General features: G+C 62.7%; 57 protein-coding genes and 1 tRNA gene. 8 read left to right on the top strand and 50 right to left on the bottom strand.

What is annotated here, in order from left to right; genetic code table 11:
* Window positions 1–156: 156 nt before the first annotated feature.
* The 7 genes from C8N35_RS22850 to C8N35_RS22820 all read right to left on the bottom strand — a co-directional run bounded on the left by C8N35_RS22850 (window position 157) and on the right by C8N35_RS22820 (window position 6,154).
* Entirely contained in the window at window positions 157–522 is a 366-nt protein-coding gene (locus tag C8N35_RS22850; RefSeq protein WP_107992067.1) for a DUF1515 family protein, read from the bottom strand.
* Entirely contained in the window at window positions 519–1,016 is a 498-nt protein-coding gene (locus C8N35_RS22845; RefSeq protein ID WP_107992066.1) for a hypothetical protein, read from the bottom strand. Before C8N35_RS22845 ends, C8N35_RS22850 begins: the two co-directional genes overlap by 4 nt.
* A complete protein-coding gene (locus C8N35_RS22840) occupies window positions 1,013–1,951 on the bottom strand; it encodes an N-acetylmuramidase family protein (protein ID WP_107992065.1) in 939 nt (312 codons plus the stop codon). Before C8N35_RS22840 ends, C8N35_RS22845 begins: the two co-directional genes overlap by 4 nt.
* A gap of 78 nt (window positions 1,952–2,029) precedes the next feature.
* On the bottom strand, window positions 2,030–3,025 hold the full coding sequence (locus C8N35_RS22835) for a phage late control D family protein (protein ID WP_107992064.1): 996 nt from the start codon (window positions 3,023–3,025) through the stop codon (window positions 2,030–2,032).
* A 95-nt stretch (window positions 3,026–3,120) separates the two neighbouring features.
* A complete protein-coding gene (locus C8N35_RS22830; RefSeq protein WP_107992063.1) occupies window positions 3,121–3,333 on the bottom strand; it encodes a tail protein X in 213 nt (70 codons plus the stop codon).
* 10 nt (window positions 3,334–3,343) lie between these two features.
* Window positions 3,344–3,778, bottom strand: a complete 435-nt coding sequence (locus tag C8N35_RS22825) for a phage tail protein (protein ID WP_107992062.1) — start codon at window positions 3,776–3,778, stop codon at window positions 3,344–3,346.
* Between the two features lie 39 nt (window positions 3,779–3,817).
* Window positions 3,818–6,154 carry a phage tail tape measure protein gene (locus C8N35_RS22820; RefSeq protein WP_107992061.1) on the bottom strand — a complete coding sequence of 779 codons (2,337 nt, stop codon included), beginning with the start codon at window positions 6,152–6,154 and terminating at the stop codon, window positions 3,818–3,820.
* 3 nt (window positions 6,155–6,157) lie between these two features.
* On the opposite strand from C8N35_RS22820, the gene C8N35_RS23765 reads away from it, so the two are divergent.
* Window positions 6,158–6,343, top strand: coding sequence for a hypothetical protein (locus C8N35_RS23765; protein ID WP_146177467.1), 186 nt, complete (start codon window positions 6,158–6,160; stop codon window positions 6,341–6,343).
* Here C8N35_RS23765 and C8N35_RS22815 read toward each other — a convergent pair.
* The 27 genes from C8N35_RS22815 to C8N35_RS22685 form a co-directional block, all read right to left on the bottom strand.
* Window positions 6,340–6,612, bottom strand: coding sequence for a phage tail assembly protein (locus tag C8N35_RS22815; RefSeq protein WP_107992060.1), 273 nt, complete (start codon window positions 6,610–6,612; stop codon window positions 6,340–6,342). The two genes, C8N35_RS23765 and C8N35_RS22815, sit on opposite strands and share 4 nt — an antisense overlap.
* Before the next feature lie 51 nt (window positions 6,613–6,663).
* On the bottom strand, window positions 6,664–7,176 hold the full coding sequence (locus tag C8N35_RS22810) for a phage major tail tube protein (RefSeq protein ID WP_107992059.1): 513 nt from the start codon (window positions 7,174–7,176) through the stop codon (window positions 6,664–6,666).
* Window positions 7,177–7,228: 52 nt separating this feature from the next.
* Complete coding sequence (locus C8N35_RS22805) at window positions 7,229–8,668, bottom strand: phage tail sheath subtilisin-like domain-containing protein (RefSeq protein WP_107992058.1); 1,440 nt, start codon at window positions 8,666–8,668, stop codon at window positions 7,229–7,231.
* A gap of 135 nt (window positions 8,669–8,803) precedes the next feature.
* Window positions 8,804–11,020, bottom strand: coding sequence for an autotransporter outer membrane beta-barrel domain-containing protein (locus C8N35_RS22800; RefSeq protein WP_107992057.1), 2,217 nt, complete (start codon window positions 11,018–11,020; stop codon window positions 8,804–8,806).
* A 19-nt stretch (window positions 11,021–11,039) separates the two neighbouring features.
* Window positions 11,040–11,222 carry a hypothetical protein gene (locus C8N35_RS22795; RefSeq protein WP_107992056.1) on the bottom strand — a complete coding sequence of 61 codons (183 nt, stop codon included), beginning with the start codon at window positions 11,220–11,222 and terminating at the stop codon, window positions 11,040–11,042.
* A 10-nt stretch (window positions 11,223–11,232) separates the two neighbouring features.
* The gene (locus C8N35_RS22790; protein WP_107992055.1) at window positions 11,233–13,476 is read right to left on the bottom strand and encodes a hypothetical protein; all 2,244 of its coding nucleotides are present in this window, start codon (window positions 13,474–13,476) and stop codon (window positions 11,233–11,235) included.
* Window positions 13,477–13,486: 10 nt separating this feature from the next.
* The gene (locus C8N35_RS22785; protein ID WP_170122224.1) at window positions 13,487–14,716 is read right to left on the bottom strand and encodes a phage tail protein I; all 1,230 of its coding nucleotides are present in this window, start codon (window positions 14,714–14,716) and stop codon (window positions 13,487–13,489) included.
* Window positions 14,713–15,564, bottom strand: a complete 852-nt coding sequence (locus tag C8N35_RS22780; RefSeq protein ID WP_107992053.1) for a baseplate assembly protein — start codon at window positions 15,562–15,564, stop codon at window positions 14,713–14,715. The genes C8N35_RS22785 and C8N35_RS22780 overlap by 4 nt, the downstream gene beginning before the upstream one ends.
* Complete coding sequence (locus C8N35_RS22775) at window positions 15,561–15,938, bottom strand: GPW/gp25 family protein (protein WP_107992052.1); 378 nt, start codon at window positions 15,936–15,938, stop codon at window positions 15,561–15,563. The genes C8N35_RS22780 and C8N35_RS22775 overlap by 4 nt, the downstream gene beginning before the upstream one ends.
* Window positions 15,939–16,142, bottom strand: coding sequence for a hypothetical protein (locus tag C8N35_RS22770; protein ID WP_107992051.1), 204 nt, complete (start codon window positions 16,140–16,142; stop codon window positions 15,939–15,941). It abuts the gene before it with no gap.
* A gap of 12 nt (window positions 16,143–16,154) precedes the next feature.
* Window positions 16,155–16,712, bottom strand: a complete 558-nt coding sequence (locus C8N35_RS22765; RefSeq protein WP_245926945.1) for a phage baseplate assembly protein V — start codon at window positions 16,710–16,712, stop codon at window positions 16,155–16,157.
* Window positions 16,709–17,470 carry a hypothetical protein gene (locus tag C8N35_RS22760; protein ID WP_107992050.1) on the bottom strand — a complete coding sequence of 254 codons (762 nt, stop codon included), beginning with the start codon at window positions 17,468–17,470 and terminating at the stop codon, window positions 16,709–16,711. The genes C8N35_RS22765 and C8N35_RS22760 overlap by 4 nt, the downstream gene beginning before the upstream one ends.
* Window positions 17,467–17,862 (bottom strand): hypothetical protein, encoded by a 396-nt coding sequence (locus C8N35_RS22755; RefSeq protein WP_146177466.1) that lies wholly within the window; start codon window positions 17,860–17,862, stop codon window positions 17,467–17,469. Before C8N35_RS22755 ends, C8N35_RS22760 begins: the two co-directional genes overlap by 4 nt.
* Entirely contained in the window at window positions 17,859–18,077 is a 219-nt protein-coding gene (locus C8N35_RS22750) for a hypothetical protein (protein WP_107992048.1), read from the bottom strand. Before C8N35_RS22750 ends, C8N35_RS22755 begins: the two co-directional genes overlap by 4 nt.
* 10 nt (window positions 18,078–18,087) lie before the next feature.
* Complete coding sequence (locus tag C8N35_RS22745) at window positions 18,088–19,110, bottom strand: major capsid protein (protein WP_107992047.1); 1,023 nt, start codon at window positions 19,108–19,110, stop codon at window positions 18,088–18,090.
* A gap of 10 nt (window positions 19,111–19,120) precedes the next feature.
* Entirely contained in the window at window positions 19,121–19,501 is a 381-nt protein-coding gene (locus tag C8N35_RS22740) for a head decoration protein (RefSeq protein ID WP_107992046.1), read from the bottom strand.
* A gap of 5 nt (window positions 19,502–19,506) precedes the next feature.
* Complete coding sequence (locus C8N35_RS22735; protein WP_170122223.1) at window positions 19,507–20,598, bottom strand: head maturation protease, ClpP-related; 1,092 nt, start codon at window positions 20,596–20,598, stop codon at window positions 19,507–19,509.
* A gap of 10 nt (window positions 20,599–20,608) precedes the next feature.
* Complete coding sequence (locus C8N35_RS22730) at window positions 20,609–20,872, bottom strand: hypothetical protein (RefSeq protein ID WP_107992044.1); 264 nt, start codon at window positions 20,870–20,872, stop codon at window positions 20,609–20,611.
* Window positions 20,869–22,494, bottom strand: a complete 1,626-nt coding sequence (locus tag C8N35_RS22725) for a phage portal protein (RefSeq protein ID WP_107992043.1) — start codon at window positions 22,492–22,494, stop codon at window positions 20,869–20,871. Before C8N35_RS22725 ends, C8N35_RS22730 begins: the two co-directional genes overlap by 4 nt.
* Window positions 22,491–24,503, bottom strand: a complete 2,013-nt coding sequence (locus tag C8N35_RS22720) for a phage terminase large subunit family protein (protein WP_107992042.1) — start codon at window positions 24,501–24,503, stop codon at window positions 22,491–22,493. The genes C8N35_RS22725 and C8N35_RS22720 overlap by 4 nt, the downstream gene beginning before the upstream one ends.
* Window positions 24,500–25,099: a MarR family transcriptional regulator gene (locus C8N35_RS22715; protein WP_107992041.1), complete on the bottom strand. Its 600-nt coding sequence runs from the start codon at window positions 25,097–25,099 to the stop codon at window positions 24,500–24,502. The genes C8N35_RS22720 and C8N35_RS22715 overlap by 4 nt, the downstream gene beginning before the upstream one ends.
* Before the next feature lie 149 nt (window positions 25,100–25,248).
* Window positions 25,249–25,812 carry a phage tail protein gene (locus tag C8N35_RS22710; protein ID WP_107992040.1) on the bottom strand — a complete coding sequence of 188 codons (564 nt, stop codon included), beginning with the start codon at window positions 25,810–25,812 and terminating at the stop codon, window positions 25,249–25,251.
* A 102-nt stretch (window positions 25,813–25,914) separates the two neighbouring features.
* Window positions 25,915–26,568 (bottom strand): hypothetical protein, encoded by a 654-nt coding sequence (locus C8N35_RS22705; protein WP_107992039.1) that lies wholly within the window; start codon window positions 26,566–26,568, stop codon window positions 25,915–25,917.
* Between the two features lie 316 nt (window positions 26,569–26,884).
* Window positions 26,885–28,342: a primase-helicase family protein gene (locus C8N35_RS22700; RefSeq protein ID WP_107992038.1), complete on the bottom strand. Its 1,458-nt coding sequence runs from the start codon at window positions 28,340–28,342 to the stop codon at window positions 26,885–26,887.
* Window positions 28,339–29,640 (bottom strand): CHC2 zinc finger domain-containing protein, encoded by a 1,302-nt coding sequence (locus C8N35_RS22695; RefSeq protein ID WP_107992037.1) that lies wholly within the window; start codon window positions 29,638–29,640, stop codon window positions 28,339–28,341. Before C8N35_RS22695 ends, C8N35_RS22700 begins: the two co-directional genes overlap by 4 nt.
* Window positions 29,637–30,317 (bottom strand): hypothetical protein, encoded by a 681-nt coding sequence (locus C8N35_RS22690; RefSeq protein ID WP_107992036.1) that lies wholly within the window; start codon window positions 30,315–30,317, stop codon window positions 29,637–29,639. Before C8N35_RS22690 ends, C8N35_RS22695 begins: the two co-directional genes overlap by 4 nt.
* Window positions 30,305–30,508: a hypothetical protein gene (locus C8N35_RS22685; protein WP_107992035.1), complete on the bottom strand. Its 204-nt coding sequence runs from the start codon at window positions 30,506–30,508 to the stop codon at window positions 30,305–30,307. The genes C8N35_RS22690 and C8N35_RS22685 overlap by 13 nt, the downstream gene beginning before the upstream one ends.
* Before the next feature lie 95 nt (window positions 30,509–30,603).
* Between C8N35_RS22685 and C8N35_RS22680 the strand changes: the two genes are divergently transcribed.
* Window positions 30,604–30,837, top strand: coding sequence for a hypothetical protein (locus C8N35_RS22680; RefSeq protein WP_107992034.1), 234 nt, complete (start codon window positions 30,604–30,606; stop codon window positions 30,835–30,837).
* Window positions 30,838–30,842: 5 nt separating this feature from the next.
* Here C8N35_RS22680 and C8N35_RS22675 read toward each other — a convergent pair whose 3' ends face one another.
* The gene (locus tag C8N35_RS22675) at window positions 30,843–31,169 is read right to left on the bottom strand and encodes a TSCPD domain-containing protein (protein WP_107992033.1); all 327 of its coding nucleotides are present in this window, start codon (window positions 31,167–31,169) and stop codon (window positions 30,843–30,845) included.
* Window positions 31,170–31,264: 95 nt separating this feature from the next.
* On the opposite strand from C8N35_RS22675, the gene C8N35_RS22670 reads away from it, so the two are divergent.
* Window positions 31,265–32,359 carry a pentapeptide repeat-containing protein gene (locus C8N35_RS22670; protein WP_107992032.1) on the top strand — a complete coding sequence of 365 codons (1,095 nt, stop codon included), beginning with the start codon at window positions 31,265–31,267 and terminating at the stop codon, window positions 32,357–32,359.
* Here the strand turns inward: C8N35_RS22670 and C8N35_RS22665 are convergent.
* Genes C8N35_RS22665 through C8N35_RS22655 form a run of 3 tightly spaced genes read right to left on the bottom strand, consistent with a single transcriptional unit; the run spans window position 32,344 to window position 33,693 of the window.
* Window positions 32,344–32,874, bottom strand: coding sequence for a hypothetical protein (locus tag C8N35_RS22665; RefSeq protein WP_107992031.1), 531 nt, complete (start codon window positions 32,872–32,874; stop codon window positions 32,344–32,346). The genes C8N35_RS22670 and C8N35_RS22665 overlap by 16 nt on opposite strands.
* The gene (locus tag C8N35_RS22660) at window positions 32,867–33,442 is read right to left on the bottom strand and encodes a hypothetical protein (RefSeq protein ID WP_107992030.1); all 576 of its coding nucleotides are present in this window, start codon (window positions 33,440–33,442) and stop codon (window positions 32,867–32,869) included. The genes C8N35_RS22665 and C8N35_RS22660 overlap by 8 nt, the downstream gene beginning before the upstream one ends.
* Complete coding sequence (locus C8N35_RS22655) at window positions 33,439–33,693, bottom strand: helix-turn-helix domain-containing protein (protein ID WP_107992029.1); 255 nt, start codon at window positions 33,691–33,693, stop codon at window positions 33,439–33,441. The genes C8N35_RS22660 and C8N35_RS22655 overlap by 4 nt, the downstream gene beginning before the upstream one ends.
* Window positions 33,694–33,800: 107 nt before the next feature.
* On the opposite strand from C8N35_RS22655, the gene C8N35_RS22650 reads away from it, so the two are divergent.
* On the top strand, window positions 33,801–34,772 hold the full coding sequence (locus C8N35_RS22650; protein WP_146177465.1) for a hypothetical protein: 972 nt from the start codon (window positions 33,801–33,803) through the stop codon (window positions 34,770–34,772).
* Window positions 34,773–34,986: 214 nt separating this feature from the next.
* On the opposite strand, the gene C8N35_RS22645 is transcribed toward C8N35_RS22650, so the two are convergent.
* The 5 genes from C8N35_RS22645 to C8N35_RS22625 are packed head-to-tail and all read right to left on the bottom strand — an operon-like array spanning window position 34,987 to window position 36,800.
* Entirely contained in the window at window positions 34,987–35,223 is a 237-nt protein-coding gene (locus tag C8N35_RS22645; protein WP_107992027.1) for a hypothetical protein, read from the bottom strand.
* The gene (locus tag C8N35_RS22640) at window positions 35,220–35,663 is read right to left on the bottom strand and encodes a hypothetical protein (protein WP_107992026.1); all 444 of its coding nucleotides are present in this window, start codon (window positions 35,661–35,663) and stop codon (window positions 35,220–35,222) included. Before C8N35_RS22640 ends, C8N35_RS22645 begins: the two co-directional genes overlap by 4 nt.
* The gene (locus C8N35_RS22635; protein WP_107992025.1) at window positions 35,660–35,977 is read right to left on the bottom strand and encodes a hypothetical protein; all 318 of its coding nucleotides are present in this window, start codon (window positions 35,975–35,977) and stop codon (window positions 35,660–35,662) included. The genes C8N35_RS22640 and C8N35_RS22635 overlap by 4 nt, the downstream gene beginning before the upstream one ends.
* Window positions 35,974–36,471 (bottom strand): hypothetical protein, encoded by a 498-nt coding sequence (locus C8N35_RS22630; RefSeq protein WP_107992024.1) that lies wholly within the window; start codon window positions 36,469–36,471, stop codon window positions 35,974–35,976. The genes C8N35_RS22635 and C8N35_RS22630 overlap by 4 nt, the downstream gene beginning before the upstream one ends.
* On the bottom strand, window positions 36,468–36,800 hold the full coding sequence (locus C8N35_RS22625) for a hypothetical protein (protein ID WP_107992023.1): 333 nt from the start codon (window positions 36,798–36,800) through the stop codon (window positions 36,468–36,470). The genes C8N35_RS22630 and C8N35_RS22625 overlap by 4 nt, the downstream gene beginning before the upstream one ends.
* A gap of 113 nt (window positions 36,801–36,913) precedes the next feature.
* Between C8N35_RS22625 and C8N35_RS22620 the strand changes: the two genes are divergently transcribed.
* Window positions 36,914–37,612, top strand: coding sequence for a S24 family peptidase (locus C8N35_RS22620; protein ID WP_170122222.1), 699 nt, complete (start codon window positions 36,914–36,916; stop codon window positions 37,610–37,612).
* A gap of 567 nt (window positions 37,613–38,179) precedes the next feature.
* Window positions 38,180–38,725: a hypothetical protein gene (locus tag C8N35_RS23760; protein WP_146177464.1), complete on the top strand. Its 546-nt coding sequence runs from the start codon at window positions 38,180–38,182 to the stop codon at window positions 38,723–38,725.
* Here the strand turns inward: C8N35_RS23760 and C8N35_RS22615 are convergent.
* Window positions 38,716–39,360 (bottom strand): AAA family ATPase, encoded by a 645-nt coding sequence (locus C8N35_RS22615; protein ID WP_107992021.1) that lies wholly within the window; start codon window positions 39,358–39,360, stop codon window positions 38,716–38,718. The two genes, C8N35_RS23760 and C8N35_RS22615, sit on opposite strands and share 10 nt — an antisense overlap.
* Before the next feature lie 3 nt (window positions 39,361–39,363).
* Entirely contained in the window at window positions 39,364–40,200 is an 837-nt protein-coding gene (locus C8N35_RS23755) for a GNAT family N-acetyltransferase (RefSeq protein ID WP_146177463.1), read from the bottom strand.
* Window positions 40,201–40,987: 787 nt separating this feature from the next.
* Between C8N35_RS23755 and C8N35_RS22610 the strand changes: the two genes are divergently transcribed.
* Together C8N35_RS22610 and C8N35_RS22605 are read left to right on the top strand one after the other, a co-directional pair.
* Entirely contained in the window at window positions 40,988–41,233 is a 246-nt protein-coding gene (locus C8N35_RS22610; protein WP_107992020.1) for a helix-turn-helix transcriptional regulator, read from the top strand.
* Complete coding sequence (locus C8N35_RS22605; protein WP_245926947.1) at window positions 41,223–42,293, top strand: tyrosine-type recombinase/integrase; 1,071 nt, start codon at window positions 41,223–41,225, stop codon at window positions 42,291–42,293. The genes C8N35_RS22610 and C8N35_RS22605 overlap by 11 nt, the downstream gene beginning before the upstream one ends.
* Window positions 42,294–42,373: 80 nt before the next feature.
* Here C8N35_RS22605 and C8N35_RS22600 read toward each other — a convergent pair.
* From C8N35_RS22600 to C8N35_RS22580, 5 genes are all read right to left on the bottom strand, one after another.
* Window positions 42,374–42,450 (bottom strand) — tRNA-Lys (locus tag C8N35_RS22600).
* A 628-nt stretch (window positions 42,451–43,078) separates the two neighbouring features.
* The gene (locus C8N35_RS22595; protein WP_107992018.1) at window positions 43,079–47,896 is read right to left on the bottom strand and encodes a DEAD/DEAH box helicase; all 4,818 of its coding nucleotides are present in this window, start codon (window positions 47,894–47,896) and stop codon (window positions 43,079–43,081) included.
* A 494-nt stretch (window positions 47,897–48,390) separates the two neighbouring features.
* Window positions 48,391–49,965 carry a trypsin-like peptidase domain-containing protein gene (locus tag C8N35_RS22590; RefSeq protein ID WP_245926944.1) on the bottom strand — a complete coding sequence of 525 codons (1,575 nt, stop codon included), beginning with the start codon at window positions 49,963–49,965 and terminating at the stop codon, window positions 48,391–48,393.
* Between the two features lie 214 nt (window positions 49,966–50,179).
* Complete coding sequence (locus C8N35_RS24070; RefSeq protein WP_210203659.1) at window positions 50,180–51,085, bottom strand: abortive infection family protein; 906 nt, start codon at window positions 51,083–51,085, stop codon at window positions 50,180–50,182.
* 318 nt (window positions 51,086–51,403) lie between these two features.
* Window positions 51,404–52,234, bottom strand: a complete 831-nt coding sequence (locus C8N35_RS22580; protein ID WP_342753519.1) for a DNA adenine methylase — start codon at window positions 52,232–52,234, stop codon at window positions 51,404–51,406.
* Window positions 52,235–52,470: the final 236 nt, after the last annotated feature.

Genomic DNA, 52,470 nt, shown 5'->3' with positions numbered 1-52,470 from the left:
TGACCACGCCAATGGTTCAAGCATGGAGGTCTCTCACCTATATTGTAGAACTCGTCCAGTCCTCCACCGTAGGTGGAGGTTTATCTAGGATGTAAAAAAGCCCCGGTGCAATGCGCCGGGGCGGTCAGAACGTGTGTGTCGTCAACGTCGAGCTTGTTACCCCCCGAACTTCGCCCGGATCACATCCCAAGCCCAGATCACGAAGGCCAGCACGGACGCCCCGGCCACGCCGGCGATCGCAAGCCACGTCATGCCCGCGAATTTCCAGCGTCGCACCTCGTCGATCACCGGCATGATGTCCTTTTCGATCTTCGCATTCGCGGTATCGGCCGCCGTCTTTGCGGCATCGGCGGCGTGGGCGGCGTCTTCCGCCCTCTCCTTGACAGCATCAACCTTGGCGTGGAGGTCGCGCCGGCTTGTGGAGGCCCGGCGCGTCTCCTTTTCCTGGTCGTCCTTTATCCCTTCGACGAGCCCGATCAGCCGCCCCAACTCTCGCTGGATATCGTGCAACGGATCGGTCATCGCCTTTTTCGTCCTGCCGCCAGCGCCGCGCCGGCGGCCGTCGCGATCGTGACCGGCATGGCAACCGGGTCGAACAGCCAGCGGATCGACATGTCCACCCACACGGCCGCCTGCGGCGGATAGGCGGCAATCGACCACCTTTGCGGGAATATTCCGCCCGACCACCAGAGAAAGTTGTAGAGCCAGAGCATCCACAGGTTCAGCACACCGGGGCCGAGCGCGGCCGTGACCAGAACCCAGAAGATCGGGTGGCTGAATCTCGCGGTCTGCCGCGCAGTGCCCTCGCTCGCCAGATGCCGTGCGGTTTCCTGTTCGGCCCGGATACGGTCAACCTCGGCGCGGACGGCCTCCACGGTCGTTTGCGCGCGGATGCGTTCGCGCTCCGTCTCGTTGTCGGCCCGCGCCTCCAGGTGCGCGAGCGCCTTGTCCACGATCCCGCCAAAGCCGAGCTTCAGCAGGAAGGAAACAGCGCCGGCGGCGATAGATGCGATCATGCAGCCCTCCTCCGCCAGGGCAGCCACCTGTCCAGGTATCCGCCGTCATCTAGCCGGGCGTAGAGCGCGAGGGCCGCACCCGCGATGACCATGCCGCCGATGACCATCGCAATCAGGTCGCCGCTACTCAGGGCTTCCTTCTGGCCCTCGATAACGTCGACCATCTCCCTGACCGGCGGGACGAGAACGGCAGCGCCGCCGCCGGCAGCAAGCCCCGCGCCGCCGGCCGTGCGCGATTTCGCAATCGGCTTCGGGTTCGGCAAAGGCGCCGGAGCAAGCAGAACGGGTTCGCTCGCACCGCCTTCTCTCTCCTCCCAGCCCTGCCATTTGCCGGCACGCAACTGATCGGACTTTCGCGCCATGCGTCGCGCATAGGCGCCGCCGAGGCCTCCGCCATTGTAGACGTCCTCGATGCGTGCGAAGTCGCGGTTCCGAAGCGCCTCGCCCAAACGCTTGTTGTGCAGGAAACTCGCGAAGGCGCGCAGCTGGTGCTTCTCGCTGTCGCAGAAGGCTGCCCACATCTGCCGCGCGGATGTGAAGCCGCAAAGGCTGTAGTTGAAGCCCATGATCTGGAAGCGGCCCATGCTGATCGATCTGAGTGCGGCCTCCTCGTCGATCTCGATCGCACGGGCCAGCAGGACGTAGCGCTGATCGGCCGTGGCCTGGTCGCTGTAGCCGCCAGCCTTGGGCGCAATCCATTTCTTGCGCGCCAGACCCGCCTGCACCGCGCGCTTGCGGGCGGTACCGGACAGGTTCCTGTAAATCCAGTGCTTCTCGAACAGGATCTTGATACGGCCGTCCGGGAACCAGCCGAAGCCGTTGCTCTCCACCTCGGCGATCGCCTCAAGATCGGCCGGGTGACAGCCGATCTCCCTTGCCAGCGCTGCCATGGCGTCATCCGACACCGCTTCCGCCCTGCCCTTTCCAAGTTCCATGTGTCTATCCTTCCGCCCAATAAAAAACCCGGCTCAGAGGCCGGGTCTCGTTCGTGGTTCCAGTCGGATCCGGGAAGCCTATTTCTTCGACTTTCCGGAAATCTCGGTTACGTAGCCTTTGGATTTGTCCAGCCGGTGCGTCGCCGTGTCGATGATCAGATCCTCGTCATCGAGGCCGGCGCGAACGCGGGCGAATTTCAGCGGGGCACCCGCGCGGATCGACGTGTCTCCCGGCACGCTGACAGATGCGGTCAATCCGCCCCGCATCAGTTCCCTTGCCTTCGCCTGGGCTGCCTTGTCCGCTTCTGCAGGGCTCGCAAAGGGTTCCGGGATGCGATAGGTCGCCTCCCCGTCCGGATCCGCATCCACACCGATTTCCTTGCGCTTCGCCTCGTCGCGGTCCTGATAGTAGGCGACCACCTTCCTGTACTTGGCGCGGTCCGCGAACTGGTACCGGCATGTACCGGTAATCACCCGCTCCGGCGTGATGATCACGGTCGCAAGCGCCTGGCCGGACGCCGCCGCGCCAGCCCCCTTCTCGACAAACACCAGCCGCCCTTCCTTCACCGTGAAGAGCGCGTTGTGCCGCTCGGCAAGACGCTGGAGAAAGTGCATGTCGGATTCGTCCTGCTGGCCGAGCCAGTCATAGACATGCGAGCCGATCTTTCCGCTCACGACAGGCGTCAGCCCATTCTCGCCGGCGATCTCCTCGATGATGTCACCAAGGGTCTTGTGGTCCCAATGGCGCTCTTTCCGTTCCTTCATCTTGCCCGCGCGCAAATCGGCGGATCGGCCCGTGATCGTCATCGAATACGGCAGGCACCCGCCGGAAACCTGGTCGACGGTAAAGCCGCCCATGTCGCGCAGGCCTGCGCCCACATAGCCCAGCTGCACCCGGACAAGCGCGCCGCGGCGCGGCAGTGCGAGGAACGCCGGCGGACCATCCGCCAGCTCCATCGACACGGTGTCGGCGCGCGCGCCATCGCGATCCGCCACGGCCAGCGAGATCAGCCGTTCATAGAACGCCCCGGCGACCGGCTGGCCGTCGACCGTCACGATTGCTCTTGGTTGCATGGTATGAGCCTATTCGCACCAGCTCTGCCGGTGGCCGCCGGCAGAGGGACGGGCAAGGTGTTCCCCGATAAGGGTGGACGCGATCGCCATCCCGTTCAGTCCCACAAGGTCACGAGAGAAGCCGTCGGCTCGGAGAAGGTGATATCGGGGACAGTGAGGACCGTTCCCACCGGCAAGAACACGCCACGCGCCGCGATGCCCGGGTTGGCGTCGAGAAGCGTTTCCGTAGCTCCCGCCGTCCGCCCATAGGCGCGCAGTGCCACGAGGTCGACCGTGTCTCCTTCGATCGAGCGGATCGTCGTCACCATGCCCGTCTCCTCAGGCAAAAAGGGTCACGAAGGAATTCAGCGGCGATGCCGCCGGCGTTTCGGTATAGCGCAGCAGCTTTATCCGATAGGCATTCTTGCGCGGCTGCCCGAAGGCATCGTGATAGCTGCGGTCCTCGGAAATCGACTGGATCGTATGGTAGCCGAATATGGTGCCACCGAGAGAGACCATCATCAGGGCCACGCCCGTCTGTGCGGCCTGCCGCAGGCCTTCCAGGCTCGCGGTCCCACCGAACTCCTGCGGAAAGATCGCGCCCTTGATCTCGATCTCGTCTTCGCCGGGCCCGGTCCACTGCAGGGCGTCGAAGCGCTGTGCGACAGCCTGCTTCGCCCAGGGCGTGGAAAGGGTCCGTCCCACGTCCTCGTAGGAAAACCCCAGCGCCTCGAACGCGAAACCTCCAAGCGCCATTCCCGTCGGTCCTGCCATTTCTTGCGATCTCCGCTTGCTGCCCGGTTTCTGCCAATTCTAGTCGGTGTAAGCTTCCCGCAACGCGTTCCCAACCGCTTCGCCGACGGCCTTGCCCGCCTCCTCACCTATCGCGGCAGGATCGGCGTTTGTCGTCGCATGCACCGTTACCGAGACGGGCACGGAGAGCGCTGGCGGCGGGTTCATCACGCGCACATCCTGTGTCCCCTTCGGGCGCAGAAGAGCTTCGATCGACTGCCCCGAAAGACTGATATCGGCAGGCCCTGGCCGCCCGCCGGAAAGACTGGACTGGTGGGAGGACGGGAGCCCGGAGACAGCCGCCTCGCTGCGCCTGAAGGCAAGCGGTGCCTTGACGAAGCCTCCCTTGGTGTCTGCCCCCTTGCCGGACGCACGAAAGCCTCCGAAACTTCCGAGCGTGTAGTCCCCGCCGGGCGCCAGATGCATGCGGGATGAAGCCCGACGATTGCGTCGATGAACCTCGCCGATCAGATCCTTGTTCTTCGATTTGTCCGTCTGGTTCGACAGCGCCCAAGCCGCGGCAACTGCGCCCAGAGCGAGCGGGTGTTTTGCGATACGCCCCAGACGCGCCAGCATTCCGCCCTTCGCAACTTTTCCGGCAACTCCTCCGGCAACTCCCGCAGCGCCCGCAGCCGCTTCGCCGCGCAGGATCCACTTCACCGCCCTGTAGGCTTTGCCGCCAGCCTTCGCCAGGGAGATCAACTCGCCGGTCATCATGGCGATCCCGCCGGCGGCCACGGCCCAATCCACCGCGCTCATCTCGGCGCCGGCCTTGCCGAGCTGCGACAGCCCGGCCGCAATCACGGTCCAGCGCACCAGGCGGCTGCCAAGCCCGAAGGTGACCAGGGCGCCGGCCAGCTTCAGCAATTTCACGGCGGTCAGCCCCAGCACGATCGCCCCGCCGATCGACATGACGCTCCCCATCCCGGATATCCCCTCGCCGACCCCCGACAAGACCTCGACCGCGCCCTTGCCACCGGCGAGCGCATCGAAGGCGGCGCGGAAGTTCTCGCCGATCTCCTTGAACTTCAGGGAAATCTGCCCAAGCCGATCCGTATCGGCCTCGAACGTGGCGACGTTCCCGAAAATGCCGCCTTCCAGCCAGTCGCCCAGGCTGGACAGCATTCCCGCTCCATCCTTGAAACCAAGCCCCGCGCCGAGCCCGTCCAGCCCGGCCTTGATCTTGTCGAAGACCGTCACGCGCTGATCCAGCGTGTCGAAGATACCGGAGAGCCGTTCGGCGCCGGCGCCCAGCGGACCGGCCATGATCGAGCCCAGCTGGATACCGATCGCCCTCAGGTGGTTCCCCAATCGCCGGATGCGCCCTATGTCGGTCGCAACCTTGTTGGCATATTCCGCCTGAACCGATCCCGCGATCTTCGCCTCGTCGCCCGCCAGCCTGAAGGCCTGAGCAAGCAGCTTCGGGTTCTTCATCAGCTTGCCGAAATCGTCGGAGAAATCCTGCCCGACGAGATCCTGAATTGCCTTCGCGCCGTCCGGATCCTTGTTGAGTGCTTCAAACAGCGCCATCAACGCAGCCGGACCGTTCTCCTTCTTCAGTTTCGACCACTGCTTGAACGAGAGGCCGACCATCTTGAAGGCGCGCTCCACCTTCGGCCCGCCCTTCACCATCTTGTTGGCGAAGGCGTTCATGCCACGCGCCGCCGTTTCCGTCACGATGCCGGCGGCCGTCATGGCAGCGCCCACCGCCGCCATCTGGTCGGGCAGCAGGTTCAGCGTATCTGCCGCACCCGCCGCCCGGTTCGTGAAATTCAGGATCTCGCTCGCCTTCGCCGCCATCGAGTTCGACAGAAAGTTCGTCGTGTTGGCGAGGTGTTCGAACTTCTCCTGGTTGAGCGAATAGACGTTGCCGAGCTTGGCGAAAATGTTGCCGGCATCGCTCGCGGCCATGTCGAAGGCGACGGTCGCCTTGGCGGTGAATTCCGTGAACCGGGCGAGCCGTTCGACCGCAATGCCCGCCTGTCCGGCTTCCGCCATGATTTCCGTCAGGCCGCCGGCGGAGATGCCGGAGAGCGTCGTCGACATCTTGAGGATCTGCTTGCGCAGTTGATCGAGCCCCGCCGGCGTCGTGTCGATGACCTTGCGCACTTCGGCGAACTTGTCCTCGAAGTCGAATGCGGCACCGAGCGTATTGCGGAACCCGATATAGGCGCCGCCAAGGGCAACGAGGCGACGGGCATATCCGCCGATCGCACTCGCCGCCGCAGGTCCGGCCATGCGGTTGTTGAACCGGCTGCCCGCGGCCGACAGCCGGTTCAACGTGCCGAGAAGTCCCTTGCCCTTGCCACTGAGCCGGTCGTCGAGACCGATACGCAGCGTCGATTTCAGGAGGCCCATATCATGGTTTCCATGTCAGGTTTCCTTGATGACTTGCCCGATGCGCACAGCTATCGCGTGATAGGCGAGCGCGTCGTCGGCCCGCATGGCGAGGACCATCGGCAAGGGGGTGCTGAGGACGTGCGCGATCAGCGCCGCCGTTTCCCGCCAGGGGCGGCGGACGATCCTGCCGCCGAAAGCGGCGGCTAGGCGTTCTGCGTAAAAAAACTTCCCACCAGCGGCTCGATCTTTTTCAGGATCACGTCGAGGTCGCTCGCCTTGATCTTGCGCGTGACCGCCTCGGTTGTGCCCGAAAGAGCAGCGATCAGAAGGATGGTCTTGCCGATACCGCCCTGGGCGGCATCGGTCGCGGCCAGGTCGCCGAGTTCCGCCTCGCGGAAGGTCAGCTTGTCGATGGTCTTGCCGTCGTGGGTCACCGGCTTCTTGAGGGTAACCTCAACGGTTTCCGTTTCACTCATGGTCGTTCCTCGATTTCAGAAAATGAAGGGATGTGCTGCGGTGGCCGGCGCTCAGCCGTTCAGCAGCAGGGCGGCGCGGATGTCACCGGTCTGGGAGACGCCGCCGACCGAAACGTTGAAGGGGTCCACCTCGAGCAGCTCCTCGCCGTCGACCTCGAGCTTGTAGTAGCGGATGGAGATGTTGTGGTCGTTCTCGCCCACTTCGCCGGTCTTCCATGTGCCGGGATCGTGGCTCTTCAGAAAGCCGCGCATGTAGGCAACGGCGGGGTGGACCGTGCCGTCCTCGTCGACCAGCGCGCCGGTCGCCATGAACGACTTCTCCACACCGGGCTTCAGGCCGACGAGCTTGATCACCTGCGGGTCGAACGCCGTCATCTTGAAGCCGGGCTCCATCTTCTCGAACCCGAGCTTCACCTCGATCGGCATGACCATGCCGGCATTGCGCACCTCCTCCACCTTCTCGGAAGGAACGGGCAGCGTGATTTCCGACGCCTGCCCGATCTTCGAATACGTGTCGACGAAGATCGTGCAGTCGCGCAGGATGTAACGGGGGAGTTCCGACATGGGAAAACCTCAAGACATGGGCCGGTCGGTGCCGGCATCGTTGAAGGAATGATCAGGCGACGGTAAGCGCGCCGCCCTCGATCTCGCTGATCACCTCGGAAATCAGCCGGTCGTAATAGAGGATGTTGCGGTAGGCGATGATGCGGATGTCCTCCATCGGCGCCGGCGGCTCGAACTCGACGGAGAAGGTGACGCGGCCCTGGGCAAGTTCGGTCGCTTCGTTGAGATCGGCCTCGATCCACATCCGCCCGCCCAGGATCGCGCCTTCCGCCTTGAGCGTGCGCAGGAAGGCGTTGCCGCTCTCGATCGCCATCTTGAGATTGGCCTTCGAAAAGGGACGGTCGACGAACTCGAGGAACGCACTCTCGATCGCCTCGTTGATGAAATCCGCCGTGCGCACGACCGAGAAGAACTTCCACAGCGATTCCGATCCGCACCCCCGGTTGCCCCAGGTCCGGAAGCCCGTGCCGTCGATATTGACGATCGTGGCGACGTCGTTCTCGTTGAGATAGTCGGTCTGGTCGCCGTAGGAGATCGGCCGGTTGATGCCCGCAATACCGTTGATCAGCTTGTTGGACTCCGACCACCAGAACCCCTGTTCGCGGTCGAGCCGTGCCTGGACGCCCACGAAGTAGGGGGCGGCCGGCATCGGCAGATAGGCGTCCAGCGTTTCGTCCCAGACGAGCACGCGCGGATCCACCACCTTGATCCGGCGGGAATTGAGAAGCCCGCGATAGGCGACGGCCGCTTCGTCGGTCGTGTCGGGACCGTCGACCCATGCCACGGCCTTCAGCTTGTCGAGGACGCCCGCGAGTTCCACCACGACGGGATTGGCCACCGCGCCGACGGTCGCCGTCGCAGCCGCTGTCGTGCCGGTCTCGTCGGTGATGGTCACCGTGGGCACGCCGTAGCCGGAGCCGTGCCGGGTGACGGCAATCGCGGTGATCACGCCGCCGGTCACGACTGCCACGGCCTGCGCGCCGGCACCATCGCCGTCATCGGTTATGGTGATGGTCGGATTGTCGGAATAGCCCGTGCCGCCGGCGCTCACCTGGATTGACTGGATGCCGTCAGTCGGAGACCCGCCGGTATAGCCCGCCACGCAGTTCAGCCGCGGCTTCAGGCCGAGCATCGGACGCGCTTTCAGGAAGGCGTGAACGCCGGTCATGGTCGTCGGATCGCCGACAAGGTTCGTCCACGTCTCAGGCGTATCCGCCCCTTCCTCCACGCGCACGATCACCATGTAGGTGCCGACCTGCGCGTTGACGGCATCGACCGCGTCCTTCAGCGTTCCGGCTTCGCCCAGCTTTGCCGCCTTGGCAAACTGCGGTCCCTTGAGGAGGACCGGCGTGTTGAGCGGAAATACAGCCGCATCGGCATCGGGCGCGGTCCCGATGAAGCCGACGACGGCGGACTGCGCGGTCCTGATCAGAACCGGCGTTTCCGCCGATTGAGATACCCGCGTACCGTGATGGAAGGCGATATCCGCCATGGCTGTCTCCTTCGATGGTGCCCTTCACGCGGGCATGAAAAAACCCGGCGCAAGGGCCGGGCGGAAAACGATCTTTGTCTCGGCAGGACAGCGGCCTGCGAGCTGTGAAGCTTCAACCCGGTACGTCGCCCCTCCCTACACCCAGATCCGGAACACCAGCTTGAATTCGCCGTCCGTCAGATATGCGACGTTCGACGTGCCGCTGGTGTATGGCACGCCGATGGAAGAGGATTGCGAATAGGCCATTCCGCAGACCGTATCGTCGGCCCAGATGCCGCCCGCGCGCCACGAGCTGTTGTAGAACGTGGTCAGCGCGATCGGCACCTCGGCGCCTCTGACGTGTCCTGTGGCAGCACCGTCGACAACGCACCGCAGAACCGCGGCCCATTGCTTCGGCACCTCGCCCAAGCCGTGCGCCCATGTGTAGGCTCCGGTTGCGGAGACGTCGATTTCATCGCTTTCGATGATCTGCGGCCGGGCGGCCGCAAGAGCCGCCTTGAGCGTGGCTGCGTCCGGGAACTTGCCATTCGTGCCGGCAGTGACATCGGCCAGCGTCGCCTCGTTGATCGACAGCGTGCGGTTGGCCGAGAGATTGCCGCCGCCGGTGAGCCCGGTTCCGGCCGAAATCGTCCTGGACGACTGGACGAAGTTCGCCGCGGCCGATCCGCCGAGCGTTGCTGCGTTGATCCCGCCGGCGGCATTGAGAGCGGCAACCGCTTGCGCCGGCGACGACGGGCGAGCGTAGTTGTTCGTGCCGGGCTCTCCGCCCACCGCGACCTGTGTCATGAAGTAGTTGATCGTGCCGTTCAGCCCGGTGAACTCGGAGCGGAGAAGTCTGGCCGTAATGTCTCCGGCAGCATCCCGCCGGACGAGCGTGTTCGCCGCATTGGCGGTGGACGGGCCCGCGCCCTGCACGAGATCCGCGTCGAGCCCGGACCCGGCGCCATCGACGGTCTTGAGCTTGGCGAGTACATCGGCGGCCGTATAGCTCGCCGCCGGCAGCTTGGTCGCCAGGCTCGACAGGATCGCCGCGATGTCGCTGTCATTGTCCTGCAATGCGGCGGCAAGTTCGGCGATGGTGTCGAGCGCCGCGGCCGGCGCACCGCCCAGCAGTGTGGCGATCTGGGCGTCCACATAGGCGGTATCCGCCAGCCCGGTAATGGCGGCCGCGATATCGCCGGCGATCTGGACGCCCGTGCGCGCATCGGCAATGCCGTAGCCGGCAAGCGTCGTCGGCGTCTCCGTCAGGTCCGCGAAGGCGTGCGTGTGGCCGATGTCGGACTTCGTGGCAAGCCCCGCATTGAGATCCGCCGAGGTCGCCCGATCGGCGATGTCGGCCGCATGCGTGTCGAGCACGCCCTTGATCGAGCCCAGCACGGCTTGCACCGTGCTCCCCGTGAGGCCGGCGATCGCGGCCGCCGTGATCTTGTCGGCCGAGTAGTCGCCAAGCTGCGCGGTGATGTTGCCGGTCCGCCCAAAGATCGATGTGACCTCGGAGCCGACCGGCACATAGGAGACCGTCCAGCCGGAGCCGTCGTAGATCTTCTTCACCCCATCGACGGTGTTCCAGTACTCGGCGCCGGCCGCAAGCGGATCGCCGTTGAGGTCCGTTGCCGGATCGGTAGGGAACGCTCCCAGAAAGACCCGCGATTGCGCCGCATAAAGCGCCTGAAGAGTGACGATCGCGGCCTCGGAGCGGTCCGCATCGTCGGACGTCGCGGCCGCGAAGGCATTCGCGATGTCGGCCTTCTGGACGGCCAGGTCCGCCTTTTCTCCCGCGAGATCGGCGGCAGCCTGAGCGGCCTGCCGATCGGCCTCGACCGCATCGACGGCCGACATCACTTCGGCGATCGCCTCCGCCGTATCCGACGGCGAGGCCGCCGTGATCGTCCAGCCGCCATGTGCGCCAGCCCCCGACACCCGATCGATATCGACGGTGAGTTCGCCGGTGCCCGCATCCCAGGAGACGACCTCGCCGAGCATGGCGGTCTGCGGGCTCTCCATCCGGTAGATCGCCACATAGGCCGGCGGCGCATAGCGCAGGCGCTCGCCCTCATCGACGATGAAGGTCTTGCCGCCAGTCGCGACCTGGTGCTCGGTCTGGCTCGTCACCCGCAACATCAGGCCGACATTGGCCGCCTCGTAGACCTCATTGATCAGCGGCAGCAGAACGTCGTTCGCCTTCTCGCGAAAGACCACGCGGCCTTCCTCGATCACGGCGTCGAGCGTGTCGCGCTGGTCCTCGTTGGCGGCGATCCGCGCGTCCACGTCCTTGAACCGGCGGTTCCAGAATGAAGGATCGCCCAGATTGTCGCCGCGCTTGATCAGATAGTCGCCGTACCTGTTCGGCATGGTCGCTCTCCAGGATGGATCAGGCCGAGACCGGCGTCGCGCTGGCGATCGCGTCGGCGGGCAGCTCGTTCAGCACCTTGCCCTTGACGGTGGGATAGGTGCCGCGCGGACGGAAAGTCGTGCGGCGAAACGTGGTGACTTTGGCGAATTTCACCTCGTAGGTCGTGTCCGGCTCATAGGCGGGCGTTTTCTTGGCGGTCATGGGAGATCTCCTAGAATTCGATGTCGACGCGCTCTTCGACGAGAAAGACGTCGAGCGCGGTGGTGGTGGTGCCCGACGCGACGATCTGGAACGAGGCGACCGGGGCATCCAGGTTGAAGGTCATGACGCGGCGCAGCCGGTTGTCGGGCAGCGCGGTGTCCTCGACCACGTCCGGGCTCTCGTCGACGCCGCCGGCCCGCAGCACGGCGGTGAATGTGTGATGGGGGGCGTTCCAGTTGCCGAGCGACCACTCGACCCGCACCGTGTCCGACGCGCCCGCCAGAATGCGCGGCGTGGAGATGTGCTTGAAGGTCGTGCGCGGCCGCTCCACGCTCACCTCAGACCCGGCGAGAAACAGCCCGGCATGCAGATCCGGCGTGCCCTGGAAGACCGCCTGCAGCGGCAGCAGCGGCGGCAGGCCGGCGAGCGCGTTGGTGGAGATCTCGGAGACCGGCACCCAGCCCGTGTTGAGCTGCACCTGGAAGGTCAGGTCGCAGGCGTCAGGCGTTACCATCGACGAGAGCAGATCGATGCCGGCGATGCCGCCGTCGAGATTGAGCGGCTGCAGATCGACCGCCACGCGGGAGCCTGAGAACTTCGCAAAGCGCAGGCCGAACATCATGTCCTTGGTGATGTCGCCGGCGAAATAGGCGCCGTCCGTGCTGTAAAAGAACGTGCCCGAGAGATAGGCGCCGCCGTCCGCCATGCCGATATAGTGGTCGCCCTGCGTGGTCAGCACCATCGCGTAACGCTTGCCGGCGGTCAGGTAGGTCGGCGTGAAGCTGACCGTGGTCGCCGCCGGGTACTGCCTGAGATTGAGGAAATCGATCGTCGTCTGCTGGATCGCGTTCGCCAGATCGGGCGTGCCGGACGGGGTCAGTTCGCAGATGGTCAGATGCACGTTGCCCGACGTGCCGCGCCGCGTGAAAGTGAGATCGACGCCGGTCAGCCACCCGGCCTGCGAGTTGAGGAAGGTCTGCGCGACCTGGGCACCGTTCAGCGTGTAGGTCGAGGTGACGACGTCCCAATAGGGCTCCTCGTAGCTGTCCGTCCAGAACTGCGCGATGCGATAGGACAGGTGGTTGTGGGTGTGTTCGCGGAAGCTCTCGACCACTTCGAAGGTCTCGCCGTCGCGCGTGAAGATGTTGGTGACCGGGTCGTAGCTGCCCGACCGCCACCAGGCGGAATTCGTGCAGACCTCGAAGATCTGCCCGAACCGGATGCGCTGCCGCGACATGGCCTTCTGCACGACGTCAAACGAAGTCTGCGTGTACTGCGTGATCGACTGCTCGCCGACATAGCCGGTGACCGACGTGCGCAGGGCGCTCGTGAACTTCGGCAGCAACAGGCCGTTGGTCAGCGTCACCTGGGCGTTGATCGAGGAGAACAGCGCCAGCTCGCTCGTCGCCTTGTTGGCGGGAGCAAACCGGATGCCTTCCTCGACCTTGGCGAGATATTCCAGATCTTCCGTGTCGGTCTCGTCCTCGTCGAGGAAATGATCGGCGCCGTAATCGGCATAGTCATCCGGCAGGCCGGCGGCTTCCTTCAACCGCGCGACATCGCCGGCGACCTGAAACAGATCCTCGCTCGTCACCCGGCCGCTCTGAGCGTTGGAGAGGTTCGCGACATCGGTGGCGATGGTGGAGATCCGCGGCTCGGCGAGCGCCTGCCAGTCCTCGATCACGTCGAGACGCTGGTCGTTGCGCCGGCTGGAGGCCAGATCGTTCACCGTGTTGGTGATGATCTCCTCGATGCCGGTCGGCGTCAGGATCACGTAGGCGATCGCGATGCGGTCGAGCGGGATCGTGGGATATTGCGGATCGCCGCTTTCCACCCCGCCGATGGTGCCCAGATTGGCGATGCGCGCGCGCTCCAGGTTGACCTGGCGGGCTTCGGTTTCCTCGGTTTCCAGGTTCACCACGAAGTCGCGATATTCGGGCGACTGGTCGACGGACGCGCCCCAGACGACGATCGCCACCGCGACCTTGTTCGCCACCGGCTGATACTCAACCAGATCCCGCGTCGCGGCGGCCCGCGTCACGTACATCTTGCCGGCGCTCACATAGATGCCGGGCGCGATCGTCACCTCGAAGGTGCCGGAGCCGGTGACGGTGAAGCCGGCATAGGCCTGGCCGTCATGGATGGCGTACTTGACCAGGGCGTCCACACCGGCTTGGGCATAGTCCTGCATCGCCATGAAGTCGGAGGCCGGAACCTCCTGGTAGTCGTTGATGATCACCTGACGGTCGGTCATGCGGGGCTCCTCAAGCGCGTGTCATCCGGCCGGCGCGGATGTCCTGGCCGGCAAAAAGGGTTTGCCCGGCCGTAAACGGCCGGTAGGTGCGCGTGTCGATCAGGATGCGATCGGACAGCCGTTTGGCGGACTTGAGCGCGGCGAAGGTTCGCTCAAGCCGTGCCTTGTCCACGCGGGCGGCAAAGGCGCCGGCGGGACTGGCGCCCGCAAAGAAACTGTTCTTCAGCCCGCGGCCGGGGATCGAGGTCTTCAGCTCCGCCGTGTGCGCCGGAACGGCAAGGCGCGTGACGCCGGCGAACGCGGTTGCCTTGCGCGGTTCCGCCGGTGCCAGATCGTCCTGGATCGGGATGCGTTCGAAGATCCGTTCAGCCGCCGTCGGATACCCCGCATAGCGCATCAGCGCCGGAGCGCTCGCAAACCAGGCGCGGCCGATGGCACGCGGATCGGAGCCGATCGCCGGCAGGATGCCGTTGCCGGTGCCCGCCGGGCGGAGCGGGCGGGCAAGCGCCGGATCGTCGATGCCCGGTTCGGCCGAGATCGGCGCGACGGTGGACGCGGCCGTGGAGGACAACGCAAACCGGCGCCCGGCGGCAAAGGACGCCGCAAGACGGCGGCCGAGCGCACGCCGCAGGATCACGCAGCGGACACCGTCCGCATCGGTGGCGATGCCGATGACCGTCTCCGCGCCATCGCGGATCAGCACCGCGCGCGGGCGGCGACGTTCGGCCGCCGTCGAGGGCCAGGCGGTCCGGCGCGGCAGAAAGAAAGGATGCGCTGCGCCGCCGGCATAGATCGCCTTGCGGCGCCCAAACCCCGGAGAAGCGCGGTAGATGCGCACCTGCGGCAGGCTTTCCAGCCAGGCAAGCCGCTGTTCGACCGTATCGGAACCACCGGCAAAGAACTTCTCCGGCGGGCGATGAACGCCCAGGATCTTCGCCCCGGCCATTGCGGCGTAGGCTTGCATTCCGGCAAGCGTGCCCTTGATCCGGTGATGACGGACGGCCGCGCGGATCACGTTGCGCTTCTTCGCCTCGTCCCAGTCCCCGTCCCAAAAGTCGACGGAAAAGGCCGCGGCCAAGTGAGGCAAGAACTCCGCCGGACAGCGGTCCGGGCTCCACAGATCCGCGAGCGGAACGGGTATGTCCAGGACACGCGACGCAACGCGGGCAAGCGATAGCTCGAGCGCGGTCGCGTTGGCCGGCAGGATGGTGGCGCCATCGAAACTATTGGCAAATCTCACGGCAGCACCTCCATCGCAACCGTGATGGCCGAGCACCACAGCGCCTCATCCGCTGCGGCAACGAGATCGGCCGCGGGAGACGCCACGCGCACGGCCTGCACGTTGGAGACATGCGCGGCAGCAATGATCGAGGACAGATAGACGGCCTGTCCGACCTGGTGACGCGAGGCGGCCAGCGTGCCGAGCGCCGTCTTCGCCGCCGCCTGCAGCACGGCCGGATCCGGACCGGCCGGCACGACGAGCGTGACGGAGATCTCGAAAGCCGTGATGGTCGCCGGCTTGACGGTGACCGCATCGGTCAGCGGCCGAATATCGTCCTGCATCAGCCGAGACCGCACGGCTGCGACGAGGTCGGCCGAGGCGGTCCCGTCCCCTTCGCGCGAGAGCACCGCGACCGTCACAGCACCCGGCTGCGGCACGGAAAGCCCGACGCCCTTGACACGCGCGTCGGCAGCCCTTGCATGATACTCGTAGGCGCCGGCCGGCCCGGCTGCCGCGAAGGCTTCCAGCGACAGCAGGACGCGGGCGCGGAAGTCGGCATCGCTTTCCCCGGAAAAGCGCACCGTGCCGAAGAGCGCAGCGAGATGATCGAGATCAGAGCCCGCCGCATGGGTGATCAGCACCGCGCGCGCCGCATCGTTGACGCGCCCGCGCAGCAGCAGCTCGAAATATCCTTCGGCTTCCTGCGCGATCCGCAACGGATCGGTCTCCAGCGCGCCGACATCGTAGCCCGGCCAGAGTTCAACGAGCCGCGCCAGGCGCGCCACGATGATCGCCTCGTAGTCGAGCGTCTCGATGACGTCGGGCGCGGCAAGAGCGGTCAGGTCCGGGGCGGCAAAGCGGGTCATTGTCTCACCATCACGCGCGTCCGCGCGTCCTCCTCGATCGAGAAGTCGCCAAGGTGGCCGCGCGGGTAGTAGGTGCCGGAGAGCGCGAGGACGATCGAACCGGACGGCCCGGCGTCCGCAATTGCCACGGACCGCAATGCGAACCTTGGTTCCCACCGGTCGATCGCAATCGCGGCCGCCACGAAGACAGCCAGCACCACGCGATCATTCATGGGTGCATCGATCAGCAAGGGGATGTCGGACCCGAAATCACGACGCATGACGCGCGAGCCGATGCGGGTGGTCAGGATCTTCCCGATCGACTGCTCCACATGCGGCCAGCCTTCGAGCCCCTGTCCCGTGATCGCATCGACGCCGGAGGACGACACAGTCATCTATTCCTTGGCATCCGTCATCGTCGAGGCATTGCCCTCACGCGAGATTTTGCCCTTCGCCTTGCCTTTCGACACCGGTGCGATCTTGCCGTCGATCCGGAGGTACTTCGCCTCGCGCGCGGTGAGAGCCAGCGGCTCGCCGACATTCTTCCACGTCCCCGCGAAGAACCCCGCGATCGCGACCTCGTAGGTTTCGATTTCCATTGGCTTGCTCCTTCAATCAGCGGCGAAAACCCGCGATGAACCTTCGGCGATGGGATGCAATCCGGCAGACGATCCGTAGGTCACCCGGACCATGTCCCCGATGCGGGCGACCTTCTTCCCGCCGTCCTCGCCGAGTTGGACGGACGGCGATTTCACGATGACCTTCGGCGCCGTGACGGTTGTCCGCTCGTCGGCCACCTCGATGCGAACGCTGCCCTTCGTCACGACAGCTTCCGGCCCATCGTGCGGGCGCGGGTTCGCCGTCGAGGGGATCGACATGTCGATCTCCCCGTCGGTCAGGTCGCCGCTTTCGGAAACGACCGTGACCTGCTGCCCGACCGATGGCGGAATGTGCGTCTTGATGTCCCCGGCCGCGATCTCCTTCCACGGCATCCAGGGGCCCACATACGGCGTGCCGCCGGGTTCGGAGATCCGGACCCGGGCAAGCCCCTTCTTGTGGTCGATCTCGCTCACGGTGCCCGTCCGCTTGCGGTTGCGGGCGCGGCGTTCCAGTTCCGCCAGACGCCGATAGATGTCAGAGAACTGATTGGCCAGATCCTGCATGCTCATGCGGACGGCCCCGGCCCTGCGAGTGTCACGCTATCGAAATCCGGCGATGTCGCTTCCGCCTGAAGGGGAGGCGTGAGGTTCAACGCCCGCGCTTCGTCTGTCGAAAGGCCGCGTTGTGCCTGGGTGATCTTCCAGGCACGCGGATCACCGGCGACAAGTCCCCTGATCACCGGCTCCAGAAACGCAAGCTCTGCGTCGCCGGCAATAAGCGCCAGGGCTTTCGGCCAGATGCCGGTGAGAGCGGCGCCGACTGCCGGGTCGCGCAAGGTCTTGCAATGCACTTTCACCTGCCGTCCGGCAAACCGTGGTCCGCCGTCCGCCTTTGCTCCGCGCAAGATATCCACGGCGACAACCTTGGAAACGATCGAGCGCCAGAGATCCGCCCATTCGTTTTCCGGATCCATCAGCGCCGCGAATGCCTGCCGGTGCAGCACATCCAACGTCAGTTCAAGGCCGGCGTCGGTCACCGGCATGCCTTGCTCGGTGATCTCCCGCCCGCCCTCGTCCCGGACCGACATCTGCGCCGTGATGCCGAACTCCAGCACGAGCGCCATCTCCGCAGCGCCTTCGAAGAGATCGCGCCCCACCGGTTGCGAGCGCCCCTCATCCACATAGACCGAAATGAAGGGCTGCTTTTCTTCAGCCGCTGCCGCATCGATTGGCGCGATCTCGCTGTCGCGCACGGCCTCGCCCGCCCATGTCGCGCCCGACAGCGCCTTGACCGTCGACAATCGGAGAAGGAGACAGACCAGGCTCATGACTTGAGGCTCATTTGCAGGACGAGACGGCTGCGCTGATCAGGATCGACACGGGCGACTTCGAAGCGCGGCGCCCCCGAACGGTCCGTCGCGACAACCTGGTCGCCCTTGCGAAGCGTCAGCGCCGCCGGGTACGCATCCGGATCGACATGCAGTTCGGCCTCACCGCCGGCAATAAGCGTCGACCATGATCGGGATCCCACACCGCCAAGATCGTCCTGACCGCCGGATACCCTGAGGTGCGCGGCGTCGATATCGAAGGCTGGACGGTCGGGATCAGACACCGTGTCGTACTGCCCGCGCCGCATCGGCTCGACCCGAACGGTTTCGCCAAGTTCGGCATCGACCACCCGGCGAAGCGCCGCCAGGTGGTCTTTCCAGGGACCACTCACCCGGTTGTCTCACCGGTGGCAGCCTGGGGCTCGGCGGACTTCCCCGCGGCGCCATATGCGACCGCGAAGCGGTTCTCGATCAGGCTACGCCCATAGCTTTCCGGCACCGATACGGGCTTGTGCGGTTCAACGCACAGATCCTTTTCGGTGCCGGCGATCTGCTTGGGGATGATCAGGCCCCGGGGAGACATGATCCTGATTTTCTTCTCAGCCATGATTCCCCCCTCAGGTCAGCGTCAGCTCGCGCAGCGCCTGCGGACGCGTGCAGAGCGAAACCGCGTTCATCTGCACTTCGAGGTGCCGCCCCTTGCCGTTCGCCATCTTGTACTGGTGCATGTAGAACGGCAGGCCGAGTGGAGGCAGCTCGTTGACCGTGTCCTCGTAGTCGGGCGGCGCGAACCGGGTGATGAAGAGTTCGGGAACGCCGACAGGCACGACACGCGCCTTGTTGGCGGCGATGTAGGACGCCCCGAGATCGGTCGTCGCCTTCGCCCCCGTCTTGTAGCGCTCCCATGTCGCTCCGCCGAATTCGAACACGTCCGGCACATCCTGGCGCAGAACGACCGCGCCGGCGTTGTACATGAACGTCTCGCGCACCGACTTGTGCTGCCACATCGTCTTGTGAAAGTCGCGGCCGGTGAAGACGTGCAGGCCGGAATAGGGTTCGTCGAGATCGTCCTCGATCGAGTAGACGACATCCTGCCAGAGGCTCGAGACGTTGGTGGCATCGACATCGAGTTCCAGAGAGACCGGCGCGGGGACCGCGATGCCGAAGCGGCTGTAGAGGTCCTCCAAAACTGCGCCGGACTTCGACGTGATGATGCCCTTGACGGCGCCGACACGCTGATGCTCCAGCGTCATGGTTAGGTCTTGCCCGTGCCGAGCCCCCTTCCGCTCGACCCGGTCCTGCAGGGTCTCAAGTTCGTCCGTACTGCCGAAGCGAATGATGCCCTGCACTTCATCGGCCCTGACAGCGTCATCACGTTGGTAGTGGGGGATATCGAAAGGCAGCTTGCGACGCTTTTCGTCGTCGACGGTCTCACCGGGACCGCCGCGTTCCGACGGCTCCACAAGCCCCAGCTTGCCGTCGCGCAGTTCGATGGAGACGCGGGTCGAGGTTACCCCGTCTTCATCAAAAATCCCGGTCGCAGAGATCTGGCCGGGACGGTAGGGTTCGGAATTGACTGCGGCGGTAAGGCTCCGCATGGAGAAGCCATCGCCCTCCCAGATATCGACTTCATCAGGCATGATCTTCTCCTTAGCGCGTCTTGATCCCGGCCGAGCCGAGCTGTGTCTGTTTCGCCCTCACCTTGGCGGCGCTGTCGACCGAGGCGTGGTAGATCAGCATCGGCGCCTTGACCTCGGCATCGGCCGACGTCACCACGGCCTCGACGTCCGCGGCGGTAGCGTCGACGCCGTAGCCGAGGATTGCCGAGGCGGTCTCCGCCCCCTCCTTGCCGGCGGTCTCGGCATCGGGCGAGACGACATACGTCTCCGTCGCCGTCACCTGGCCGAGGACGGTCCCCGCCTCGAGCACGCCTTCTCCGGACGCGATCGTGACCACGTCGCGCGACCGGCTTCCGTTGGCCTCGCTCAGCAGGTACGCGAGGTTGCGCGCCTTCTCCGTTTTCATGTCCATGGTCGTCAGCCCTTCTTCTGTGCGTCACGGCGCGCGGCGTAGATCGCACCCGGCTTCAGCGCGGTGCGACGACCGCTCTGGCCGTCTTCGCCGGATCCCTTGACCTGCCCGGGTGCGGCCTGCCCCGCCGCAGCGAGGCGACGGCGTTCGAACTCCGCCGGCTTCGGGTCGTCGTTGGCCGGGCTTGCAGCCTCGCCCGTCGCGCTTGCCGTCGCCTTCGGCGCTGCGGCCAGCATTTTGACCGCATCCGCGCTCGACGTTTCGGTGTCGTAGGCGAGATGTTCCGCAAGCCCTTCACGGCCCTCGGCCTCTTCGCAGGTCATGATTGCCTTGATGCGAGCCTTGGCTTCGGAAGCACCCTCCGATTTCGCCGTAGCCCGTTCGGCGGCCGTGGTGTCGTCCGCCGCAGTGTTGCCAGCCATGGATGTCTCCTTGCTCTGACGGGTGGGAGCGGCGGTCGCCGCCTTCGACCGGTCGTCATCATCGAACGACCAGCCTTTCCTCGACGCGAGCGCGACGAGTTTCCTGGGAGTGTCTGAAAAGATCCGGTAGTCGAAGGCGGTCGCGGCAAGCGAGCGGACCTTGTCCGTGCGATCCGCGTATCCCTGCTCGACGGCCTCATCGCCCGTCATCCAGGTCGTGTCCTTCATCGCCTGGCGCACCTCCTCGACCGCCTGTCCGCTACGATCGGCATAGATCGACGCCATCTGGTCGGCCTGCTTGTCGAGCAGGGCGCGCGACTTCTCGTGGTCTTCGGCCGTTCCGAAGGCGTATCCGGCCGGATCGTGGATCATCATCATCGCGCCGGACCGCATGACGATCTCGTCGCCGGCCATCGCGATGACGGAGGCCGCCGAGGCGGCGACCGCATCGACGATCATCGTGACCTGGCCCTTGTGCGCCGTCAGTGCGTTGTAGATGGCGATGCCGTCGTCGATGTATCCGCCACCGGAATTCACCCGCACAGTCACGTCGTTCGACCACCCGTGCTCGGTCAAGGCTTCCTGGACTTCGAGAGCCGTGAACCCTTCGCCCCAATAGCTCTCGCCGACGAACCCGTAGAGCAGAAGTTCGCCGTTCGAAATCGTCACTGACATGATTGTCTCCTCAGCCGAACCGGATCCGGCGGGCATAACGCCGCCTCTTCACGCGGCCGCCATTCTTCAGGATGCAGGCGTCTTCGAACTTCGCGATCTCACGCTCCAGAAGCGTGAGGTTGGCGCGGGAATATTCGACCTCCTCCTCGCCGAACCGGACGCGCTCCGCCTGCCCGCCAGCAACAATCGTGAGGCGGATCGAGCGAAGCCTCTCGGCGACCGCGCACGGATCGCTCGTATCCAGAACGTCATTGCGGATCCTGATTTCGCTCATGAGGTAACGTCCTTCGCGGCCGGCCCGTCGGACGGATCGGTGTTGCCCGCGGCAGTTGCCCGCTCATACGGACTGCGCATGCCGACCGCGAGGTAGCGTTCGTGCGTGCGGTGGCGCTCTTCGAAAAGCTCGTCCGGATCGACGCCGAGTTCGGCGGCCTCGATCTCTACCGACGACGTACCATTTGCCAGTCGCTCGCTTGACGCTTTCGCGCTCCTCAGATCATCGGCGGTCGGCTTTGCCGGGCCCTGCCATTGCGCCCATGTGACGTCATCCCGGTTGGCCTCGAACGCTGCGAGTCCGCCCTTGAGCGGGAGACGCCCTGTCGCGATCTCCTCCTCAAGCCAAAGCTCGTAGACGGTTTGTGTAACCGGTGCCGCGATCCGTTCCCGCCGCCGGGCCACGACCGGCCAGATCGAGGAATTCTCCATCCGCGTCGACGAATACGTCGCGTTCGTGTGATCCATCGTCAGCGCGCCGTAGGTGATCCCGACGGAGCGCGCCATGTCCCGGCTGAGACTTGCAGAAAGCGGCTGGTACTGCGGACCCGGCGTATTCGCCGTCTTGAACTCGAAGTCCTCACCTGGCGCCAGATGCGAAACCTGAGGATCGCTTCCGACCGTCAGACGACTTTCGGCCGCCCGCTCCAGGCTGCCGTTCAGATAGCCCACAAACTCCGAGACGTATTCCGACCCGGAAGAAGACGAATCCTCGCCGCGAATATCCTTGATCGCATCCAGAGCCTCGAAGGCGTCGGCCGACGGTTGATCGCTCGTCAGGACCGCGGCAAAGAACGTCTGAAGGATCGACGTCTGCAGGGTGACGTCTTCCAGCGTCTCATGCTGCAGGTGCTTGCGGATCCCCGCCGCCATGACCGAAATACCGCGCACGTCCGTCGCATCCACCGGATCAAACACGTGGAGGAATGCTGTGCGGCCTTCTCCGTCACGCGCCGGATAGCGCACTTTCGTCCAGAACCCGTTCCGCTTCTCCTCCAGCAGGAAGGCGGACACCCGACCGTTGTCGTCGTGATAAACGCCTTGGAAAAGCCCTGCGAATTCGTTCGTGTCCTGCACGAGCCGGGTCGGGGGCACGAGGCAGAGTTTCGTCCCGGTCCGGATCCCATAGCGCCGGCGCACCGATGCCGGCATGTAGTCGAGAATCCCGGTTACCTCGCCGTAGACGATGTGCCAACGAAGCGCGATATCCACCTGTTGCGGCAACGTAAACTTTCCGCGAAAGTCGCATTCAGCCGCATTCCACGCGTACTTCTTCCAGCGCTTCTTCACCAGCCGGATGAAGTCCGTCGTCTCTTTCTGGTCATATCCCAGATGCGCGAGATCGGGCTGCGGGTTCAGCACCAGCTCGACCCCGACCGTATCGGCGAGCACCTGGTCGACCATGCCCTTGAGCCGGCCGGAATTCTGCACGATGTCGAGAGCGAGGGACGCCGCCTGCCGCCAGGACCGCCGGATATCATCGCGGCTGTCGGAGAGCGACGCATGTCGCGAACGGATGATGCCCGTCGGCGTGTCGCGCAAGTAACGCGCGGTCGACCGAGGTCCGGCGCCACCAGCCGATTTCGCAGGCTTCTTGCCTGTCAGCCGCTGAAGGAACCTCATCGACGCTTCCACTTGTTGCGACGCGCCTCGCGCTTGCGCGACCTATCTGGCGCCGGCGGCTGATCGTTTTGCGTACCAGACGGTGCCGAGGCCGGAGCCGGCCCCTGCTTTGCAGATGCGGCAGCCATCGCTTCCAGCCGTACACTCAACGGTGACAGCAGATCGGGATTGCGCAGTTCTTCGGGAACGCCACGCTCCTTGGCGAGCATCAGCCAGTCGGCTTCCGTCTTGCGGTGCAGGCCGAGGTGATCGGCCATCGCCATCCCGTAGATCCGGCAATCGAGGAGGTGGTTTTCCCCGCTCTCCTTCCAGACCTTGCGCCGGCGCCCCCGATGGAGTTCGTCCGTCAGGTATTCCGCCGTGATCTGCTTGAAGAAATTGACGCCGAGAAACGCGCCGTAATGGCAATAACCGGGCGGGTCGAACTCCTGTCCGCCGGACATCCCGACCTTGCGCAGGTTCGTGTAGAACTCAGCCTTGAGCGACCAGGTCCCCACAGGCCAGAGCGTGGCGCCACGACGCTTCTTCTTGCCACCGATCCGGATATCGACCTTTGACGGTGTGCCGATCGCCGGCGTTGTCCATCCCGGCAGTCCCTTGATCGCATAGGCGCGGGGCCGTGAGCGGACGAACGTATAGACCTGGTTCGCCCGCCCGCCGTCGCCGGCATCGATCGCCATCGCATCAAGCTGACGCTGGCCTCCAAAGGAATCGGAGAACCACTCGTCGTAGAGCGCGGCGAGCAGGAGAAACGCCCCGCCATTGGCGTCGGTCGTATCGCCTTCGAGCCAACGGGCCGTTACCGTCCAGCTCTGCTTGTCGGGCGCGAATGCGATGACCTCCGCCCAGATCCCGGTGTGCTGGACGTCGCATCCAGCGGTCAGCAGGAGCCCGCGCGGCGGGATCACCCCTTCCGCATACTCCTCGCGCCGCTCCATCAGGCGCTCGAAGTCCGGAGCATCGCCCCGCATCTCGTAGGCAAGCCCGAGCCAGATGTTCCAGAATGTCTTTTCCTTGCGCGGATCGCCCTTCGCCTGGACGAACTTCTCCGCGATCTTGTCCCAGGTCGTCAGCTGCGACGTCAGCGCGTCTACATGGAAGGACGGATAGAGGCCGTCCTCCGAGTTCGTCGCAACAAATTTCGCGGTGCGCAGCATCGCGGGTTTTTCGTGCGGCTCGATGATGCAGCCTGTTTCCTGACAAACGTAATAAGGCTCGTAAGGCGGCTTCGTCTTGTGTTTGAAATTCTCGAACAGCAGCCGGATGCGCGCGCCACATTGCGGGCATTTGCAGAAGAGGAACCGCTGATCGCCGGCCTCAAAATCAGCATCGATCCGGCTCGAGCCCTTGATCGTGGGCGTGGAGATCTCGAAGATCTTCCAGTCGGCCGACGCGTGGAACGAAATGAACCGGCCTTCAAACAGCTCCCACGGATCGCCCTGCCCTTCCAGGTCGTCCGGCCATTCGTCGACCTCGTCGGCAACCGCATATTTCAGGGTCTTCGAGCGGAGGTCCGGCGCGGAATTCGCGTTCAGCAGATTGAGCGTGCCGCCCGGAAACTTCTTCTTCTTCGCTGTCGAGCCATCGCCGGAACGCGAAAGCTGCTTGCGGATCTTCTTGTTGAGCGCCGACGTGTGCTCGATCGTCGGCGTCAGCTTCTCCGAATTGAAATCGTTGCGCGCCTCGTCGGTCGGCAGGACATAGGCCATGTTGGCCGGTGCCCCTTCGATCAGGGAGCCGAGCCAGGCAAGCCCCGCAATGGACAAGCCGGTCTGTGCCGACTTGCGCACCACCACCCGATTGTGTGGGCTGTCCGGCCCGAGCAGGTCGATGATTTCGGCAACGTAGGGGGTGAGCGTCGGGTCCCAGCGCTCGGAGGCGCGCGGCCCGTCAGGCACATACAGATGATCCTTTGCCCACGCGGACGGAACGATCGGCTTCGGCGGAGTGAGAACGGCGGCAAGAGCGCCGGCAACGATCGGAAGCGCCTTGGCGAAGGTCGTGTTCATTCCTCGTCCCCGTCGCTCTCGTCTTCGCCCAGAAGTCTCATTTTCTCTGCAAGCTTCAGCCGCAGCTCGCGCGCCTTGATCTTCAGCGCATCGCGCAGTGCCGGGACGCCGCCGCGGGACACGGCCGCTGCCAGGTCGTCAGCACCGGCCGGCAACTGGTCGATTGCCCGCACCAGACTTTCCGCGCACCGGATCATCGCGTCCTCAACCTCCGCAATCGGCAGAAGTTGGCCGCGCTGCTTGGCAAGCTCGATTTCCTTGAGATCGGCGTCGTATTCGGCCTTGCGCGCCTGCTGGTAGCTGTAGGCCTTTGTGTTCGATCCGGTCGGCGCGTCGGCATTCGTCGCGTCCATCTCGGCCGACATCTGCCGCGTCGTCTCGGCACCGGCAAGCCGCGCCGGATCGGTCACTTCGTCCGCAGCGGCATCCCACTGCGCGACATTCACCAGCGTCCGTCTACCTTCCCGGCGCACGGTGACCAGCCCGGCCTCCTCGAACCGCCTCAGGCGCTTCGAGATCGCCGGGTGAGAAACCCCTTTCATCTCCGCCAACTGACGCACGCCGACCCAGATGCCATCGGTAACCGGTTCGCTCATTTCGGTAACCTTGGTAACCTTTGGTAACCCGGCCCAAACCCTGAAAAACTAGCCCACTTTCGCGCGGCAGCGCGCCCGCGGGGTTGGTTGCGGGGGTACGGTCCCTAAGGGGTTGGGGGTGCCTGGCCCGAGGCCGAGGCGGGTGTTTTTCAGGAGGCCGTGCCCTGCATCAGGCGGCGGATTTCGTGTTCGATCTTCGGCGGCAGTTCGCGTGCGGCGGTTTCGTCGAAGGCCTTGCGGCTTTCGTCCTTCACGATCTCCTTCGGGACCGCCGGCCCCCACATCTTCTCGATCGGGAAGCGATCCGCACTGGTGCGGTGGAAAACGTGGCCGCCGAGCGCGCCGATGCGTGGGCCGAACGCGCTCTTGAACACCTGGCGCTTGCCCCAAGGCGCGGCCGACACACCACGACGGACCTGTCGGGCCTTGAACTCTTTCAGGCTGATGAAACCGCCGCGCGAAATGATCAGGTATTCGAGCGCCTGATAGTTCGCCCGGATCCTTTGCAGTCCGCCCTTTTTGGTGACCTTGCTCTGGCTGAGCCCGACCTGCTTGGCGACGACGCGGCGAACAATCGTGAACGTCTTGTCACCGGTGCGATTGATCCCGCGCCGAAACGCGGCCCGTGCCTTGTTCGAGCCGAGCGTATTCCTGGCTGCGGCCGCGAGGCGGACGACGCCGCCGCCCTCCCACTGATAGGTGACAGCCGACATCCATCCGCCCACGAAAAAACCGGCTCGGGCGCCCTGCCCGGCCGGTTCTGATCTCCAGATCTAATCTAGCGTGAGAAAGCTATGTCAAATCCAAGCCGCGAGTCAAGCGGTCTTGCGGGGTGGCGCATCAGCCATCGTGTCACCACGTACGCCGTGTTCGCGGAACACCACGCCCACCAGCGCTTCCGCATCCGTTCCGATCCACGGCTCGAACGGTGCGCGCGGGCCGGTCGCCTCGTGGTCGGCGAGCCTGCCGCGAAGCAATGCCTGAAGGAACGCAAGACCCATCCACCACGCCTGATATCGTGCCCAAGCCTCGCGCGTCACCTCGATCGACGGGCGCAATTCCAGTTCGCACCCGACGACATCATCCCGCCAGCCGCGCAGGCCCTTCACCCGCTCGCGGATCAGCGCCGGCTTTCCGTTCGCCCCGATCACCGCCCGCAACTCCGGCCGATAGTCCCACGACGGCCGCCCGCCGGTGATGCCGTAGCAAATCACCATCCCGCGCGCGTCCGGCTCCATCGACCTGATCGCATCCCCGATCGTCAAAGCATCGCGATGGATATCCCCCGAACCGAACCGGCTCCCGCCCCGGCCATCGACCAGCGTGCCCAGTTGCGCCAGCCGTTCGATCGGCTCCCACGCCGAGGCGGCATAGCCGGCCCCGTATGCCTCCTCCCCGAATTCATGTGCGACGCCCTGATCTCCCAGCGTCCAATGCACCAGCGCTTCAATGTCGATGATTTTCCGCATTCTGCCGCCCTTCCAACCTATCTAACCTTGCCAACCTATAAAAAGAATAGGTTGGAGCCGAATACACACTTCATATCAATGCCTTACGCCCCGTTTCCAACCTATCCAACCTTTCAAGCCGCTGGAGAGAACAGGCCGGAAGGGGGAAACGCCATTTCCCCTTGGCGCGCGTGCGCACGCGAGGCCTCAAACAGGTTGGATAGGTTGGCAAGGTTGGCAACGGCCTTGATTTCGAAGGCATTTTCCCCTTCCAACCTTGATGGATAGACGTTGGAAAGGTCGGATACCCCACCAATCCTGTCTCTCGCACCCGGCGTTATGCGGCTTCACTGTCAGACGGCCAATCGACCGCCTGTCCCAACCCGGCTTCGAATGCCACGCGCGCCTCTTCCAGCGCGGGAAACCGGTAGAACCACGCCTGCCCGCCCACCTCCTCGTCATATCGCCGCACCGTGCCGACACACGGCAGCACACGCTGCATCTTCATGCCGAACACCGTCTGCTCCGATCGTCGCTTGATGCCGACCTTGTCCGAGACCTCCAGGTAGTAGTCGAACAGCCTCGATTTCCGCACCAACCCATCGACCGGCCAGCCGATCGCCCCCTTGATCAGGTTGCCCTCGTAGAGCCGCTCGAACAGGAACGCTTCGACATGGTCGAGCGACCGGATCTTCTGCTCCAGCAGGCTCGCCGTGCGCGGGATCGATCGCAGATTGACCGCCGACAGATCGAACGCGAGAAGATCGGCCAGCAAGGCCTCCCGCCCGCCATTGTCCAGCTCCTCGAACATCTCCTCGAAGTAGCCGTGGTTTTCCTTCACGCCCGCGGACACATCGAGCACGCAAAACCGTCGCTCGTCCTTGCCGGCAGGCACCACCCAATCCTCGTTCGATGTCATGATCAGGCGGACGTAATTCTTGATGCGAAACGGATCGACGCCCTTGGACTCGATCATCTGCGTCGCGGAGGTGACGAGGCCCTTCAGCCGCCCCTCGGCCGCCTTGTCCCCCGCCCACACGGCTTCTTCCGCCTGCAACAACAGGCATGAGGCCATGTGCGCATTGAATTGCCCCGTGATGTAGCGAGGATCATCGACAGCGAAGTAGTGCTGCTCGATCAGCGAGCCGATCACCTGTCCGACAATGGTCTTGCCCGTCCCCATCAGTCCCCGGAACACGATCGAGGTCCCGATCCGTTCCCACGGCCGCTGGACAAGATGAGCGAACCACCCCCACACCCATGTGAACAGGTCCTCGTCGCCCCCGCAGACGTTGTTCAGCATGTGGTCGCGAAAGACGGTGTACCGGCCGGCGTCCGCGTCCGGCTTCACGGAAAAGCCGCGCCACAGATTGAGATATCCCGGCGTGCCGCCATCATCATCGGGCGAGGGATGAAATTCGATCCCGTCATACTGCCGGCGGTCCTTGTCACACATCCACCGCTTGGCCCAGGTCACGGTCTGGACCTTTCCATCTGAGAGAATCTGCGTGAACTTGTTCGCATAAAGTGCGCGAAACGCTTCGAGTTGAACGATCCGCACCCGCTCTTCCACTGGCGCATCCGGTCGCTCACGCACCATCACGGCCTTGGATCCGACCAGAACCAACGCCCATTCCTCGTTCAGCTTCTTGACCGAGTAGCCCCACCGCTGCGGCTTGGGCGCCTCCTGAGCCCCATCCCCCGAAGGCGGCGCGCCATCCCCGCCGCCCTCGTCCTGAGCGGGATACTCTTCCACCGGGCGGTCCATGATCTCCCCGTAAACCTCGGTGCTCATGCGTTCCCCCGCGCCGGCGCGGTGCCGGTTTCCTGGCCGAGCGCGGCTTGCGCGCGCTCCTTCAGCCTGTCGTTGAAATCCTCGCCCTCAGGCGCCCAGACGGATCCGATCCGCCGGCCCGGTCGCGCCCATCGGGCGGCCGCGCGGGCATGCACCTGGCGCGCGGTAAATGCGTCGCTGTCGCTGTCGCCCAGCATCAGCACCTCGCGCACGCTGTCGGGCAGCATCAGCGCGCGCAGTGCGCGCGGCGTCTCCGTGTCCGGCACCGGCCCGGGCACGCGATCCGGCACCACCTTGCCCGTCTTCGTCGTGTGCGTGGCGCTCGGGTGCGCCACTGTCGCCATGGCCGGCCCGCCCATCGACTGAAGGTCGATCGAGGTCGCGTACGCCGTCGCGGCGATCCCGTCGGCCCCGCGCACCGCTTCCTCCGCCTGCCAGTAGGAGCGCACCGTCTCCACGCCCTCGCCGATGCGAAGCCGGCCGATGCCGATGCCGACGCGGCGCGGATCGCGCAGCAGGATCCACCCGCGCGCCTTGGAGCCGCGTATCTTCTTGGCCGGCAGCCCCTCGCCCGTCGCCGGGTCTATCAGGCGCACCTTTTCGCCCGCATGATCCGGGTCGAACCAGGTGATGTGCACGCCCTGAAAGCGCAGGTCGTCCCCGTCGGCCGGGCCGACGATCGCCGCCAGAACCGCCGGGCCGGAATAGATCAGCCGCGGCTTTTGCCCCTTGCCCAGCGCCGGCGCGTAATAGGGCAGATCCTCGGCGAACCTTAAGGACGGATAGACCGCGCTGCGCTCCCCCGGCCGGCCCGGCGCCCAAAGCCCCCGGCCGCGCCAGTAGATCGTTTCTCCCGGCGATCCGGCAAAGGTCCGCCCGGCGGTCCAGATCTCCCGCGCCCGGCGCAGCTCGCGTGCGCGGTAAATGTTGTCATCCCGCGCATCCGCCGCGGCCTTCGCCGCCCGCTCCGCCTCCAGCGCGGCTTTCTGCTCCGGGCTCAGCTCCGGCGCATCCCGCTTGCCGCCCAGGCTCTCCACGGCTTCCACGAAGGTCAGCCCGTGCCGCTCCATCAGATAGCCGATCCCGTCGCCGGCCGCCCCGCAGCCGAAGCACTTGTAAGTGCCGCGCCGGTCGTCGCAGTGAAAGCTCGGCGTCTTCTCGGCATGAAACGGACAGCACGCCCAGAAGTCCCCGGCATGCGCGTTCGTCTTTGCCCGATCCCAGGTCACATCGCGCCCGATGATTTCGGAAATCGGGATGGCTTTGATACGGTCGAGTTCGTGGTCGGGGAAGGTCATTCCGCCGCCTCCGCTTCATCCGCATAGCCCGCCCATTGCTCAGCCGCGGCCGCCATCATTCCGGGAAATGACCTGCTTCTCAGCCGCGCCCGCTCCGGTCCCGGCGGCATCCGGTGGACCCGGCTCCATGCGCGCCACTCCGCGCTGCCGCGTACCGGTTCTTCCAGCCGATCCGACGGCCTGAGAGTGGGCACTCCGCGCAGATACCATCCCGTGGATTTGTAGAAGGGCTCGCCAAACCAGAACGGCTGCACCATTTGTGGCGCCGGCAGATCCGCCGGCATCCGGTCACGTGCCAGATCGTTCATTTCCGGGTTCTCGATCGCCACCCGCTCGATCGGTGCTTTCCAGCAAGCAGTGAAAACGCTCACACCGAGATCGAATTCCGCCCGCATGTCGTCCCACGTTCTGCCAGCCGGCAGGCGCTTCGGCGGTGTCCATTTCCCGGGTCCGCTCATCCACCGCCGGCCAGAGCGGCACAGACGTGTGCAGGGTGGATGCATCACCGCGAGCAGATCCCAACCCCAGGCGAGAATTCCGTCGCGGATATCGCAGATGATGTGCCGGTTGCTGCCATCCTCCGCCGGCTCCAGATCACACGACCATACGTCGTGCCCGAGCGCGGCAAACGCGCGACGGGCGATTCCGGACGTCTCGCAGCCGATCAGGATGCGCATGCCACCCGCCTCCGCTGTTCCACCCTGCTTCTGTCCCTGACAGCCGCCAACAGTTCCGCAATCCGGCACCGTTGCCAGCGCCCTTCGGCCTCCAGGAAGGCGATGTAGTCGGCATCGCTTGCCGTGCGTTCCCAGCGCATTCGCGCGCGTTCCATCGCGCATGCCGCCGCAGCCAGATCCCGCGAACTCATGCCTGCCCTCCGTATTCCTTCCGGGATTGCCGTTCGCCCCGGCCTGGCGCTAATCCATGTGAGAACATAACAGGTACATGTGAGGCATTACCCCCATGCGAAACAAACGCAACGCGACGCTGTCCGCCGAAGAAGCGAGAGAGGCCATAGACGCGCTGAACGCCTGCCGCACCGTGCTCAACCGGCTTTCCACCAACCTCACCCCGACAGGCGAGGACTACGTGACCCTCTCGGCTCCCATTGAAGCGTGCTACGCCACGTCCGAGCAGCTTTGCCGCCGTCATGGCATCGACCGATATCGCCATGTCAGCTTTCTGGGCCGGAAGTGAATCCGTCATCCCGCGTCCTCCGTCAGGATCTGGAAAAGCCGGCCGATCGCCGTTTCGGGCTGGTCCTGCCCGTCACGCGAGAAGGCGCGCGCCAGCAGCTCGGCCGGGCAGCCGAATTGCAGGGCAAGCGAGGCGGCAATCGCGCTGTCGCGCATCAGCGCCTGCAGCTCGGTGCCGGTCTTGCCGGTGGAGATAAAAATCTCGCCGGGCCGGTCACCCGGCCGGCCATCGGAGCCGTCGTAAAAACCCACGGTCGCGTAGTAGCTGCGCGGCCCATGACCGAATTTGATGGTGTCGGAAGCCCGGCGCCCGGGCAGGATTTCCCGGGTCATGCGGCCGCCCTCGTCAATTCGCGCGAGGGCCACTGGCAAAAGCGCGCCGCTTCTGCTCTTCTGGCGTTGTTGCCGCAACGTTGCCCCGCCGGATCATGACCCAGCCAACAGAGACGCCCCCGCCGCCGCAAAAAGATGAGTTTCACACCGGCGCCGCGATGATCTTCGGCGGTTTTCTGACTGTCGTAGCCCTCGGCCTGCTCTTGCTGTTGATGAATGTCGAATGGACTTGGGAGTACTGGGGAGGCACTAACGCGGATAAATCCGGCGTCCTCCGTAATGTCATACTGATTATCGGGGGACCATTGACACTCGGCTTTCTTGGTTGGCGCTCGTTCTCCGCCCACCGTCAGGCAAATTACGCCAACGACCAACGCCGTATCTCCATCAGTGGTTTGCAGGTCGACCGCTATCAAAAAGGCGCACAGTTGTTGGAGAGCGGCGAAATGGCCCTTCGCGTTGCTGGTGTTTTGACCCTGCGCGAATTGGTTCGGACTGATCGGGACGACACTCTGGCTATGGTCCGCCCTCTGCTGGCAAGCTTCCTGCGAGCGCCGACACCGCCATTTCAGGACCGGATACGTCCACTCGTCGAGGTAGAGCCGGAATACATCTATCGGCGCAAGCTTGAGCAAGAAGCCGATATTCTGGAGGCTCTTGAAGCCCTCGCCGCGTCGACTGAAGATGACGAAGTGTTCGCGCGCAAAACGCCCCTCCCCGCGATCAACCTGAGAGAAGCTTTCTTGCCGCAAATAAATTTGCGGAACGCCAATATCTGCAGATGGGACTTTACGGGCAGTACACTGCCTCTGAGTTCGTTTTTCCAAGCGCTCGCTGCGCACGCCCGGTTCGTCAAAGCTGATTTGGAGCGGGCGAATTTCATGAAAGCGATGCTCTTCGGCGCGGATTTTTCGAGAGCGGATCTCAGGAGCGCGCTCTTCTATGGTGCAGACGTTTCGTCTGCACATTTGCAGGCGCGATATTGGGATGGTTGGTACATAGGAGACAGTTGGGCATGGATCGACCAGATCCCAATGATGCCTGATGGGGTGGAATATCCGGGAATTCTCTACGCACCAGGTCCGAGCAACAGGCACCGCGAGGAACATTACCTTGCTCGCACCAGAGGCTACCCGAAACATGCGACACGCGTTCGCGACGGAATATCGTCCCATCACGCCCTCCCGTAAAACCGAGGCGCGCCGAGCGGCGCGAAGCCGAACAGGTACCAGGCGCAATTGTCCTTGCCGGTGTGCTGCGAACCGGGAATCCATTTCAGCCGCCCGACGCTCACCACCTTCCGGCAGCGCTTCATCAGCTCACCCGCCTGGCGCGTGTGCGCCCAGTCCGCATCGAACAGCAGCCAGGTCGGCAGCAGCGCGGAAAGGTGCGCGATCAGCGCGTGCAGCAGGTCGCGCGTCCATGGCGGGTTGGTGATGAAATGCGTCGCCCCGCGTGCATCCGCCCGGCCAAGCGTCAACGCGCAGCGCCGCTCCACACCGTCAAAGCGCGGATCGACATCATAGCGCGCGGTGCAGACGTGACCGGCCGCGCCCAGATGCGCGATCAGATCCCCCGCCCCCGCGTAGGGCTCGCAATAGCGCGTTTCCGGCGCCAGATGCGGCAACAGCGCCGCCACAGCGCGCGGGTCGATCGTGCTGTAGAAATCCTTCTCCACCCGGGCAAAGGCTGAGCGCTTACCCATGCGCCACCGCCCGCCCCGCAAGGGCGTGTTCACCGTAGAATTCACGTGAAGCTGTCGGCGCTGTACGCCCGCCTTCCTGTCGCGCCAGAATGTCGCCAAGCTCCAGCCCGGCCGCACTCATCACGGCGACAAGGCTTTCATCGTCCAGCGCCTGCGCGTTGGCGACCTTGCGCACCACCGTGCGCGAAACCCTCAACCGATCCGCCGCCTGCACCTGGTTCAGCCCTTCGCGCTCAACCCAGGCCGCAAACAGAAAGGCGAGCTTCGCCCGGTCGATCCGCCTGGGGCGGCGCTTGCCCATCAGGTCTTCAAGGCGTGCCACCGGCTGGCCGATCTCGCGCGCATGGGTGAGCACCGCGTGCCTGAGCCCGGACCTGTCGGCAAAGCCCAGCGCCCGGGCGATATCGCTCGCGCTGCCCGCGCCGGCCCGCACCAGCGCATAGGCCGCGCGGTTGCGCGCCTGCCGCTCGCGCCGGCTGGCCGGCGAACGGATCGCCGCCGGCGCCACGTCGCAGGCAAGCGCCACCGCCTCGACCGTCCGTCGAACCTGGGCAACAAGCCCGCTCATGCCGCCGCCCTCCCCGGCTCGCACGCGGACGCCCGGCCGGCGGCGGAGATCTCTGCCGGTTCCAGCCCGGCGAAGGCGATCAGCCGCGCCGTCGCGTCCTCCGACACCGCCAGATAACTCTCCGCCCGGCTCACCTGCCGTTTGCTCACCCCGGCAAGCCTTGCAGCCGCAGCCTGTGTCTGCCCTGCGTGAAAGCGCCGGGCGAGGACGAACAATGCCAGCACCTGGCGGGAGGCAAGCGGGAGTGTCATCGCACCACCCCCAAGTCATTCTGTGCTTTTTCACGGCCTATTGATGTGTCACTATAATAACTCTTTCCAATTCTACATTTTGCACGCCCTGTATCGGAGGCATATAGATGTTTAAAATCTTGTCTTTGAAGAATTTTTGCTTTGTCGCAGGTTTCATGGTCACTCTTGCGATAGTTGACCAACTGTTTCTGTTTAAAGATGAAATTCGGCCAACCTCCGAAGTGGGCGCACCCGCGCCCAAAAGCAAAGACTCCGCGAGCCTGGAGGTGAGCAACTGGCTGAGCATTAAGGGGAGCGCTGACCTGGAGAAGGCCATGCGGCCTGGAGGCACAGTAACTGTGACCTCTCTCTCCACGGAGGGCACGAGCGTAATGGCGACCGAAGCCGGCCCGCCCCCATCCTTCGAGACAATGAGCAACATGGAGCTGGCGAGACACTTCAAGGAAGCGACGGGGGAAGACCAGGCGACCATCATCAAGGTCATAAAGGCAAGGGATCAGCGCGCCACCGCCGTCGCCGGCGAGTTCTTTCCCGAAATGGTGCTCGCCAACGAGCACAACGCCTATATTCGCGTGACGCGCGCGATCGCGGGCCAGGCCGAAGCGGTCCCCTCCGAGCTCATGCGCTCCGAGATGGCCGTCACCGCCGAGCCGACCACCTTCGCGGTGGAGAACACGGAAACCACCAACAGGGTTGGCGCCCGCCTCTTCGGCGCGAACTTCGCTTTCGAGCCGCAGGAAACCCAGTGGGCCTATATCCCCGATGGGGAAGAACACACCTTCACGTGGAAAGTCACGCCCAAGAGCGAGGGGAACCAGCAGATCACCGTCATCCTCGAAAACAAGCTGATTTTCGGCGATCAGGAAGTCACCCTCCCCGTCCGCCAGTTTCCGAAGACGATCACGGTCACCGTCGATATCTGGACCTGGATCGGCCGCGTTGCGGCGGGTGCCGATACAGCCGCCTCCACCGCCAAGAATATCGGGATCGTCATTGCGTTGATGGGCAGCCTGCTCGCCGCACTGGGCATCGGCGGCAGCGGTGTCGCTCTCGCTCGATGGCGCAAGACGCGCGCCTAGAACAACATTGGCGCCTGTACCGGAGGAATTGCGCTCTCGCGCGGTGGCACAGTCCGTCTTCCGCGCCTCCAGACGATCCGCTTTCACCCCCACGCTCTCCCCGCCGCACCGCTCCACCGGAACGGACAGCGCCGCAATGTTGATCACGCAGAACGCGGCAACGGCGACAACGATCGCCAGGCGCGTCCGGTCTTCCGGTTCCATCCCGTCCTCCTCAGATCTCTACCGGCACCACGTGCCGGCCGCTGTCGTCGGGCAGTGTGTCGAGCTGTGCTTCCGCCGCATCGAGCAGGGCGCGCAGCCGGGCGATCTCCTCGCGCGGCAGCAAGGGCCCGTGCGCATCGCGCGGCAGGCACAGGCGCACGAACTGCGCGCCCGTTTCCATGCGCACCACATGCGCGCCCACGTAACCGGCCGGGATCTGTGGTTCGGCGGGCCGCGCGCGGCTCATTGGGCGATCTCCCAGCCGGCGGCCCCGCGCACCAGCACCCCTTTCAGCGCAAGCCGCGTCACCAGCGATTTCGCCGCCCGGCCGACGCCGGCGGCTTCCGCCGCTGCGGTCACCAGGTCCTCGCCGCAAAGCTTGTCGCGCGCGGCAATCGCCGCCATCGCCAGCAACATCCGACGTTCGGCGAGTGTCATCGGCGGCAGCCCGCCGGCAGGCCAGATGTGCAGCAGGTAGCCGTCACGCGCCGAAAACGCGCAGCGCCGCGAAAACACCAGCTCATGCATGGCGGCCGAGGCGCGCGCGGGTGAAACATCGAGCCCGCCCATCACCTCCACCGTGCCCACGCCCTCCGGGTGCGCCTCCACCAGGTCCGGCAGTGCGGCGGCCAGCGCTGCCGCATCGCGCATCAATTGGGTGGTCCGGTCGTGCAGGATGCGCGTCATGCTGCGGCTCCTTCGCGCTCAGTGCGCAACTTGCGCCGCCGCCGGCGCGGGCGGGCGGGCAACACCGGCTGCGCGCCCAGCGCCTCCAGCGCGCGGTTGATCTCGCGCAAGCTTCGCGCCCGGTGGGCGATGATCATCCGCGTCAGCGCGGCATCACAGCCGTCGCGATCGCGCATCCGGCGGCGTGCCGCGGCCCCGTCTCCGCCCTCGTCTGGCGACGATCCACTCTCGCGACGCCGCGCTGCCAGCCACGCATCCACGCTCGCCAGCGCCGCATCCACATCCGCTTCTCGCACCCGGGAGGTTTTGCTCATGACTGCTTCGAAGCCTCCTCGATGCGCGCAAGGTGATGATCGACGGTCACCAGCGCCTCGATCGCCTCGGCCACCTCGCGGCGCAGCTCGAGCGCCCGCACCTCCTCGGCCGTGATGGTGCCGCCGGAAGAAAGCGCCTCGCACAGGCGCGCAACGGCCTCGCCGCCCTCGCGCGCCACATCGGCGATCTCGCGCGCCCAATCAGACGCCGCGCCCGTCGTCGGCAGAGGCACGTAAACCCCGCCGGCGATGCGGCACAGTTCCACCAGCGCCACGGGGCCGCCGTCGAGCGTCAGATCAAGCAGCACGTCGAGCGGGCAATGAGTGTCGCGGTGCCGGTCGCTGAGGTGGTTGCCATAGTCGGAGAGCGTCTGCGGCCCGACGCGCGTGATCGAGGCTGCCGATTCCTGTCCGCCGCAGGCTTTCACCTGCCGCCGAACGGCCAGCTTCAGCCGGGCGCGGTCCTTGTCGGAGGAAGCGCGGGAAAGGCTCATGCGGCGCCTCCCGGGTTTTCCTGCATATCGCGGGATGACGGCGAGGACGCGAGGCCCGATGCTGCAGCCGTACATTCTTTTGCAGTTGTGGTTTTCCACCCATCGACCGCAGCCAACAGAATGGCCGGCTTTGCGCTCTTCTCGGGCCAGTTCGTATCGAACCAGTCAAGCGCGCGCTCATATCGACGCGTGGTGAGATCGCCTCCCCGATCAATCCGATCGAGGATCTTGCTGTCGCCAAACACGATCCATGAGACGCGGGAGCGCCGGGAACCGGTCTCGGCCGCGTAGGAATCGCCAATTGCCAGAAGTGATGCTCGCAAGGTCATGAGACGGACGATGCGGTTCTATTACCTCTTTGTCAATGGTATTTATATCGCTCGTTTGTGCGGTATACCTCCGGTAAAATAACCGCATGGAGAAAGAACCACTTAATCCGATCGTGGCGCGGATCGATCGTCGGCTGGCGGATTTGGGCATATCCCGTACGGAGGCCAGCCTCAAAGCCGGCCTGAGCCGCGACGGGATACGCAACCTCGCGAGATCCACGGAACGAACGCCGCGCGGCGAGACACTGCTCCGCCTGGCGGAAGTTCTGCGCGCGTCTCCGAACTGGCTGCTTACCGGAGAGGGCGATCCTCCCTCGACCAAGACAGCGGCAACAGCCGACAAGGTGCAGAGCACCGTCCTCCAGGCGGACGTGAGAGCGCCGGCGCCGAGCGAAATGAACCGCGATCTGCCCGTTATGGGCACCGCGGCCGGCTCTATCATCAAGCAGAATTTCGAGGGGTTCGAACTCGGCGGCGCCGTTGACTATGTCCGCCGCCCGCCGGCGCTTGAAGGCGCGAAGGATGTATACGCGATCTATGTAACCGGCGACTCGATGGAGCCGGCCCATCCCGCCGGCGAGCTCCGCTTCGTCCACCCTCATCGCCCGGTGCAGCCAGGCTGCACGGTCATCGTCCAGACGCGCACCTGGAACGACGATCCCGGCCAGGCTTACATCAAGCGCCTGATCCGGCGCTCTGGCACGAAGGTCATCCTCGAGCAGTTCAACCCGCACGCCACGATCGAGATCCCTGCGGAATACGTCACCGCGCTGCACAGGGTTCTGACGATGGCGGAACTGTTTGGGGTCTAGTCTGGAGGCTCGGTTTGGTCGGGCGCTTGGTTAGCCAGCGTCTCCGCTGGAAGATACCCTTAACACCCGACACAACCGATTATTCAGTCTATATTTCGACTGCTTTGCGCCCTCATACTGGTCGTTCGCGATTGTGGCGCAAGCTCCCGTAAGCAGCCATTCGCTGCGCTCTGTTCCAAGGTCCGGACAGGGCGGGAAAGAGACATTCGCCGCACTCTTGGCAAACGGCAGTTCTGCAGACAAAGCTGCCGATTGTCTCAATCAGTCGTCTTCTCTTAAAGTTGCAGCGACTGAGAGAGGCACTCACCCATTCCATTCTGCAGATAGTAGATGTCGTGTAGCATTAATTAGAACAACGATGGGACTGTTATGATTAGAAGCATCTTTGAATCCATAAGATCAAACTTGTTCCTAATTTTCGCGATAGCGACTACAATACTCTATATCTATTTTGTGTTCTCAGTAGCCATATATGGGCAATCAACCCAATGCACAAACGTCTCGAAGCAACTTGAGAGCTGCGGTGCGATTTGCCAATTACATAGCTCTCTAAATGTGCCATGCAAAGTGCTATCCCTAAATGAAATTGGCGATTTCTTTGCAGGGCTGTTTGCACCTTTTGCAATCATTTGGTTTGCCATCGCATTCATTTGGCAGGCCCGAGAGTTAAAGCTTCAGAGAATTGAATACCTGAAGGGTCAGGAGACGGCTGAGAGGCAACTTCAGATCACGAAGAACAGAAATGAGGAAGATGCTAAACGCTTTGAACAGCAGATGGCAACTGAACGTGCGCGACTAATACGGGCGACCTTAGAGGCCATCATCGTTCGCGTGAATGCAGAACTTGGGCGAGAAACGCAACCTCTGTTGCAAGGTGATCATGCAAGGTGCGCCTTAGATGCCATAAATGAGGTCTTGGGGCTAATTCACAATTTATCTTCACCGCGGGATAAAGAGCAAAGAGCCAAACTCCAATCACTTGTCGATGAATTTCCAAAGCGCCTGGAACCCATTATTGAAATGTGTGGAGATAATAGAGCTAAAAGCATTGTTCCAATCAGCGCGCTGGAATTAGAAGAGTTGCAAAGATTATGTTTTCTAACTCAGGAATAGGTTTTCTCGTTTTTAATGCTCTGAACAATTCCAATAATTTGCTCTGCGATTTTATCTCGTGGAACTTGCCAGTTTGGATCATCGTTGATATTCTCGAATTTCCTAAGGTCAAATACTACAAAAAAGCATCCAAATAGGATGGAATAGGTAATGCACGCTAGCCTTATGTCAGATTGGAATTCCTTTACGAAATCGAGGTCATTTATTCGATCACCATATCTTCTTTGATCTCTCATCCGACGATCCAGAATTCTCTGTGGATCGTCAACAATTTGGATAATTCCATCGAGGTCGAGGCTTTGATAATGTTCCCCCGGAATGCCTGGAACACGAAAGCCGGTCGCCGCTTGCTCGACTAGCAGATGTCCATCAATGATTATTGGTTGTTCGTCTGCGAGTGCCTCAATTTCTCGAGCTACTCGCCTTTGTACTATTTGTCTGGTTTCTAACGGTAAACTCGACAACGGCGTATCTGCTGCGCCAGTTGCCTTTCTCAACACATCAGACATCGAGTTGCCGAATCCGATGACGTTTACAGAGAGTTTCGGATCGTCGCGAAGTGGTTCGAGAAGATGGGTTTTTCCGACGCCGGACACACCTGTCACCATAATTCTTGGGTGGCGCTCAAGTGTCATACGCTACGCTCCAAAAATTATGGCGAGTTGCGCGGATATTCTTTGCAATTCCCAGCCGGGAGGCAAAGAGAATTTTGTATCGCAACTGCTTAGATAGATTGTTGAGTAAGAAAATGGGGTGCGCCGAACCGCGTGGATTGCGTTTGGCGAAGGGGACGACGAGTTTAAGCATATAGCGCCTCCGCGTTTCACGCAGGCGTTTTCAAAGCTGCTAAGCAAGCCTGGATCTGAAAGATCAGCAGGTTTGACTCCAAGCCGACAAATAGTCTGTAGGATATTATTACTCGTCATTATCCGACGAGCTATGGAAGCACTTTTATATTCATGACGTCCCAAATGGTAATACAATTCGGTTGAGCCAACCCTGTATAAATCAGGTACAGCTGCCACTGATATAAACCCGGCCTTTTTTGCTGAAGATACTATTGAAAAGTTATCAGAAGGGGCCGTCATATAGACGAATCTATTGGGTTGAATGGCAGAAACATACGCAACGATGGACGAAAATAATGACTGACCGCGTGCTTCACGAGATAGCCAAACTGGACCAAGCTTAGTTAGGCCACCTTCCTTTACCGCAAGAACAAAAAAGCCCAGCAATTCATTATGTTTCTCAATAATAAAGAGCGTGTGGGAGCGAGGCGAAGGGAGTGACTTAGGTTGAAAACGCCGAGTGAGATAATCCCGTTCAGTTCCAGGGTAGTACTCCGCAATATCCAAGTGTCGCACAAGGTCCATTTCGGAAAGTGCATATCCCGAGGTTTCGCTCCATGGATTGATTGCAATTGGAGAACTCTGCCAATCCTTACCAAGGCAGGTGCTAGTTGGGCTATGGTGCAAAGTGGTTCCTTAACTATGCGGTCGGTTGGCCGAAGTGGTACTGCTCAAGCTACCCGTGGCTTGCGCATGGCGAAATTCGAAAGGCACGCGGCTAGTATTATCAAAAATGCCTTTTGCGCAACAAGGCAGTAGGGCCTACAGTTCCACAACAGAAAAATTTTGCGCGAAATCATGTTAGTGCGACTCATTTTAAACTCGCTGCCGTCAATCTACCGGAGCGTGTATCGTGACTTGCTTGGCGAGGAACTGACATTCGAACTGCAGCAACATCCGACACCTAGGGCTCGAGACGGACCTTCGCCGCGCTTAGTACCAACGACCGCAATGGGCCGAGAGTGTCGCCGCACGCAATGTAGGTCGACGTCCGCTTTGCCGCCTGGCCATTCGGAAACCTGCCATTCCGCTATCGGCCCCTTTTCAATAATGTGCGTGCAGTTTTACAAGCCCTTTTGCCCCCGCTTTCACCCGCCTCATTAGACAGCTGCCAAACGACGAATCCTCGCGCCGGTGAAAGCACCGCGGGCTGCATCTCAATAAAGGTTTTTTTACCTTCTATTTGACGCGGTTTTTATACCTCTCTACAATCACCACAGATCGTTTGTTGAACGAGATTGGGCCTGTTTCCTCTTCCGTCCAACGCACGCGCTCGGCGTGGCGCCAACAAACACCAGCGAGCAACCGGCGCGACCTCCTCCCAGGCGCCGGCAGCGAGGCCCCGGCGGCGTCCTCTTCCCCGCCGCCGGGGCTGCCAATCACGAGGCAGGGAGGCAGATCCGGAGCCCGCACGATGACCGAACCCCGCCTCCTGCCGAAAGACGATGCCGCCGCCTATTGCAGCGTCAGCACCGCGACATTCGACAATTGGGTGAGCCGCGGTCTCATTCCGAAAAAGGTGCCCGGCACCACCCGGTGGGACCGCAAGGCGCTGGACCTCGCGCTGGACAAGCTGTCCGGACTGGATGTTCAATCATCGGCCGCCAGCGATTTCGATGCGTGGGAACAGGAGACCCGGGCCAGTGCTCATGGACGCTAAGGGCATTCATCGCGTCCGCTCGAAGCTCGCAGGTGGCCGCGCGCGATATCGCTACTACGCGTGGCGCGGCGGCCCGTGCTTCTGGACATGCGACAATGCGCCCGTGCGCGAGCCAGTGCCCACAGCCTTCAAGGCTGCCTACGAACAGGCCATCCTGTCCCGCCCGAAGGGCAGCACCGAAACCGGCACGCTGCGAGCCCTTATCCGGCTTTATGAGAGCGATGCCGCTTTCCGGCGCAGAAAACCGATCACGCAACGCGATTACCGGCGCTCCATGACCGTGATCGAGAAAACCTTCGGCACGGCGCGACTCGGCGCCTTTGCCGACCGGCGGATGATCCGCCGCGTGATGGAGTGGCACCAGGGCTTCGCCGCCACCCCGCGCCAGGCGGACATGCACCTGGGCATGCTGGTGCGCCTGCTCAACTATGCCGTGGCCTCGGGCGATCTCGCCTCCCACGTCATCCACAACATCCCCCGCCTGCACGATGCCGACCGGTCGGCAATCGTCTGGGAGGCGCACGAGATCGAGCGGATCATATCGGCCGCCGGCCCGCCCCTCTCCTTCGCACTGCGCATTGCCGCCTATTCCGGCGCGCGGCGAACGGACCTGGTGTTTATGCCCGTCAGCGCCGACGAGGGCGACCGCCTGTTCTTCCAGACGAGCAAGAGCAACCGGCGCACGGATGTGCTTTTCCCGGTCACGCCGGAGCTGCGCTCCGCGCTCGACGACATGGCCGCCTACCGGAAGGCCGCGGCCGAGCGCACGGGCGCGGAGTGCGCGACGATCCTTTGCAACTCGCGCGGCCTGCCGTGGACGCCCGATGGTTTCTCGACAAGCTTCAACAAGGCGCGCGCGGCCGCCAACATCGACAAGCACCTGCACGACCTGCGCGGCACGGCCGTCGTCAACTACATCGGCCACGGCTACGACGATCGGGCACTGGCGGAAATGTTCGGCTGGGCGACAAAGGATATCGCCCGCATCCGCAAGCGCTATGCGGGGCGTGTCCAGGTGGTCTCGGCAAGCATCGAACGCGGCAAGCGCCGCCGCCCCTGAGTCCCATGAATTGCGCGAGAAATCGTTTACAGGCCCCGCTCCAACCCATTGATTTCGCTAGGTCAGGCAAATTCAAAATTTACAGCCAAATATTTGATTTTATTGAAAGAAAATCTGATTAAAAGTCAGTTGCTCTACCAGCTGAGCTACGGGCTCCCAGTGGCGAGGTGTGTAATCTAATCGCGGGGTTAGCGCAACCGGTCACGTCCCCCGAATTGAGCAGTTTACAGACAATTTACAGAAACTGTTCGCGATGGGTTCCGCCCATCTCGATATTGCACTCATCCGGCGACGCTGGCCTGCCTCACCTAACCTGGAATCTACTGCGAGAAAATGTACCCCCAAGTTATGCTGCTATCAGCTCAATCCGGACACAAGATGCCTCTGTGACGAGCGGCCGCTTTGCGCCGCCATACTGGTCGTTCGCGATTGTGGCGCAAGCTCCCGTAAGCAGCCATTCGCTGCGCTCTGTTCCAAGGTCCGGACAGGGCGGGAAGCCGACTTTCGCTGCGCATCGCATGAATGACCAAGATGCGCAGCTAGCGTTCCCTGAAAAGTCGGGGCGGCAATCACGCGCGCACGCGCGCGATGCTGTTCTTGCCGAGAGCCGCCGTCGGCGTCAGGTCCATTGGAGATCCAAAGGCGAGGAAAAAGCGGACGAACGCTATCCATCTGAGCCGCCGCCTAGCTGGGGTGGGTGCTTGGGGCGGGACACATTGTGCCTTGCCTAACTGATTATCGCCTGAGGCGAAAGCTGCGCTCTAGTTCTTTGATCAGGCCCGCACTTACTTCAGCTCTCTCAATGGCGGCAGCCTGGATACAATCCGTACCGTCTCCACGCTCACGCGAGTCACGCGCTTGATCAGGTCGACGATGTAGTGGGGATCGTCTGACCAGTCGTTCGGGTCATTCTTGATCTGGCTGGCCTTGTGGATGCTGACGGCATACCGCTCCATCACCCATTCCAGCGCCGATTTGCCGTTCACCACATAGTCGTAGGCGTCCAGCGGGATGCCCTTCAGGGTCAGGTGCGGGTTGTAGACGATCACGGATTTGTCCTTGCCGCCGCTGCCCTTGCCGAAGACCATCTTGTGAACTCGGTAGTCGGCATCTTCCATCACCAGACGCCCGGTTTCCTCTTCCAGCGGGTAAGGCTCCACGGTTTCGTAGTTCAGGTGCCACTGGCCCAACTCGCGGCCCGCGTTGCTGAAGGCGCGGAAATCGGCGGCGAAGGGGATGCGGGGGACCATCTTTTTCAGGTCGGAGGCAAAGCGATCCTTGTATTCGGGGGAATGCAGGATGCCGTAGACATACCAGAAAATGTCTTCCTTGGTGATGCTGTCGTCCTCATACCGGCTGCGATATGCGCCCAGCGCCCAGTCGGAAATCGCATCGTGGCGGATGTAGCCGTCTGCATCGGGCGTGGGGCGATCCGCGAACATTTCGCCTTGTGGCCGATCCTCGTTTTCGTCGACGTGTTCGTACCAGTAGAGCGGGAAGCATTGGCCGGTGTCGGTCAGGTGCATGTTGGGCACATGATCCGTGACCAGGGCGGAATAGCCCTTGCGATCCGCAACACCCGTGCTGGAAATCACGATGTTTCCGTGGCGCGGCGTCGGGAACAGCTTGGGCTGTTGGTAGACCATTTCGTTTAGTCGCCGGTCGAAATACATCCATTGCCGATTGAAGGGGCGATACGCACTTTGCACAATCGATTCGGCAACAAACTGAAGAGGTTTGTCACGCAAAGCGTCTGCCTTTAATGCGCGCGTCCAACTGATTTTCCTCGGGTCGGATTCGACAACAGCTTCAATCTCTGGTCTCTCGCCTTTTGGAAGCTGTTCACAGACACGGGCGTATCGCTGGCGTTCAGCCTCGTAAGTGGCAATCATGCCTTGTATTTTCGATGTCAGCTTCGACTCTGAGAAGTCATAGGCCCATTGGTCACGGTTCGTGACTGCACCTAAAGAATACAGATCAAACAGCACTTCGGCAGAATTGTTATCCTTATCTCCCAGAGGAACAAAGGTTGAGAAAGCCGGATCACGTTGTTCGGCCCAATCGCCCGCCTCATTGGGGCTAAGACGCTGCCACGGGATGCTTTCGATACTTCCAAATTCTTCAATGATTGCCAGCTTCTCTTCGCTTCTGAGGTAGTCGCCAATGTCATGGTAGCGAAGTTCGCAGGGGCCTTCGTGAGCGGGGTCCTTGACCATTATCGTTACGGCAACGCGGGTCTTTGAACCTTCTGCGAATATCCCGCCGCCTTCTTTTCGACGAATCTCACCTTGTCCATGCGCTTTGCCGCGCAAGTTGAAGACATACAGATGGCTGAATTCATCGGTCAGGCTCAGGCGCAAGCCGTCCATATTGTTGGCATCAAGGAAGGAACCGTTGGTCACATAGGCGACGATGCCACGATCTGCGATCCGGTCCGAGGCCCAGCGGATCGCGCGGATGTAGCTGTCATAGAGGTTCTTCGCCAGCCGGGAGTTCGATTTCGCCGCGTAGGTTGTCCTGATCTTGTCGTCCAGTGTCGGGTACGCGAGGTTTTTGTTATTGTCGTTCTCGCTGTCCTGTTGCGCCGAATAGGGCGGGTTGCCCACGATCACCTGAATGGGCTGGGCCAGTTGCCGTTCGGCGCGTTCGTTGTTTTCCGGCAGCACGACCTTGTCGACCATGTCGCCGTCTTCGGTCATCTGGAAGGTGTCGATCAGGATCATGCCGTCAAACGGGCGATAGGTGCCGGTGATGCCATGATACGCCGTCTCGATATTCACCGTGGCGATGTAATAAGCGAGCAGGACCAGTTCGTTTGCGTGCAACTCGCCCGCGTATTTGCGTTCCAGCGCGTCGGGCGGGATCAGCCCCGACTGGATCAGCCGCACAAGGAAGGTGCCGGTGCCGGTGAAGGGGTCGAGGATTTGCACGCCCTCGCTGGATAGCGACTGCCCGAAGTGACGGCGCAACGCGGCATCGGCGGATCGGAGGATGAAGTCGACCACGGGAACGGGCGTATAGACGATGCCCAGCCTTTCGGCCATGCGCGGGAAGGCGTTGTTGAAGAACGTGTCGTAGAGGTTGCGGATGATGTCCTGTTTCGACTTGTCGCTTTTCGCCAGGCTGATGCGTTCGCGCACGTTGTCGTAGAAGCGTTCGAGGCTTTCGGTTTCGCTGTCGACGGCCCCCGCGTCGAGTTTCTGCACGATGGCGTCCAGCGCCTTGCCCACGGCATTGTGTTCCGGGAAATCGGTGCCCTCGAACAGCGCCTGAAAGACCGGCATCGTCAGGATGTGCTGAGCCAGCATTTCGATGGCTTCATCCTGCGAGACGGCAGGATTGAGCGTGTCTTGCAGCCCCTTCAGGAAGCGGGCGAATTCTTCGGACACATCCGGGTTGCCGTCGATCATGGCCTTGATGCGGGCAATCACCCGTTCGGCCACGGGACCGATGGATTTGGCCCATTCGCTCCAATACTCGCGGTCGCCCAGTTTCTTGGGGATCGCGGCGTAGACCGCTTCGCTGATGGCGTCGATTGGCAGGGCCGGGAAGTCGAGCGGCAGGGTATCGCCGCCACCTTCGCCCCCGCCTTCATCGTCGCCGGATTTGTCGTCGCCCGAGACGACTTTGACCTTGCGGCGGAACTCAGCTTCGTCGACGAGGGACTCGTCATGGGCGCGCAGGGCCTTGATCACCTTCCAGATGCTGCGGAACTGCGGATCGCTTTCGATGTAGCTGTTGTAATCGGCTACGTTCTTGGACGGCATACAGACCGGCAGGATGATGTAGCCGTATTTCTTGCCTTCAGCCTTGCGCATGACGCGCCCAACCGATTGCACGATGTCCACGATGGACTCGCGGGTGTCGAAAAACACGACCGAGTCGAGCGCGGGAACGTCGATCCCTTCGGAGAGGCAGCGTGCATTGGACAGGATACGGCAGTTGCCGGAACCAGGATTGTCCTTCAGCCATTCCAGCGCCGAAGACCGCTGTAAGGCGTTCATCGTGCCGTCGACATGATCAAGCTGGCAGTCGATCATGCCGGGCGCATCGTCGGGATGATAGGTCTCGGCATAGAGTTCGGCCAAGCGCCCGAAGGTCTCGGTCATCGCCTTGGACGACTTGATGGAGCGCGAGAAGGCGACGGCGCGGCGCATCGGTTCGGTGTCTTCGGTCAGGTCTTCCTGTTTGCCGTCCTCATCCACCAGGACCAGCCCTTTCTTGGACAGGCCCTTCCAGCTTCCCACGATCTTGGTGGCGAAGTTGATGTCGATAGCTTTCTTGTCGTCCAGCTTGTAGGCACGGTTATAGCTGTTCGCCACGGCGCTCATCTTGTCCTGTTCGACGGCGACGATCAGCACCTTGTATTCGGACAGAAGATCGCGTTCGACGGCCTTGCCGAAGCCCAGCCGGTAGAATTCCGGGCCGAACGTATCGAGTTCGTCCATCGAATACAGGACCGCATCGTTCTGATCTGCCTTTGCCTTGGACGCATCCGCATAGATGCGCGGCGTGGCGGTCATGTAGAGGCGTTTCTTGCCCTTCACGATGCTATCGTCATGCACTTTCACGAAATCGGACGGGTCATCGCCCGGCAGGGTCAGGCCGGTTGTCCGGTGCGCTTCGTCACAGATGATCAGGTCGAATTCACCAAGCCCAGCGCGCTGGGCGTCGGACACGACCTGAATCGACTGGTAGGTAGAGAAGACGACAACGCGCCGCCCATGTGTCAGGGCTTGGGCTGCGTTCGCCAGTTTCCGCGAGTCCGTGGTCGCGGGGTAGGCCAGATCATGCGTGCGCAGGTCCTCTTCGTCGCGGCCCACCTTGCTGTCGGAACAGACGACAAAGGCATGGATCGGATCAAGCGCCTGTGCGGTCCATTCCCGAAGGCTCTGCGACACAAGCGAAATCGAAGGGGCCAGGAACAGGATGCGCCCGCCCTCGGGCACGACATTTTCGGCAAGCCGCAGGGATGTGAAGGTCTTGCCTGTGCCGCAAGCCATGATCATCTTGCCGCGATCTTCGGTCTGGAAGCCCTCGATAACAGCGGCGATTGCCTCATCCTGATGCGGGCGCGGCGTTTTCTTGGGGCGCAGGCGGATCAGGTCGGGGCGCGAAAGGCTGAATTCCGTCCAGTCAATCGGGCTTTCTGCCAGATCGGCAAGGCTGATGCGGGAAACGGGGATAGTCTGCCCTTCGATGGCGCTTTCCGCATTCCTGTTCCATTTATCCGTGGTCGACACGAGAACGCGGCGTGCGAATTGCCTGCTGCCGTCATTCGTCGCAAACTGTTTGCCGGATGCAGACAGGAAAGAATCAATGTCGGGCTTCTGGATTGTGTGGTTGGGGTCGAAGAATTTGCACTGGATTGCCCAGTACTCGCCGGTCGCCTTTTCCCGGGCGACGAGGTCAATGCCCACGTCAGCGCCCCAGCGGTCGGGCCATTCTTCCCAGAGCCAAACATGCTCCAATAAATCGGAATACTGAGGATCGCGGACCAGATAGTTAGCGATCAGCCGTTCGAATAGCCTGCCTTTACCGCGTTCGTCGCTGGAAAGTTCCCGAAATTGCGCTAGGGTTTCGGCAATATCACTGTGGCTCATGTCCAAACTCACTGCGTCGTTTCCGCCGAATAGACCACTTTGCCTGCTCCGGCTGCAAGCTGTGAATATGAAGCGTCTGGAAGAGATGTCCGTCGAACCGAGCCCTAGGCCTCGTCAAAGAACCTAGATTTTCAGAGACCGCGGCTGTCCCATCGAGGCCGGTCGACTAAGAGTACTCGCGCGGCTGCTTCCCGCTCTCGTGTCGGTGGCTAGCGACATGCTGTGCCTTGCATGCATGTCGCGGAAGGGCTGAGACCGGTTTTCCTCCGCACTTGGCACGAAGGTCCGCAATGGGCCGAAAGCGACTATGCGCGCATTAAACGCGAACGTCTGCTTCGCTAATTGCTGAGGTCAAACCCGACCGTCTCCTAACGGCCCCAAGGCAGACGGACCGCAACGCGCCCTCATATCGGTCGTACGAGATACTTCATGCAGATCCTAGAAGCAGCCGTTCGTCCATCAAGGTCAGGAGCCTTAAGCGAGAGCGGCCGGTTTCATGAGGCCAAATGCGCAAGCCAGCTATTCAGAACCTCGACATGGATCGCGAAGTCGCGGCCTTCCTCAGGTCCGCCCTTGTGTACCACGCCTGCCACGTCTCCATTGGCGTCGAGAAGCGGGCCGCCGGACATCCCTTGCGTCAGCTTCTGGGTCACTTCGATGAGCCGAACAGCACTCTTAATCGTGACGGTGCTAACGACACCAGGTCTGACGTTGAGTGGATCGCCGGGCGCCCATTTGGGATAGCCGACCGCCGTCATAGGGTCACCGGTAACTACCGGCAGCGCGGCTCGATTCAATTCGTAATATTCGGTGGCAGGGATCTCATGGCCAAGGATGGCGAGATCCAGGTGATCGTCGCGTTGCAGGACAGTCGCCTTGAATGTGTTCGCGTGCTTAGACGGATGGAATACCTCAACTTCTCTCTTGCCCGTCACGCAGTGCGCCGCCGTGACGAGACCCACTCCGCTCAGGAAGAAGCCTGTCCCTTGACCATCGTCGTGCTCTACGATCCACACCGACCGCTCGCGACGCTCGATAGGTGTTGGCGTGACCATGATCTTGCGATCGGCGAAGCATGTGTTGAAACGTAGCGCAATACTGCGGACCACCGGATCCGATGGACCCTTGATGTGGCTTATCCAGGCGATCTTGCCACGCAGATGTGCAGCCAAACTCCCCGTTCCGCCGGACGTCGCATATTTCGTCTGCGCTCCGACGAATCCGAGCGTCTCCACGGAGTGCAGCACCGCGCGAATGTTGCGAATATAGCGGCGATCGACATTGAGGAGATCATTGATCTTGAGGCCGGTCACCATCCGGCGGGAGTGGCGATTGGCATAGTGAGCTTTCATCGGATTGATCGTGAAGCCGTTTCCGACGACGATCGCCGTCAAGGCTGAGACGAGGAGATCGTTAGCAAAGTTCCCCGCCGGCGGAGGCGATCCTTCGAACAGCGCGCTCATCGGCTGGTGACTGGAGAGCGTTATGTCGTCGGCATAGCGTGTGTAAATGCAGCGCGATGCCTTCGCGAAGGCGAGCAACTCTCTGTCCAATCGGAAACAGATCATGTTGGAGAGTACCGGGCTAGTCGGTGCGCCCTGCGGCAAGTGGCCGTGGATGCAACACAAATATCCGATGGCAACAGCCACGGTGGCGCCGATCCCGATTGCCTTCAGCATGCCGACAACGCGGTTCTCCGTGATTGTCGGGAAGAAGTCCTGAAGGTCGAGGTTAAGCACGAAACGTCTGCGCAAATGCGACTGCGCGTTTGTCTTGACCGACCTGTTGAATACGAACCCGTGTACCGGGCTGCGAGTTTGATACAGCTGATAAAGAAGCGGGAGGAGCTGCCGCTGGATGTGTTTAAGCCGTTTATTCGGCGCGCTTATAAGCCTGCTCTTGCCCCCGCTCTTTGCTATCTCAAACGTCTGGTACATCTGGTCGCGGTACCAGCGAATCTTGTTCAACTCTCCGACGGTCATTCCCAAGTGGGCAAGTAGAGCGGCTTCGCTCGCCAATTCGGCCGGTACAGCAGCGCGGATCGGTGGGCCAAATGGGTTGCGCGGCACGAGGTCTCCCTTCCAATCACGCCAAGTCACACCAGGTTACGATGGCGCGCACGATATATCGAGACATTAGCTCTTACGCCGCAGTTGCACAGCGCGTATGCGAGGGGAGACCTCGTAGACCGCGTGTAGCAGAAGCCTTGCAAATTTTCCACTTCGGAACGCAGTGAGGTTCCTTCTATTGTTGCGGCGAGCCGCGCCGGCATGATCGGTGCACTTATGATGCTTCTTCGGGCTCGTCTCGAAGCGGCAGCTTTCTGCCCGGATGCCTTATCTGCCACGTTTCGATGATGAACAATGCGATCGCAGACGCCGAGTGGATGGCGAGTTTCGCGATACGTGCGTCGATCCGGCGGAAGCCCTTCTCCTTACCATGCGCACCGCCGACGTGGGTTCGAAGCGAGCCAATGCCCTGCACCGCCGTCACCAGCCCCGAGAGCACCGCCTTTACGTCGTTGACGATCTCTGGCACTAGACCTTCCTTCATCGGATCGAGGCCTAGTGGATCTCGGACTGCTCGATAGAGGCTTGAGATATCTTGCTTCGCCGGAAAATCGACCTCAAGCTCAACCAAGATCGATCGGCACACACTTTCAACCACAGAACAGGCTGCGGTGACGGCGATCTCCGGGTCACTATTGGCTGCACGAAGGGCGCGATCGAGATCTCGGCTGACCGTGTCGAAGTCGATGCCCGCTGCCATCGCCGACAGCTCGCCAGTAACTGGGGCGGTTTCGACGATCTCGACTAAGCGCATGGTGCGACCCACCTGCTCGAGTTTTAGGCCGTCGTAGGACAAGTGCTTGTTGATATACTCGACGACGACAGAGTGTCGCTCCGGTTCCTTTATGAAGTCGCGAGGATCTGCAGAGCTCTCAATGATCCGCTTGAGCAGTTCGCCGTTACCCGGATCGAGCAAGATGGCCCCCCGGATCGCAGTCTTAGTGGCCGGGAGTCGACTCTCCCCCTTGATGTCGAAGGGAACACCAAACCCCTTGAACCAAGCTTCGAGCCGCCAGCCCTGCCGATAAAGTCCGATCGACGGCTCGCAGCCGTTGGCCGCGCCGCCGGAGATGATCTCAGCGAGCGCATCTATGGACTGCTCTGAGAGTTCGATTCGCACGAAACAATTCTATCGCAAGTATGTTGGAAGTCCGATGTCGATCTGCGTACGATCAGGTAAAGGGCGTTCGGCGAAAGGGCACAATTGCCCCCCGGATGTGTGGTCAGCTTAGGGGCGAGCGTAAACACACCCGACGCCGTTGTCGAGTTTCTCGCTTGTATCTCAGCGGCCGAATTGCAGGTCGAACGGCTAGTTTGGGCGAAATGATCCTGAAACCTGCCCGTCCGCTTCCGGCCCCAATTCAGCCGTTTAATTCAAAAGGACAAGCCCGTGCCGCTGGCCGCTCAGTCCAAAGAAAGAGCGGCCAACCGATCCGCATTACAAAAGCCGTCGCGGCAACTCTCCCGGTCCCGTTATGATCAGTTCGCCAAAATCGCGCCGATCGTGCCTTGCGATCGAGTAGGCGACATCCGTTTCCACGAAATGAAACTTGCGGAAGATCTCGCGCACCTCGGGTGTGTCGTTGATTGACAACACGAAGTGGCCGGCGATGCGCTCGAGCTGCGCGGCCATAACGGCGAATTCATCGCGCGAGAACATCCCGGCCCCATAGTCCCGCTCGCAGCCGAAATACGGTGGATCGATGTAGAAAAGTGTGCGCGGACGGTCATAAACCTCGATGAAGCGGCCATACGGCATGGATTCGATAACGACGCTGGAGAGCCTTTCGTGGATCTCCTCCAGAAGCGGAACCAGCCGGGTAACGTCGAACCGACCAGGACCTTCAGTCCCCGTTCCGAAGGAGCGCCCGTTGACCTTGCCCCCGAACGCGGTGCGCTGAAGGAAAAGAAAGCGTGCAGCGCGCTCCAGATCCGTCAGGGTTTCAGGATCGACCTTTGACAGCCGCTCGAACTCGCGGCGTGTTGTGAGTTGGAAGCGCAGCATCTCGACAAACGCCACGTAGTGACGCTGCAGGATTCGGAAGAACGTCGAGACATCACCTGAAAGATCGTTGATGATCTCCGCTTTCGGGGCCACCGGCCGGCGGAAAAAGACACCTCCCATGCCGATGAACGGTTCGGCATAGCATTGATGGGGAACGGTCGAGATTGTCTCGATAATCCGCCCGGCAAGCTTCGACTTGCCGCCGATATACGGTGCGGCAGGCACAACGGGACGCACTTCCCGTGTTTCATTATCCATTGACATTTTAGGCATCGCCTTCTGCTATGCCCCCGCTGCGCAGCAGCGGCGGGGACGGCGGAAAGCGTTTCGACGTCGAGCAGGGTTACGAGTTGGCGCTTGAGGCCCTGCGGCCCGTTTTCGGGCTCCTCGCCACTTTCGGGCGATAAGTCAGTGACCTCCACCCGAGGTGGAGGTTTGAAACGCTGCGCTTGAACCACTGGAAGTGGTTTTGTTAGCGCCTAGTAGCTACGATTGAACAG

Origin of the sequence: Breoghania corrubedonensis (assembly GCF_003053845.1) — a bacterium.
GTDB classification, from domain to species: Bacteria; Pseudomonadota; Alphaproteobacteria; order Rhizobiales; family Stappiaceae; genus Breoghania; species Breoghania corrubedonensis.
This window is presented reverse-complemented; position numbering and strand designations above follow the sequence as displayed.

Bases quoted from the DNA above. Each gene is read 5' to 3' on its own strand.
- C8N35_RS22850 (WP_107992067.1), bottom strand. From the start codon at position 522: ATGACCGATCCGTTGCACGATATCCAGCGAGAGTTGGGGCGGCTGATC.
- C8N35_RS22845 (WP_107992066.1), bottom strand. From the start codon at position 1,016: ATGATCGCATCTATCGCCGCCGGCGCTGTTTCCTTCCTGCTGAAGCTC.
- C8N35_RS22840 (WP_107992065.1), bottom strand. From the start codon at position 1,951: ATGGAACTTGGAAAGGGCAGGGCGGAAGCGGTGTCGGATGACGCCATG.
- C8N35_RS22835 (WP_107992064.1), bottom strand. From the start codon at position 3,025: ATGCAACCAAGAGCAATCGTGACGGTCGACGGCCAGCCGGTCGCCGGG.
- C8N35_RS22830 (WP_107992063.1), bottom strand. From the start codon at position 3,333: ATGGTGACGACGATCCGCTCGATCGAAGGAGACACGGTCGACCTCGTG.
- C8N35_RS22825 (WP_107992062.1), bottom strand. From the start codon at position 3,778: ATGGCAGGACCGACGGGAATGGCGCTTGGAGGTTTCGCGTTCGAGGCG.
- C8N35_RS22820 (WP_107992061.1), bottom strand. From the start codon at position 6,154: ATGGGCCTCCTGAAATCGACGCTGCGTATCGGTCTCGACGACCGGCTC.
- C8N35_RS23765 (WP_146177467.1), top strand. From the start codon at position 6,158: ATGGTTTCCATGTCAGGTTTCCTTGATGACTTGCCCGATGCGCACAGC.
- C8N35_RS22815 (WP_107992060.1), bottom strand. From the start codon at position 6,612: ATGAGTGAAACGGAAACCGTTGAGGTTACCCTCAAGAAGCCGGTGACC.
- C8N35_RS22810 (WP_107992059.1), bottom strand. From the start codon at position 7,176: ATGTCGGAACTCCCCCGTTACATCCTGCGCGACTGCACGATCTTCGTC.
- C8N35_RS22805 (WP_107992058.1), bottom strand. From the start codon at position 8,668: ATGGCGGATATCGCCTTCCATCACGGTACGCGGGTATCTCAATCGGCG.
- C8N35_RS22800 (WP_107992057.1), bottom strand. From the start codon at position 11,020: ATGCCGAACAGGTACGGCGACTATCTGATCAAGCGCGGCGACAATCTG.
- C8N35_RS22795 (WP_107992056.1), bottom strand. From the start codon at position 11,222: ATGACCGCCAAGAAAACGCCCGCCTATGAGCCGGACACGACCTACGAG.
- C8N35_RS22790 (WP_107992055.1), bottom strand. From the start codon at position 13,476: ATGACCGACCGTCAGGTGATCATCAACGACTACCAGGAGGTTCCGGCC.
- C8N35_RS22780 (WP_107992053.1), bottom strand. From the start codon at position 15,564: ATGACCCGCTTTGCCGCCCCGGACCTGACCGCTCTTGCCGCGCCCGAC.
- C8N35_RS22775 (WP_107992052.1), bottom strand. From the start codon at position 15,938: ATGACTGTGTCGTCCTCCGGCGTCGATGCGATCACGGGACAGGGGCTC.
- C8N35_RS22770 (WP_107992051.1), bottom strand. From the start codon at position 16,142: ATGGAAATCGAAACCTACGAGGTCGCGATCGCGGGGTTCTTCGCGGGG.
- C8N35_RS22765 (WP_245926945.1), bottom strand. From the start codon at position 16,712: ATGAGCATGCAGGATCTGGCCAATCAGTTCTCTGACATCTATCGGCGT.
- C8N35_RS22760 (WP_107992050.1), bottom strand. From the start codon at position 17,470: ATGAGCCTGGTCTGTCTCCTTCTCCGATTGTCGACGGTCAAGGCGCTG.
- C8N35_RS22750 (WP_107992048.1), bottom strand. From the start codon at position 18,077: ATGGCTGAGAAGAAAATCAGGATCATGTCTCCCCGGGGCCTGATCATC.
- C8N35_RS22745 (WP_107992047.1), bottom strand. From the start codon at position 19,110: ATGCCTGATGAAGTCGATATCTGGGAGGGCGATGGCTTCTCCATGCGG.
- C8N35_RS22740 (WP_107992046.1), bottom strand. From the start codon at position 19,501: ATGGACATGAAAACGGAGAAGGCGCGCAACCTCGCGTACCTGCTGAGC.
- C8N35_RS22735 (WP_170122223.1), bottom strand. From the start codon at position 20,598: ATGTCAGTGACGATTTCGAACGGCGAACTTCTGCTCTACGGGTTCGTC.
- C8N35_RS22730 (WP_107992044.1), bottom strand. From the start codon at position 20,872: ATGAGCGAAATCAGGATCCGCAATGACGTTCTGGATACGAGCGATCCG.
- C8N35_RS22725 (WP_107992043.1), bottom strand. From the start codon at position 22,494: ATGAGGTTCCTTCAGCGGCTGACAGGCAAGAAGCCTGCGAAATCGGCT.
- C8N35_RS22720 (WP_107992042.1), bottom strand. From the start codon at position 24,503: ATGAACACGACCTTCGCCAAGGCGCTTCCGATCGTTGCCGGCGCTCTT.
- C8N35_RS22715 (WP_107992041.1), bottom strand. From the start codon at position 25,099: ATGAGCGAACCGGTTACCGATGGCATCTGGGTCGGCGTGCGTCAGTTG.
- C8N35_RS22710 (WP_107992040.1), bottom strand. From the start codon at position 25,812: ATGTCGGCTGTCACCTATCAGTGGGAGGGCGGCGGCGTCGTCCGCCTC.
- C8N35_RS22705 (WP_107992039.1), bottom strand. From the start codon at position 26,568: ATGCGGAAAATCATCGACATTGAAGCGCTGGTGCATTGGACGCTGGGA.
- C8N35_RS22700 (WP_107992038.1), bottom strand. From the start codon at position 28,342: ATGAGCACCGAGGTTTACGGGGAGATCATGGACCGCCCGGTGGAAGAG.
- C8N35_RS22695 (WP_107992037.1), bottom strand. From the start codon at position 29,640: ATGACCTTCCCCGACCACGAACTCGACCGTATCAAAGCCATCCCGATT.
- C8N35_RS22690 (WP_107992036.1), bottom strand. From the start codon at position 30,317: ATGCGCATCCTGATCGGCTGCGAGACGTCCGGAATCGCCCGTCGCGCG.
- C8N35_RS22685 (WP_107992035.1), bottom strand. From the start codon at position 30,508: ATGAGTTCGCGGGATCTGGCTGCGGCGGCATGCGCGATGGAACGCGCG.
- C8N35_RS22680 (WP_107992034.1), top strand. From the start codon at position 30,604: ATGCGAAACAAACGCAACGCGACGCTGTCCGCCGAAGAAGCGAGAGAG.
- C8N35_RS22675 (WP_107992033.1), bottom strand. From the start codon at position 31,169: ATGACCCGGGAAATCCTGCCCGGGCGCCGGGCTTCCGACACCATCAAA.
- C8N35_RS22670 (WP_107992032.1), top strand. From the start codon at position 31,265: ATGACCCAGCCAACAGAGACGCCCCCGCCGCCGCAAAAAGATGAGTTT.
- C8N35_RS22665 (WP_107992031.1), bottom strand. From the start codon at position 32,874: ATGGGTAAGCGCTCAGCCTTTGCCCGGGTGGAGAAGGATTTCTACAGC.
- C8N35_RS22660 (WP_107992030.1), bottom strand. From the start codon at position 33,442: ATGAGCGGGCTTGTTGCCCAGGTTCGACGGACGGTCGAGGCGGTGGCG.
- C8N35_RS22655 (WP_107992029.1), bottom strand. From the start codon at position 33,693: ATGACACTCCCGCTTGCCTCCCGCCAGGTGCTGGCATTGTTCGTCCTC.
- C8N35_RS22650 (WP_146177465.1), top strand. From the start codon at position 33,801: ATGTTTAAAATCTTGTCTTTGAAGAATTTTTGCTTTGTCGCAGGTTTC.
- C8N35_RS22645 (WP_107992027.1), bottom strand. From the start codon at position 35,223: ATGAGCCGCGCGCGGCCCGCCGAACCACAGATCCCGGCCGGTTACGTG.
- C8N35_RS22640 (WP_107992026.1), bottom strand. From the start codon at position 35,663: ATGACGCGCATCCTGCACGACCGGACCACCCAATTGATGCGCGATGCG.
- C8N35_RS22635 (WP_107992025.1), bottom strand. From the start codon at position 35,977: ATGAGCAAAACCTCCCGGGTGCGAGAAGCGGATGTGGATGCGGCGCTG.
- C8N35_RS22630 (WP_107992024.1), bottom strand. From the start codon at position 36,471: ATGAGCCTTTCCCGCGCTTCCTCCGACAAGGACCGCGCCCGGCTGAAG.
- C8N35_RS22625 (WP_107992023.1), bottom strand. From the start codon at position 36,800: ATGACCTTGCGAGCATCACTTCTGGCAATTGGCGATTCCTACGCGGCC.
- C8N35_RS22615 (WP_107992021.1), bottom strand. From the start codon at position 39,360: ATGACACTTGAGCGCCACCCAAGAATTATGGTGACAGGTGTGTCCGGC.
- C8N35_RS22610 (WP_107992020.1), top strand. From the start codon at position 40,988: ATGACCGAACCCCGCCTCCTGCCGAAAGACGATGCCGCCGCCTATTGC.
- C8N35_RS22605 (WP_245926947.1), top strand. From the start codon at position 41,223: ATGGACGCTAAGGGCATTCATCGCGTCCGCTCGAAGCTCGCAGGTGGC.
- C8N35_RS22595 (WP_107992018.1), bottom strand. From the start codon at position 47,896: ATGAGCCACAGTGATATTGCCGAAACCCTAGCGCAATTTCGGGAACTT.
- C8N35_RS22580 (WP_342753519.1), bottom strand. From the start codon at position 52,234: ATGTCAATGGATAATGAAACACGGGAAGTGCGTCCCGTTGTGCCTGCC.